Origin of the sequence: Streptomyces sp. NPDC006643, from assembly GCF_042870175.1 — a bacterium.
GTDB lineage: Bacteria > Actinomycetota > Actinomycetes > Streptomycetales > Streptomycetaceae > Streptomyces.
Map to the genome: position 1 here is coordinate 1 of NZ_JBIAHA010000002.1, position 57671 is coordinate 57671.

The 57671-nt window shown below is 70.5% G+C and carries 51 protein-coding genes, 1 tRNA gene, 1 pseudogene and 1 riboswitch (1 of these 54 running past the window's edge); of the genes and pseudogenes, 19 read left to right on the top strand and 34 right to left on the bottom strand.

The features are described 5' to 3' along the window. The 3 genes and pseudogenes from ACFYNU_RS02640 to ACFYNU_RS02650 form a co-directional block, all read right to left on the bottom strand. Nucleotides 1-305 (bottom strand): hypothetical protein (locus ACFYNU_RS02640; protein WP_356589372.1); only part of this gene is annotated, 305 nt, incomplete at its 3' end. Nucleotides 306-534: 229 nt separating this feature from the next. Beyond that, nucleotides 535-673: pseudogene (locus ACFYNU_RS02645) on the bottom strand (IS630 family transposase); the annotation flags it as partial. Nucleotides 674-892: 219 nt separating this feature from the next. Beyond that, nucleotides 893-1504: an Imm21 family immunity protein gene (locus ACFYNU_RS02650; protein WP_356589374.1), complete on the bottom strand. Its 612-nt coding sequence runs from the start codon at nt 1502-1504 to the stop codon at nt 893-895. 223 nt (nt 1505-1727) lie between these two features. Here ACFYNU_RS02650 and ACFYNU_RS02655 point away from each other — a divergent pair, with 223 nt between their 5' ends. Continuing rightward, a complete protein-coding gene (locus tag ACFYNU_RS02655; protein ID WP_356589706.1) occupies nt 1728-2057 on the top strand; it encodes a hypothetical protein in 330 nt (109 codons plus the stop codon). A gap of 1464 nt (nt 2058-3521) precedes the next feature. Beyond that, a complete protein-coding gene (locus tag ACFYNU_RS02660; RefSeq protein WP_356589376.1) occupies nt 3522-4739 on the top strand; it encodes a site-specific integrase in 1218 nt (405 codons plus the stop codon). A 99-nt stretch (nt 4740-4838) separates the two neighbouring features. On the opposite strand, the gene ACFYNU_RS02665 is transcribed toward ACFYNU_RS02660, so the two are convergent. Beyond that, nucleotides 4839-4912: transfer RNA gene (locus ACFYNU_RS02665), tRNA-Pro, on the bottom strand. Between the two features lie 148 nt (nt 4913-5060). Between ACFYNU_RS02665 and ACFYNU_RS02670 the strand changes: the two genes are divergently transcribed. The 4 genes from ACFYNU_RS02670 to ACFYNU_RS02685 all read left to right on the top strand — a co-directional run bounded on the left by ACFYNU_RS02670 (nt 5061) and on the right by ACFYNU_RS02685 (nt 11540). Beyond that, nucleotides 5061-5810, top strand: a complete 750-nt coding sequence (locus tag ACFYNU_RS02670; RefSeq protein WP_388764896.1) for a transketolase — start codon at nt 5061-5063, stop codon at nt 5808-5810. 129 nt (nt 5811-5939) lie between these two features. Then, nucleotides 5940-6845: a transketolase gene (locus ACFYNU_RS02675; protein ID WP_356589378.1), complete on the top strand. Its 906-nt coding sequence runs from the start codon at nt 5940-5942 to the stop codon at nt 6843-6845. A gap of 199 nt (nt 6846-7044) precedes the next feature. Next, nucleotides 7045-10545: a ThuA domain-containing protein gene (locus ACFYNU_RS02680; protein WP_388764899.1), complete on the top strand. Its 3501-nt coding sequence runs from the start codon at nt 7045-7047 to the stop codon at nt 10543-10545. Between the two features lie 113 nt (nt 10546-10658). Further along, nucleotides 10659-11540 carry a sugar phosphate isomerase/epimerase gene (locus ACFYNU_RS02685; RefSeq protein ID WP_356589380.1) on the top strand — a complete coding sequence of 294 codons (882 nt, stop codon included), beginning with the start codon at nt 10659-10661 and terminating at the stop codon, nt 11538-11540. A gap of 108 nt (nt 11541-11648) precedes the next feature. Here ACFYNU_RS02685 and ACFYNU_RS02690 read toward each other — a convergent pair whose 3' ends face one another. The 4 genes from ACFYNU_RS02690 to ACFYNU_RS02705 all read right to left on the bottom strand — a co-directional run bounded on the left by ACFYNU_RS02690 (nt 11649) and on the right by ACFYNU_RS02705 (nt 15277). After that, the gene (locus ACFYNU_RS02690) at nt 11649-12242 is read right to left on the bottom strand and encodes a GNAT family N-acetyltransferase (protein WP_356589382.1); all 594 of its coding nucleotides are present in this window, start codon (nt 12240-12242) and stop codon (nt 11649-11651) included. 252 nt (nt 12243-12494) lie between these two features. Next, the gene (locus ACFYNU_RS02695) at nt 12495-13364 is read right to left on the bottom strand and encodes an ABC transporter ATP-binding protein (RefSeq protein ID WP_356589384.1); all 870 of its coding nucleotides are present in this window, start codon (nt 13362-13364) and stop codon (nt 12495-12497) included. Beyond that, a complete protein-coding gene (locus tag ACFYNU_RS02700) occupies nt 13361-14377 on the bottom strand; it encodes an ABC transporter substrate-binding protein (RefSeq protein WP_356589386.1) in 1017 nt (338 codons plus the stop codon). Before ACFYNU_RS02700 ends, ACFYNU_RS02695 begins: the two co-directional genes overlap by 4 nt. A gap of 51 nt (nt 14378-14428) precedes the next feature. Then, nucleotides 14429-15277 carry an ABC transporter permease gene (locus ACFYNU_RS02705; RefSeq protein WP_356589672.1) on the bottom strand — a complete coding sequence of 283 codons (849 nt, stop codon included), beginning with the start codon at nt 15275-15277 and terminating at the stop codon, nt 14429-14431. Between the two features lie 272 nt (nt 15278-15549). Here ACFYNU_RS02705 and ACFYNU_RS02710 point away from each other — a divergent pair, with 272 nt between their 5' ends. After that, complete coding sequence (locus tag ACFYNU_RS02710; protein ID WP_356589674.1) at nt 15550-16590, top strand: LacI family DNA-binding transcriptional regulator; 1041 nt, start codon at nt 15550-15552, stop codon at nt 16588-16590. Then, on the top strand, nt 16587-17747 hold the full coding sequence (locus tag ACFYNU_RS02715; protein ID WP_356589388.1) for an enolase C-terminal domain-like protein: 1161 nt from the start codon (nt 16587-16589) through the stop codon (nt 17745-17747). The genes ACFYNU_RS02710 and ACFYNU_RS02715 overlap by 4 nt, the downstream gene beginning before the upstream one ends. 20 nt (nt 17748-17767) lie before the next feature. Here ACFYNU_RS02715 and ACFYNU_RS02720 read toward each other — a convergent pair whose 3' ends face one another. The 6 genes from ACFYNU_RS02720 to ACFYNU_RS02745 all read right to left on the bottom strand — a co-directional run bounded on the left by ACFYNU_RS02720 (nt 17768) and on the right by ACFYNU_RS02745 (nt 22929). Then, the gene (locus ACFYNU_RS02720; protein WP_356589390.1) at nt 17768-18295 is read right to left on the bottom strand and encodes a GAF domain-containing protein; all 528 of its coding nucleotides are present in this window, start codon (nt 18293-18295) and stop codon (nt 17768-17770) included. After that, nucleotides 18292-18942 (bottom strand): ATP/GTP-binding protein, encoded by a 651-nt coding sequence (locus ACFYNU_RS02725; protein WP_356589392.1) that lies wholly within the window; start codon nt 18940-18942, stop codon nt 18292-18294. The genes ACFYNU_RS02720 and ACFYNU_RS02725 overlap by 4 nt, the downstream gene beginning before the upstream one ends. Then, on the bottom strand, nt 18920-19291 hold the full coding sequence (locus ACFYNU_RS02730; RefSeq protein ID WP_356589394.1) for a DUF742 domain-containing protein: 372 nt from the start codon (nt 19289-19291) through the stop codon (nt 18920-18922). Before ACFYNU_RS02730 ends, ACFYNU_RS02725 begins: the two co-directional genes overlap by 23 nt. Nucleotides 19292-19293: 2 nt before the next feature. Beyond that, nucleotides 19294-19731 (bottom strand): roadblock/LC7 domain-containing protein, encoded by a 438-nt coding sequence (locus tag ACFYNU_RS02735; protein WP_354603167.1) that lies wholly within the window; start codon nt 19729-19731, stop codon nt 19294-19296. Nucleotides 19732-19743: 12 nt separating this feature from the next. Then, entirely contained in the window at nt 19744-21735 is a 1992-nt protein-coding gene (locus ACFYNU_RS02740; protein WP_356589396.1) for an ATP-binding protein, read from the bottom strand. A 303-nt stretch (nt 21736-22038) separates the two neighbouring features. Continuing rightward, nucleotides 22039-22929, bottom strand: coding sequence for a sugar isomerase (locus ACFYNU_RS02745; protein WP_356589398.1), 891 nt, complete (start codon nt 22927-22929; stop codon nt 22039-22041). A 138-nt stretch (nt 22930-23067) separates the two neighbouring features. On the opposite strand from ACFYNU_RS02745, the gene ACFYNU_RS02750 reads away from it, so the two are divergent. Then, nucleotides 23068-23859, top strand: a complete 792-nt coding sequence (locus ACFYNU_RS02750; RefSeq protein WP_356589400.1) for a DeoR/GlpR family DNA-binding transcription regulator — start codon at nt 23068-23070, stop codon at nt 23857-23859. 110 nt (nt 23860-23969) lie between these two features. On the opposite strand, the gene ACFYNU_RS02755 is transcribed toward ACFYNU_RS02750, so the two are convergent. Beyond that, nucleotides 23970-25247: an MBL fold metallo-hydrolase gene (locus ACFYNU_RS02755; protein WP_388764907.1), complete on the bottom strand. Its 1278-nt coding sequence runs from the start codon at nt 25245-25247 to the stop codon at nt 23970-23972. Between the two features lie 238 nt (nt 25248-25485). On the opposite strand from ACFYNU_RS02755, the gene ACFYNU_RS02760 reads away from it, so the two are divergent. After that, nucleotides 25486-26106, top strand: a complete 621-nt coding sequence (locus tag ACFYNU_RS02760; RefSeq protein ID WP_356589402.1) for a TetR family transcriptional regulator C-terminal domain-containing protein — start codon at nt 25486-25488, stop codon at nt 26104-26106. Between the two features lie 173 nt (nt 26107-26279). Beyond that, nucleotides 26280-27155, top strand: a complete 876-nt coding sequence (locus ACFYNU_RS02765; protein ID WP_356589678.1) for a PfkB family carbohydrate kinase — start codon at nt 26280-26282, stop codon at nt 27153-27155. Between the two features lie 179 nt (nt 27156-27334). On the opposite strand, the gene ACFYNU_RS02770 is transcribed toward ACFYNU_RS02765, so the two are convergent. Continuing rightward, the gene (locus ACFYNU_RS02770) at nt 27335-28381 is read right to left on the bottom strand and encodes a DUF6745 domain-containing protein (protein ID WP_356589404.1); all 1047 of its coding nucleotides are present in this window, start codon (nt 28379-28381) and stop codon (nt 27335-27337) included. 107 nt (nt 28382-28488) lie between these two features. After that, nucleotides 28489-28818 carry a hypothetical protein gene (locus ACFYNU_RS02775; RefSeq protein ID WP_356589406.1) on the bottom strand — a complete coding sequence of 110 codons (330 nt, stop codon included), beginning with the start codon at nt 28816-28818 and terminating at the stop codon, nt 28489-28491. 169 nt (nt 28819-28987) lie between these two features. Between ACFYNU_RS02775 and ACFYNU_RS02780 the strand changes: the two genes are divergently transcribed. The 6 genes from ACFYNU_RS02780 to ACFYNU_RS02805 all read left to right on the top strand — a co-directional run bounded on the left by ACFYNU_RS02780 (nt 28988) and on the right by ACFYNU_RS02805 (nt 35215). Beyond that, nucleotides 28988-29935: an STM4015 family protein gene (locus ACFYNU_RS02780; RefSeq protein WP_356589408.1), complete on the top strand. Its 948-nt coding sequence runs from the start codon at nt 28988-28990 to the stop codon at nt 29933-29935. Continuing rightward, complete coding sequence (locus tag ACFYNU_RS02785) at nt 29932-30906, top strand: STM4015 family protein (RefSeq protein WP_356589410.1); 975 nt, start codon at nt 29932-29934, stop codon at nt 30904-30906. The genes ACFYNU_RS02780 and ACFYNU_RS02785 overlap by 4 nt, the downstream gene beginning before the upstream one ends. Beyond that, entirely contained in the window at nt 30887-32053 is a 1167-nt protein-coding gene (locus ACFYNU_RS02790; protein ID WP_356589412.1) for an STM4014 family protein, read from the top strand. Before ACFYNU_RS02785 ends, ACFYNU_RS02790 begins: the two co-directional genes overlap by 20 nt. Nucleotides 32054-32198: 145 nt before the next feature. After that, the gene (locus ACFYNU_RS02795; RefSeq protein WP_356589680.1) at nt 32199-33011 is read left to right on the top strand and encodes an STM4013/SEN3800 family hydrolase; all 813 of its coding nucleotides are present in this window, start codon (nt 32199-32201) and stop codon (nt 33009-33011) included. Then, on the top strand, nt 33008-34354 hold the full coding sequence (locus ACFYNU_RS02800; protein ID WP_356589414.1) for an STM4012 family radical SAM protein: 1347 nt from the start codon (nt 33008-33010) through the stop codon (nt 34352-34354). The genes ACFYNU_RS02795 and ACFYNU_RS02800 overlap by 4 nt, the downstream gene beginning before the upstream one ends. 6 nt (nt 34355-34360) lie before the next feature. After that, nucleotides 34361-35215, top strand: coding sequence for an STM4011 family radical SAM protein (locus tag ACFYNU_RS02805; RefSeq protein WP_356589416.1), 855 nt, complete (start codon nt 34361-34363; stop codon nt 35213-35215). 7 nt (nt 35216-35222) lie between these two features. Here the strand turns inward: ACFYNU_RS02805 and ACFYNU_RS02810 are convergent, their stop codons facing one another. Together ACFYNU_RS02810 and ACFYNU_RS02815 are read right to left on the bottom strand one after the other, a co-directional pair. Further along, nucleotides 35223-36041, bottom strand: a complete 819-nt coding sequence (locus ACFYNU_RS02810) for an SGNH/GDSL hydrolase family protein (RefSeq protein ID WP_356589418.1) — start codon at nt 36039-36041, stop codon at nt 35223-35225. 162 nt (nt 36042-36203) lie between these two features. After that, nucleotides 36204-37136 (bottom strand): LysM peptidoglycan-binding domain-containing M23 family metallopeptidase, encoded by a 933-nt coding sequence (locus tag ACFYNU_RS02815; protein ID WP_356589419.1) that lies wholly within the window; start codon nt 37134-37136, stop codon nt 36204-36206. A gap of 3 nt (nt 37137-37139) precedes the next feature. Then, nucleotides 37140-37298, bottom strand: a riboswitch (cyclic di-AMP (ydaO/yuaA leader). A gap of 412 nt (nt 37299-37710) precedes the next feature. Between ACFYNU_RS02815 and ACFYNU_RS02820 the strand changes: the two genes are divergently transcribed. Beyond that, nucleotides 37711-38514 (top strand): tyrosine-protein phosphatase, encoded by an 804-nt coding sequence (locus tag ACFYNU_RS02820; protein ID WP_356589682.1) that lies wholly within the window; start codon nt 37711-37713, stop codon nt 38512-38514. A 16-nt stretch (nt 38515-38530) separates the two neighbouring features. On the opposite strand, the gene ACFYNU_RS02825 is transcribed toward ACFYNU_RS02820, so the two are convergent. From ACFYNU_RS02825 to ACFYNU_RS02880, 12 genes are all read right to left on the bottom strand, one after another. After that, the gene (locus ACFYNU_RS02825; protein ID WP_356589420.1) at nt 38531-38752 is read right to left on the bottom strand and encodes a DUF6126 family protein; all 222 of its coding nucleotides are present in this window, start codon (nt 38750-38752) and stop codon (nt 38531-38533) included. Between the two features lie 42 nt (nt 38753-38794). Then, complete coding sequence (locus ACFYNU_RS02830) at nt 38795-39472, bottom strand: XRE family transcriptional regulator (RefSeq protein ID WP_356589421.1); 678 nt, start codon at nt 39470-39472, stop codon at nt 38795-38797. An 85-nt stretch (nt 39473-39557) separates the two neighbouring features. Continuing rightward, nucleotides 39558-40982, bottom strand: a complete 1425-nt coding sequence (locus ACFYNU_RS02835) for an aspartate aminotransferase family protein (RefSeq protein WP_356589422.1) — start codon at nt 40980-40982, stop codon at nt 39558-39560. Beyond that, the gene (gene dxs / locus ACFYNU_RS02840; RefSeq protein ID WP_356589423.1) at nt 40979-42892 is read right to left on the bottom strand and encodes a 1-deoxy-D-xylulose-5-phosphate synthase; all 1914 of its coding nucleotides are present in this window, start codon (nt 42890-42892) and stop codon (nt 40979-40981) included. Before dxs ends, ACFYNU_RS02835 begins: the two co-directional genes overlap by 4 nt. Before the next feature lie 123 nt (nt 42893-43015). Further along, nucleotides 43016-44035, bottom strand: coding sequence for an adenosyl-hopene transferase HpnH (hpnH, locus tag ACFYNU_RS02845; RefSeq protein WP_356589425.1), 1020 nt, complete (start codon nt 44033-44035; stop codon nt 43016-43018). Between the two features lie 5 nt (nt 44036-44040). Beyond that, complete coding sequence (locus ACFYNU_RS02850) at nt 44041-44748, bottom strand: 1-hydroxy-2-methyl-2-butenyl 4-diphosphate reductase (protein WP_356589427.1); 708 nt, start codon at nt 44746-44748, stop codon at nt 44041-44043. Continuing rightward, complete coding sequence (shc, locus tag ACFYNU_RS02855) at nt 44748-46820, bottom strand: squalene--hopene cyclase (RefSeq protein WP_356589429.1); 2073 nt, start codon at nt 46818-46820, stop codon at nt 44748-44750. The genes ACFYNU_RS02850 and shc overlap by 1 nt, the downstream gene beginning before the upstream one ends. Nucleotides 46821-46991: 171 nt before the next feature. Continuing rightward, nucleotides 46992-48050 carry a polyprenyl synthetase family protein gene (locus ACFYNU_RS02860; RefSeq protein ID WP_388765122.1) on the bottom strand — a complete coding sequence of 353 codons (1059 nt, stop codon included), beginning with the start codon at nt 48048-48050 and terminating at the stop codon, nt 46992-46994. A gap of 146 nt (nt 48051-48196) precedes the next feature. Beyond that, nucleotides 48197-49582 carry a hydroxysqualene dehydroxylase HpnE gene (hpnE, locus tag ACFYNU_RS02865; RefSeq protein ID WP_356589433.1) on the bottom strand — a complete coding sequence of 462 codons (1386 nt, stop codon included), beginning with the start codon at nt 49580-49582 and terminating at the stop codon, nt 48197-48199. A 100-nt stretch (nt 49583-49682) separates the two neighbouring features. Next, a complete protein-coding gene (gene hpnD / locus ACFYNU_RS02870) occupies nt 49683-50633 on the bottom strand; it encodes a presqualene diphosphate synthase HpnD (RefSeq protein WP_356589435.1) in 951 nt (316 codons plus the stop codon). Next, nucleotides 50630-51550 (bottom strand): squalene synthase HpnC, encoded by a 921-nt coding sequence (hpnC, locus tag ACFYNU_RS02875; RefSeq protein WP_356589437.1) that lies wholly within the window; start codon nt 51548-51550, stop codon nt 50630-50632. The genes hpnD and hpnC overlap by 4 nt, the downstream gene beginning before the upstream one ends. Nucleotides 51551-51994: 444 nt before the next feature. After that, the gene (locus ACFYNU_RS02880; protein WP_356589439.1) at nt 51995-52669 is read right to left on the bottom strand and encodes a TetR/AcrR family transcriptional regulator; all 675 of its coding nucleotides are present in this window, start codon (nt 52667-52669) and stop codon (nt 51995-51997) included. Nucleotides 52670-52756: 87 nt separating this feature from the next. Between ACFYNU_RS02880 and ACFYNU_RS02885 the strand changes: the two genes are divergently transcribed. Further along, nucleotides 52757-54964, top strand: coding sequence for an MMPL family transporter (locus ACFYNU_RS02885; RefSeq protein ID WP_356589684.1), 2208 nt, complete (start codon nt 52757-52759; stop codon nt 54962-54964). 96 nt (nt 54965-55060) lie between these two features. Here ACFYNU_RS02885 and ACFYNU_RS02890 read toward each other — a convergent pair whose 3' ends face one another. The 3 genes from ACFYNU_RS02890 to ACFYNU_RS02900 all read right to left on the bottom strand — a co-directional run. Beyond that, a complete protein-coding gene (locus tag ACFYNU_RS02890; protein WP_356589441.1) occupies nt 55061-55846 on the bottom strand; it encodes an ABC transporter ATP-binding protein in 786 nt (261 codons plus the stop codon). Then, nucleotides 55839-56777: an ABC transporter permease gene (locus ACFYNU_RS02895; protein WP_356589443.1), complete on the bottom strand. Its 939-nt coding sequence runs from the start codon at nt 56775-56777 to the stop codon at nt 55839-55841. Before ACFYNU_RS02895 ends, ACFYNU_RS02890 begins: the two co-directional genes overlap by 8 nt. Before the next feature lie 99 nt (nt 56778-56876). After that, nucleotides 56877-57671, bottom strand: partial view of a glycosyltransferase gene (locus ACFYNU_RS02900; RefSeq protein ID WP_329074662.1) — the 3' portion only. 78 nt of this gene lie beyond the right edge of the window; the window shows 795 of its 873 coding nt (coding positions 79-873); its start codon lies off the right edge, out of view — the gene reads right to left on this strand; the stop codon is at nt 56877-56879.

Below are 57671 nucleotides of genomic sequence, written 5' to 3' on the forward strand. Positions count from 1 at the left end.
GCGACGATGATGTCCGCGACCCGGTCCAGCGCCCCCGCGATGAGCCGCGCCGCGCCCGCCAGGTCCTTGTTCTTCGCCTGGACCTTCTTCCAGTGCGTGTCCAGCGCCGTCAGCGACTCGCTCTGCCCCGTCGACAGCAACCGCTGGACATGCCCGTGCGCCGTGTGCGCGTCGTCGTCCGCGTCGTCCGCGAACTCCCGCAGCGCGTCCGCCATATCGCGATACGCGTCCTCGTCGACATTCGGCCAGCCCACCCCGACAACGTCCAGCATCGTGTCGACGCCCTCGGGAATCGTGTACCCCACCGGTCAGCCCCCGCACTGCTGTCACTGGCCACCGACCAGGTCTCCGCTGTCATGTTCCGATCCGCTCACCCGCTGAACATCTCGGATCACCTGTGTATCCCGAACTACCTGGCTGAGCCAACCAGTTACAGGCACTTGACGCAAAGTCAACTCTCGGACGTCGTCACCGTAGAGCTCGGCTCGCTCGCCTGACGCTGGTGCTGTGATCGGACAGGTTCGCCGGAGCGGATCAAACCGTGGTCTTGAGAGGGCGTTCACCCCAGCGGATGCCCTTCTCACAGCGGATGCGCGCCTTCCTTACGTTCGCCGGCCAGGACGTCGTGGTGGCGGGCGTTGGCGTTGCTCCAGCGCAGGTAGGCGTGCAGGGCCCAGAGCGCACGCGGTCAGCTCGATCCGGCTGCCGCGCTGGCGTGTCACGCTGCCCATCAGTTCGAATCACGGGGTCGTCCCCCGGTTATCGGCTCCACTCGGCAGCGTGACAACCTCGCCGGACGCGGATACGGATACGGAACTTCGGGTGTTCTGTTGTCCTGCCTTCGTCGACCTGGCCCCTGCCTCTGATGATCTGGTCCGGGTCGCGTGTGGTCTCAAGTGAGTGGCGCGGGATGCCGGCCTTCAGAGCCATCCTCGGCCACAAGCTGCACCACGCCGACCCACGCGAACTCGTTCTTCGTATGGACAGCGCGGACCCTCCACCGGCCTGCCGGAAGCTGCACAGGAGCCTGTTCCGGCTTGCCACCACCGGGATACTCCACTCCGAGATCCACGCCGGCCACGGCCGAGTCCATCAGCACCGCCGGGCCGTCAATGGCCCAAAGACCGCCGTCCTCCCATGGAGTGTCCGGGTCGGCCACGACCACATCCACCCCGGCGAGCAATTCTTCCTCCGAATCCGCAGCCAGCCATCGCACGAAGAGCAACTCCTCTGACAGGAAGCACGTCATTGCAGGCTCATCGGCCAGGACAAGCACAGTGGCAGCCTTCGCACGCCCAGCGATCACGCCAGCCCAGTCGTCGACCTCGCAAGCTCGGTCATAATCATCACGGCCACCGTCCTCGCCCAGGACGGATCCATCCTCCGTGCACCCGCCCCATGCGCCAATGCAGGACTCGGGGACCACGATCAACGGACCGCCCATCGAGCTGACCCAGGCCAGCTCAGCACGGTCGCCGCGATCAGATTCAATGCCATCATTCATGCGCGCAGTCTGCCGCTCGCCACTGACACGGGACAGCGGCTGGGCGGCCCGCAAAAACAGCCAGCCAAACTTCGGTGGTCCACACTCAAGGTTTGACTCACAGAACAACATCGGTCGATTCGAGGCCGGCCTGCTCCCGGCCTGGTGGTGCGGAGTGGGCCCCACGGCCCGCGCCCGGCCGATACCGTGGTGGCACAGGCCCGTTCGCGCCCTGGTAGCCACGATGAGCGACCAGCCCACCGCCGCCCGGCAGCAACTGGAGCCCGCCGCCGACGGGCTGCGCGCGTACGCGGCCCAGACCCGCGAGAGCGCCGACCGACTCGCCGCCGTCTTGGAAGGCATCGCCGCCAACGGCCTACCCTCGGTGGAGGACTGCACACCTGCTCCTCGCGCTCCGGGCGGAGCCGGTTGCCGCCGGATGGCAGAGCTCATCGGGCCCAGGGCTCAGAAACAGCTACTTGAAGCACATACCGTACGCGCGGCCTCGCAGGGTCACCCGGGCCGGGACGAACGCCGCCAGGCGCTGGTGGAGCTAGGTGAAGCCGCTGCCTGACGTCCGGTAGAACGGCCGCTCACTGCTGCCTGCTTCCGCTGATCTCCCAAAGTGCTGTTGGCCGGGCAGAATGCACAGGTGAAATTCCTCCTCACGCGGGTGAGTTCGGTGTGGATGTCGCAATCCACACCGAACCCGGAAGGCTCTCACTCATTCAAGATCACCCGACCGTGATCACCGTCACCAACCTCCATGAACAGAACACCTTGGCCGCTCGCTGTACAGCGCCCGGGGTTTGGAGGACCCTGCCAGCTCTCTGCACCACCGGTCGCCGGGCCACCTTCGATCGTCAGTAGCCCTGATCCCGCAGGGAATCGGCCACGCGCCAGCGACTCGGCATCCACCTTCCAGGATCCAGGCCACACCGCACTGCCCCACCTGAATGAAGCCGAAGAGATATCCATCAGTGGGAGCTCTCTCGGACTTTTCTGAGACTTTCGGCCGCATCAACCAGCACGAACCTGAAACAAGGGAAAGACCGTTCAAGCAGGTCAACGGGCAAAGACGCCTCATCGTGGCAGGTCACCGCGCTGACTGGTCTCTTCCGGGACAACTGACCAGCAGGAACCAGCATCCCCACGCAGAGCGTCGCTCACCCTCGACGCCTTACTAACGTCCCCCCCCTCACAGGACCCGGCCTGCCCGACAGGGCACCTGACACACCATCAGAACGAGCGTCAAATGAGCGCCACGAGCGTCATTCCAGCGTCAAGATATCGCCCGTAACGCCCACACCGCACATAATGCGCATGCATAAACCGCAGGTCAGGATCCCTTCGCGGCCGGTTCGAGGATCGCCACGCACTCCACGTGGTGCGTCATCGGAAAAGCATGAATCGGCACAGCACCTGATACGCCAGCCATGTACGCGATCGGTCACACGTATGACGAATCTCGTCGCAGTGGTGGCCGCCCTCCGGAAACCTCGTCGCAAGCGACGGAAACATAGCCGCACATCGCCGGTTAGCCAAACCGGCGCTTCTGCAGACGATTGTTGTCCACCGTTTGCCCCGAGCACCACGGCGGATCGAACCATCAGCAAGGGCGCACCGACGCTGCGCAGGCAGAATCCCACCGTTCTCCACCTGCGAGCCACGCCGCCTGCCGCCGACGGCTTTCCCCGGTACCCCTTTGGTGCTCCAAACCACCCGGAGACCCACCGCACTTGCCCCCCGAACCAATAGCAGATTCCACAAACCGTCAGCCGCTCACGAAAAATCAGCACACTGCCCATTTCCCCCAAGATGGCACTCGTCCGTCTCTCCTGACCAACGCCTGGTACTCGACGAGTGACCTCGCCGCTTGCCTGCGTGTAAATGCCTCGACTCTGCGCCGCTGGCGCACTGCTCGGCCACCACAGGGCCCGCCGTTCGTCTCCGTTTCGGAACGCGTCATCATGTACAGCGCGCTCGACGTTGAGGAATGGCTGCACAGCCACAGGACCGTCCCGCGCCAAGAAGCCTGATGGCCGAGAAACCCGTTGTGCCGGTCGGCGTCCGACTCTCCACCGACATCGAGTACCGTCCCGATCGCCGCAACCCCTACCGCGCGCGAGTCCGCTGGTTCGACCCGACCACGAAGCGGCGCCTGTCCTTGTCAGAGGGAAAGACGGACGAGGACGAAGCGCAGGAGTGGCTCCAGTCCATCGTTGAAGCCGCTGAGGCAGGGCTGTCCCCGTCGCTCGCCACCATGAAGCTCGCCGAATACGGCAACGCGAACATGGACCTCGCCCTGCGTGGCCTGGAGCTGAAAACACTCGACCCCTACCTGTCAGGCTGGCGGATGCGCGTCGTGCCCGCCCTGGGCCACCTCGCGGTCCGCATGATCACCAACGGCGTCGTCGACCGCACCGTGCAGAACTGGATCGCCGACGAGCACAGCCGCTCCACGGTGAAGAACACCATCGCCGTCCTGGTCCGCGTCATGGAACAGGCAGTCCGTGACGGCATCATCAAGGTCAACCCCGCCCGGGTGACTGGCTGGCAGAAACTGTACAAGCAGGCCGAGGACGAACTCCTCGACCCACGCGCGCTGGCCCTGCCCGACTGGGAGTCCCTCCTCGCACTGGCCGACGCACTCGTGGCCGCCTCCCACGACCACTACCGCGGCTGGGGAGACGTCGTCCTCTTCGCGGCCTGCACCGCTGCCCGGATCGGTGAGGTCTCGGGATGCCGCGTCGGAGACATCGACACCACCCAATGGATCTGGACCGTGCGGCGTCAGACCACACCCGCACCCGGCGGGCTGACTGACAAGGGCACCAAAGGCAAGCGGGCCCGCAAGGTGCCCATCATCGAGGAGATCCGTCCCCTCCTCGCCCAGCGCATCCTGTCCGCCGGCCCCGATCCCAACGCCCGCCTGTTCACCGGCCCGCGCGGCGGACGCATCTCCACCGCCGTCCTGCGCGACGCCACACACTGGGACGACGTGGCCACCAAACTCGGCTACGAGCACCTGCGCCGCCACGACCTCCGACATACCGGACTGACCTGGTTCGCCGACGCCGGAGTCCAAGTGCACGTCCTCCGCAGAATCGCCGGCCACGGATCACTGATGACCACCCAGCGCTACCTGCACCCCGACGTACACAAGATCACGGCAGCTGGCACAGCACTCTCCGCACACCTCAGCGCGCTCCGCGCACCGCGCACCCTGCCGAGCCCGATCGTCATGACCCGCTGACACCGGTTAAGGAGACTGGTCCCCAGCTGGTCCCCAAGAGCGACCAAGGGCCGGTTTCGGATTCCTCCGAAACCGGCCCTGACCTGCGACTGTCTCCAGTCGGGACGACAGGATTTGAACCTGCGACCCCTTGACCCCCAGTCAAGTGCGCTACCAAGCTGCGCCACGTCCCGATGCCCGTCTGACCTGGGGTTTCCCCCGGCTGAACGCGCATGAGAACAATACCGCACTCCGAGCGGTGGTCACGAACCGCTTTTTCCGTTCTGCGCCCTCGGCGGCACGCTTGACCTCAAGTTCGGTTGAGGTAGCACGGTGGTCCGTATGACGACACGGACGCACGCACCGACACAGACACCGACGCGGACATCGGCGACGCCGACGCCGACGACGGCGTCGTACGGCTATCGGGACCTCGACCGACTGCTGTCGCTGATGACCGGCGACGAGAAGCACGGGGCAGCCGCCACCTCCACCCTTGACGCGATCTGGGTGCTCTACGACCGGGTGCTGAACGTCTCCCCCGCGACCGCCGACGACCCGGCGCGCGACCGTTTCCTGCTGTCGAAGGGCCACGGGCCGATGGCTTACTACGCCGTCCTCGCCGCCAAGGGCTTCTTCCCCGAGTCGCTGCTCCCCGGCTTCGGCTCGTACGACTCACCCCTCGGCCACCACCCCGACCGGCTGCTCGTGCCGGGGGCCGAGATCGGCAGCGGGTCGCTCGGGCACGGGCTGCCGCTCGCCGTCGGGAGCGCGCTCGGGCTGCGGGCGCAGGGGCGTACCGGATCCAAGGTCTGGGTGCTCATCGGGGACGGCGAACTGGACGAGGGCAGCAACCACGAGGCCATCGGTTATGCCGGTCCGGCCGGCCTCGAACAGCTGCACACGCTCGTGATCGACAACTCGTCGTCGGCGCACGGCTGGCCGGGCGGGATCGCGTCCCGGTTCACGGCGGCCGGCTGGTCGGCCGTGACCGTCGACGGGCGGGACCACGAGGCGCTGTACGAGGCGTTCACCGCGCCCCATCCCGCTCAGGCGAGGGCGGTCGTCGCCCGTGTCGAATCCCGGTCCTGACCGTTTCGGACCCGGATCTGACCCGGCCCGCCCACGACCGACCCGGACCAACCCCCGGTACACCCGCCCCTGCCCGGACACCCACTCGCACCTTCTCGGACCCACTCGCACCTACTCGGAGGACTTCTGATGGACACCATGCGTGAGCGCTTCGCGTCGACCGCGTCCCGGCTGCTGGACGAGGACCCGCGGCTCGCCGTCGTACTCGCCGTGATCGGCCACGACGGCTTCCAGGAGGCGGAACGCCGTCACCCGCACCGGGTGATCGACGTCGGGATCCGCGAACAGCTGCTCGTCGGGGCGGGCGGCGGGATCGCCCTCACCGGGATGCGGCCCATCGTCCACACCTTCGCGAGCTTCCTCGTGGAGCGCCCCTTCGAGCAGGTGAAGCTCGACTTCGGACACCAGGGCGTGGGCGGCGTGCTGGTGAGCGCCGGAGGCTCTTACGACTGGCCGGCCGGCGGCTTCACCCATATGTCCCCCGGCGATGTGGCGCTCCTCGACACGCTCGACGGCTGGACCGTGCATGTACCGGGGCATCCCGACGAGGCCGAGGCCCTGCTGCGGCACGCCGCGAAGGGCGACGACCGGGTGTACGTACGGCTCTCGACGCAGACCAACGCGCGAGCGCTGCCCGTGACCGGCGCCGGCTTCCTGACCCTGCGCGAGGGGAACCACGGCGCGGTGGTCGCCGTGGGTCCGATGCTGGACAACGTACTCGCGGCGACGGAAGGGCTCGACACGACGGTGCTGTACGCGGCGACGGTCCGGCCCTTCGACGGTGCCGCGCTGCGACGGGCCGTCGGGGAGACGGGCGCCGCCGAGGCGGTGATCGTGGAGCCGTATCTCGCCGGGACGTCGACGGCGGCGGCCGACGAGGCACTGGCCGACGTACCGCACCGGGTGCTCGGACTGGGTGTGGGCCGGCGCGAACTGCGCAAGTACGGGGAGACGGACGAACACCTCGCGGCACACGGCCTGGACGTCCGGTCGCTGCGCGCACGTATCTCCGGCTTCCTGACGGGCGCCTCGTGACAGAAGTCGGCCACACATACAGCCCACCGGCACAGAAAACGACCGACCGGACGGGATAACTCCGGTACCACCAACTCCCTTACCACAGTGGACGCTTCCGACCCATTGACCCTCCGGAAGCAGGGAACCTACGCTGTGCGGCGTACTTCAGAAAGCGCTTTCTTCCCATTCGTAGCCGCCACCTGCACCGGGAGCGCCCGTGAGTAGCCGTCCACCAGACCGATCCCCCCTGCGCACCGGCCGACCGCGAAGGGCGCTGACGCCCTTCACCGTCGTCCTGGCCCTGCTCGCTCTCGTGCTCGGACTCGGGGTCGCCTCACCCCCTCCCGCGGAGGCCGCGCCCTTCCGGGTCCTGGTCTTCTCCAAGGTCACCAACTTCGAGCACGAGTCGATCCCCGCCGGGATCGAGGGAATCAAGAAGCTCGGCGAGGAGAACGGCTTCGAGGTCGAGGCGTCCGACGACGCGAGCGTCTTCAGCGACGCGAACCTCGCGCGCTTCCAGGCGATCGTCTTCAACAACACCAACTCCACCCCGGAGTCGGGCGATCTGCTGGACGCGCCCCAGCGCGCCGCCCTCCAGAAGTTCGTCCGGGCGGGCGGCGGCTGGGTGGGACTGCACGCCGCGTCCGCGAGTGAGCGCGACTGGGACTGGTACGAGGGGCTGACCGGGGCCATCTTCGACCAGCACCCCGCGATCCAGACCGGCCGCGTCAAGGTGCTCGACCAGGCGCACCCCTCCACCAAGGGCCTTCCGGAGCTCTGGGAGCGCTCGGAGGAGTGGTACAACTGGCGCGTCAACCCGACGGGCAAGGTGCACACCCTCGCGCAGATCAAGGTGAACGACGGCATCACCGGGCTCGACGAGGGCGTCGACCACCCGTGGTCGTGGTGCCAGAACTACGACGGCGGCCGTTCCTGGTTCACCGCCGGCGGCCATGACTCGTCCGCCTTCCAGGAGGAGAACTTCCTCAAGCACCTGCTCGGCGGCATCCAGTGGGCGGCCGGCAACAAGCCGGGCGACTGCTCCGCCACCAAGACCGGGTCCTTCAAGCGGACACAGCTGGCGACCGACCTCTCCGACCCGTACGAGCTGGCCGTGACACCTGACGGCCGGGTGGTCTACATCCAGCGCACCGGAAAGCTCCAGGTGCTCGACCAGTCGACCCAGGAGACCACAACCGCGCTGGACTTCGAGTACAGCCTGAAGATGACGGAGCAGTCCGACGGGCTCATCGGGCTGACGCTCGACCCGGACTTCGCGACGAACAACTGGCTCTATCTGCTCCACTCCGACAAGGAGAAGAAGCAGCTGAACCTCTCGCGTTACACGCTGACGGGCGACACCGTCGACCCGGCGTCCGAGAAGCTGCTGCTGGAGATTCCCACCGACCGTGACGAGCAGCGCGCCAACGTGCACATGGCGGGTTCGCTCACCTTCGACAAGAACGGTGACCTGTACGTCGCGACCGGCGACAACACCGACCCGTTCGTCTCGGACAACTTCACGCCGATCGACGAACGTCCGGGCCGGCACGTCTTCGACGCGCAGCGCAGCGCGGGCAACACCAACGACCTGCGCGGCAAGGTCCTGCGGATCACGCCGGAGGACGACGGGACGTACTCGATCCCCGAGGGCAACCTCTTCGCGCCCGGCACGGAGAAGACCCGTCCCGAGGTGTACGCGATGGGGCTGCGCAACGCCTTCCGTATCACCACCGATCCGAAGGACGGGGCGCTGCTGATCGGCGACTACGGACCCGATTCGCGGGCGGCGGACCCCAATCGCGGTCCCGAGGGCACGGTCGAGTTCAACCGGGTCCCGAAGGCGGCGAACCTCGGCTGGCCGTACTGCATCGGCGCCAACACCCCGTTCAACGACTACGACTTCGCGACGAAGGTCTCGGGGGCGAAGTTCGACTGCGCGAAGCCGGTCAACGACTCGCCGAACAACACGGGTCTGCGTGAGCTGCCGCCGGCCAAGGCCGCGACCGTGCCGTACCAGTACTCGGGATCACCGCTGTTCCCCGAGGTCGGCGGTGGCGGTGCGCCGATGAGCGGCCCCGTCTACGACTACGACCCGGACAACCCGTCGCCGACGAAGTTCCCCGAGTACTTCGACTCGAAGTGGTTCAACTACGAGCTGGGCCAGAACTGGTTCAAGACGTTCTCGATCCAGCAGAAGGACCAGTCGTTCAGCGACCCGCGCTTCCCGCCGGCCAAGGCGGGCGACATCCAGTCGATCAACAAGATCTTCACGGACATGAAGTTCAACCAGCTCTTCGAGGCCGATTTCGGTCCGGACGGCTCCCTGTACGTGATCGACTTCGGGATCGGATCGGGTGCGGGACGCACGGGTGTGATCAACCCCGGCACCGCCATCTACCGCATCGACTACGTCGGTGACGGCGAGCTGCCCACCGCCAAGATCACCGCCACCTCCGACACCGGACCGGGGCCGCGCAGCGTGAAGTTCTCCAGCGCCGGTTCCGGCTTGCCGGGGGGCAAGCCGGTCACGTACGCCTGGGACTTCGACGGTGACGGCACCGTCGACTCGACCAAGGCCAACCCGAGCCATATCTACACCGACAAGGGCGTCTTCACCGCGCGGCTGACGGTCACCGGGGCCGACAAGCTCTCGGCGCAGGCCGTACGGGAGATCACCGTCGGCAACACCCGGCCGGTGGTGACCATCCAACGGGCCCCGGACGGCGGCATGTTCAGCCTCGGCGACACCGTTCCCTTCACGGTCAAGGTCACCGACCGCGAGGACGGCAAGGCGACGGAGATCGACTGCGCGCGCGTCACCGTCGAAGGGCGCCTCGGGCACGCGACGACGCTGCACCCGGTGCAGTCCAAGAAGGGCTGCGCGGGTGAGTTCACCGTCCCCGCGACGGACGAGCACGCGAACCAGGATCTCTTCTACCGGGTCACCGCCAGCTACCAGGACGACGGTGGCGACGACGCGAGCGTTCCCGCGCTGACGGGGACCGCCACGTCGAATCTCAAGACCTCCTACCGCGAGGGCGAGTTCTTCAGCGCCACCGGCGGCGAGAACGGCGGCGTCACCGTCGGCGCCCGCCCCGAGGCGTCCGGCGGCAAGCGCGTCATCGAGGTCGAGCACGGCGACTGGGTCGCGTACGACCCGGTGAATCTCACCGGAGTCGACTCGGTCACCGTCGGCGGGTCGTCGGGCGGCACGGGCGGCACCGTCGAGTTCCGCAACGGATCGCCGACCGGCCCGCTGATGGGCTCGGTGACCATTCCGAACACCGGCGCCTGGACGAACTTCGTCTCGCCGACGACGCATCTGCGGCCGGTCGGCGGCACGGTGAAGATGTACGCGGTCTTCCTCAACCCCGACTGGAAGCCGGACGGACAGGACGTGCTCTCGATCGACTGGCTGCACTTCAACGGCCGGGGGGTCGAGAAGAAGCCGGGCACCGGTGTCACCGTGAGCACCTCCAAGGCGGAGGGCGCGGCGCCGCTGGCGGCGGAGCTGACCGGCACGGTGAAGCTCGCCGAGGGCCGGACCGTCGCCTCGTACCGCTGGGACTTCGGCGACAACACGAGGCCCACCGGCGAGCAGGGCGCGAGCGCGACCCACACCTACGCCCGGCCGGGCGCGTACACGGCGCATCTCACGGTCACCGACGACAAGGGCGACACGACGACGGGTGCCGTCGAGATCACCGCGAGCTGAGTCCACAGGCACGGAACTGAACGATGCGCGAGTGATCGAAGCACCACCGATGGACAAGCGACTGATCAACGCGAGCCGCATTCAAGCGAGTTGAGAGACGAGGTCACGTGAGGGTGAACGGCACACGAAGAGCGTTCCTGGGTACGGCGGCGGCGGGTCTGGCCGCGGTCGGACTGGCGTCGACGGCGGTCACCGCCCAGGCGGCGGAGTCCGGCCGGCACCACGACCCGCGCTGCCGGCGGCGGATCCCCCGGGGCGGCATCGGTATGCACCTCTACACGATGCGGTCCGTCCTTGAGACGGACTTCGAGGGGACGCTGGAGCAACTGGCGGACATCGGTTACGCGACCGTCGGCGTCAGCGGGCGGTTCGGCCGCAACGCCACCCAGATCCGCGAGGTGTTGGACAACGTCGGCCTCAAGGCGGTGCTGGAGCACGTCGGTTACGCCACGGTGGCGGGCACCGGCCTCCAGCAGGCCATCGCGGACGTCCACACACTGGGCGGCGAGTGGGTCGTCGTACCCAGTCTGCCGACCCAGATGCACACCCCCGCCGGCTACCGCGAGGCGGCGGCGGCGATGAACCGGGCGGGGCGCGTGGCGCGGGAGTCGGGCCTCGGCCCGGTGCTCTTCCACAACCACGACGCGGACCACAAGGTCGTCGAGGGCGAGGTGCTGTACGACATCCTGCTCAACGAGACCGACCCCGAGTACGTGGGTTTCGAGCTGGACGTCTACTGGGCGGCGAAGGGCGGGGCGGACCCGCGCCGGCTGTTCGTGGACGAGGGCCCGCGTTTCCCGGCGCTGCACGTCAAGGACATGGCGCCGAACGGCGACTTCGCGGACGTCGGCTCGGGTGTCCTGGACTTCGCGGAGATGTTCGAGACGGCGCACCGGGGCGGCGTACGGCAGTGGCTGGTCGAACACGACTCGCCGAAGGACCCGTTCGCCACGGCGCGCAACAGCTACCGCCACCTTTCGAGGCTGCGGTACTGAGCTAGCTCTGCTCGACACCGCACCCTCCGACCGGCCGCACGGCTGGTCGGAGGGTGCGGTGTGTCCGATCGCGGTGCGTCGAAGCATGTGCGAAGGCGTACGGGCCCGTCAGCGGGGCGCCGCGTAACAGTGCACCTGGACCGTCCGGTCCGGCCCCCAGTGCTGCTCGCCCGTCGCCATCAGCGTCCATCCCTGGCGTTCGTACAGCGCCGCCGCCGAGCGGTCGGTGGTGACGACGTCCAGCACCGGATACAGCCCGCGCTCGTGGGCCGCCCGGACCGTCTCGGCCAGCAGCAGCGCACCGATGCCGTGGCCCCGGGCCTTCGGTGAGACGAACAGCCGGCTCACCACGGCCGTCATCGCCGGGCTCATGCCGGTGCGGGCGCTCCAGATGCCGGGCGCGGTGTCGTCGGGGCGGGCAGGGGACAGACAGATATGACCGACGATCTGGCCGTCGAGCAGCGCCACCCACGCGGCGGGCGGCGATACGGGCGGCGGCTCGGTCCCGGACCATGTCGGCGATACAGGCGGCGGCTCGGTCCCCGGCCATGTCGGCGACTCGGCCGCTGCGAGCCAACCCGCCGGGTCCTGGGGCCAGTCGACGGGATACCCGTCGCTGTCGTGGACCTCGGCGAGTACGCGGACGCACGCGTCGAGGTCGGCGGGGTCACGGCGTCTGACGGAGACACGTTCTTCGCTCACCGGCGCAGCCAATCACGGCGTCGGCCCGCGGACACCCGGATATCGGGGCACGGATATCGGAGCACCCGGGCGCGGACAGCGAGCCGCCCTTCCCACCACCGGGGTGGAAAGGGCGGCGAGTGCGCGCCACGCGGTCTCACCAGATGGGCGAGCCCCGGTCGGTACGGGGCACGGGCACCGTGCCACGCGACGTACACAGGAGGTGGCCGCACATCGACAGGTCGTGCGCCACCCCGGAGAGAGGGCCCCCGCTCAGTCCTCCGACGACGCCGCTCCCAGCAGTTCCCTGATGTGCGTCGTCGCCTCGCGGAACTCCGGCCGGGCCAGGGTCTCCACGTAGTCCCGCTCCGGCGGCAGTCCCACGTCGATGATCTCCGTGATCGTGCCGGGCCGCGGGCTCATCACCACGACCCGGTTCGCCAGATAGACCGCCTCCGAGATGGAGTGCGTGACCAGGAGCACGGTCGTGCCGGTCTCCCGCCAGATGCGGTTCAGCTCCATGTTCATCTGCTCGCGCGTCAGGGCGTCCAGCGCGCCGAACGGCTCGTCCATCAGCAGCACCGGCGGCTGGTGCAGCAGCGCCCGGCACAGGGCCACCCGCTGCTGCATCCCGCCCGACAGCTCGTGCGGATAGGCGTCCTCGAAACCGCCGAGGCCGGTCATCCTGATGAGTTCGTCGGCGCGTGCGCGCGCCTCGGCGTTCGGCATCCGGCGCATCTCCGCCTGGAGGAGGATGTTGCGCCGGGCGCTGCGCCACTCCAGCAGGGCGGCGCGCTGGAAGACGTAACCGATGTCGGGCCGTGGCCCGTCGACCCGCTCACCGTGCAGCCGTACATCGCCGGCGGATGCCTTCAGCAGTCCGGCGACCAGCTTGAGCAGGGTCGACTTGCCGCACCCCGAGGGGCCGACGATCGCCACGAACTCGCCCATCGGGACGTCGAGCGACACCTCGCGCAGGGCGGTGACGTCGCGGTCCTTCGTACGGAACCGGACGGCGACGTCGTCCAGGGACACGGCCGCCGCGCCGCCGTTCGCCGCGTCGTCCTTGTGCAGACTGGTCTTGCTCGCACCGCTCTTGCTCACGCCACGCTCCCGGAGAGTCGCTTCCCTGGGCATCGTCATCCCTTCAGTGCCGAGCTGTCCCAGTAATCGGCCGGCGCCTTCGGGTTCTTCACCAGACCGGCCTCCGCGAAGACGTCGATGGTCTCCTGCCAGTCGGCCTCGGTGTTGAGCCCGGGAGCCTTGCCCTGGGTCGCTTCGGTGTGCAGCAGCGTCATCGTCGTCGCGAACTGCTCGGTCAGTACGGCCTTCGGCGGCAGCTGCTCGGACGCGCCCTCCATCGCGGCGACCGCCGGCTCAGGCGCCTTCTCGGCGGCGGCCCACGCCTCGCTGACCGCCGTGGCCATGCGCTTGGTGAGGTCGGCGTCCGAGGCGAGGATCTTCTGGCCGGCGATCAGACCGTTGGAGTAGAAGTTGAGTCCGTGCTCCGAGAAGCGCAGATACTCGACGTCCTTCTTCGCCTTGTCCGCCATGGTCGGGCCCTGGTCGCTGGCGTAGCCGAGCAGGGCGTCCGTCTTTCCGGAGATCACCGCGGCGATCTTGCCCGCCGGGTCGGTGTTCTGGATCTTGACGTCCGACAGTTTGAGGTTGTTCTTCTCCAGGAAGATCGGGAACGTCTTGGTGAGCGCGTCACCGGCCGTGCCCGCGACCGTCTTGCCCTTGATGTCGGCGGGCGTCTTGATGTTCTGGTCGGCGAAGAACTGCACGGACGACGGCGTCGTCTGGAGCATCACTCCGAGGCTCTTGACGTTGACGCCCTGGTCGACACCGCTGATCACGGCCGGGGTGTCCGCCCAGCCGAAGTCGGTCTGCCCGGCGGCCGTGGCCTGGACGGTCTTCTGCGAGCCCTGGCCGGCCCGGATCTCCAGGTCGATGCCGTGCTTCTCGAAGATCTTCTCCTTGACGCCGTAGTAGAAGGGCGCGTGTTCGCCGTACGGGTACCAGTTGAGCGTCAGCGTCACCTTGTCGAGCTTCTTGCCGGAGTCGCTGGTGGTGGTGGAGTCGCCGTCCTCGCCGCAGGCGGTGGCGACCAGGAGAAGCGGCACGAGGCCGATCAGGAGTCTGCGGGAGTGCATGGCTGGCCCTTCTCGGAGGAACGGAGTACAGGTCTCATCGGGACTCGAAACTCAGAACGAGGTCGTGACGTTGCTGTCCCGGCGGCTGGCGTGCCAGGGCAGCAGAAGCTTCTCGGCGATCTCGACCAGGACGAACAGGACGACGCCGATGAAGGACATGACGAGCAGGCCCGCGAAGAGCATCGGGGTGTCGAGATTGCCGTTGGCCTGGAGGATCACATAGCCCAGGCCCTCGTTGGCGCCGACGAACTCGCCCACGACCGCGCCGGTGACCGCGAGTGTCACAGCGACCTTGAGGCCCGAGAACAGATGCGGCAGCGAGGCGGGGAAGCGGATCTTGGCGAAGGTCTGCCAGGGCTTCGCGCCCATCGTCGCGGAGAGCTGGAGCATCTCGGGGTCGACCGCCTTGAGGCCGGTGACCATGGAGATCACGACCGGGAAGAAGGCGATGAGCACCGCGATGAGCACCTTCGGCGTGATGCCGAAGCCGAGCCAGACGACGAACAGGGGCGCGATGGCGATCTTCGGTACGACCTGGGCGAAGAGCAGGATCGGGTAGAGGGTCTTCTCGACGGTCGACGAGTAGACCATCACGACCGCCGCGAGTACGCCGACGACGACCGCGATGACAAAGCCGAGCAGGGTCTCGTAGGTGGTCACCCACGTGTGTTCCCAGAGATAACTGGTCTTGCCCGTCAGTACCTCCAGGGTCGCCCCGGGCGAGGGGACGAGATACGGCTCGACCAACTCTGCGGCGGCGATGGCCCACCACGCGACGAAGCACGCGAGCAGCAGCGCGACGGGCCGCCAGCTGGTCTCGACGGCTTTGCCCAACCGCTCCCCCGTTCCTGGCCTGTTGCGTGTGGCGACTCCCGCGATCTCTTTGGTCGGTCCCGGCATGACGCTCTGGCTCACAGTGAACTCCTCGGGAATCAGGAGCGGTTACTAGTCGCTGTCCGATCCTCAGCTGTACCGGTTGCCGTTCTGCCGTACCGGAAGAAGCGCTTTCAGAAAGCGCTTTCTGGTAAGGTGATCGACACGCTAATGACTGCTTGTCCGAACGGTCAATAGGTCGTCCGGAAGTTTCCGGGTCCCACGAGGGGCCTCGCCAGGAGCCTTGCCGCCGCGGCGACTTGGGGGCCGAGTTGAGTGAACGGGAAGCACGGACCCATGTGACGCTCGACGTCGTGGCACGTCACGCGGGTGTCTCCCTGGCGACCGCGTCGAGAGCGCTGAACGGCACGACACGCGTCCGGGACGAGCTGCGCGAACGGGTGCGCGCGGCGGCGGATCTGCTCGGTTACATCCCCAACGCGCACGCCCAGGCGCTCGCCAGTTCGTCCAGCAACACGGTCGGGCTGATCTGCCACGACGTGGGCGATCCGTACTTCGCCGCGATCGCCGACGGTGTGATGCGGGCAGCGGCCGAGCAGGACGTCCTGGTGATGCTCGCGAGTACGTTCCGGGAGCCGGCGCGGGAGATCGAGTACGTGTCCATCCTCCGCGCCCAGCGGGCCCGCGCCATCCTGCTGATCGGCTCGGGCTTCCAGGACCGCACCTGGGAGCGGGCGTTGAGCGCCGAGTTGGAGCCGTACATCCGCGCGGGCGGTCGCGTCGCCGTCGTCAGCAGGCACCGCAGCGTGCGCGCGGACGCCGTCCTGCCCGAGAACCGCGCGGGCGCAGCCGCGCTCGCCCGCGCCCTGCTGGCGCTCGGCCACCGGCGGTTCGCCGTCCTGAGCGGCCCGCCCGAACTGACCACCGTCGCCGACCGGTTGGCCGGATTCCGGGAAGCGCTCGCCGAGGCGGGGATCGCTCTCGACCCCGGCTGTGTGATCGAGGGCGCGTTCACCCGGGACGGCGGCTACGCGGCGGCCCGCGAACTCCTCACCCGGCCAACCCGCCCCACCTGTGTCTTCGGTGTGACGGACGTGATGGCGGTGGGCGCGCTCGCCGCGTTCCGGGAGGCGGGCGTCGACGTACCCGCCGACATCTCCCTCGCGGGCTTCGACGACATCCCGTTCGTCAGGGAGCTGACTCCCCCGCTCACCACCGTCGCCCTGCCGCTGACCGAGATGGGACAGCACGCCATCTCACTGGCGCTGCGCGAGCCGCACGGACAGCGGTCACGGGTGCTCCGGGTGGGCGGCGAGGTGGTCGTACGGGCCAGCACGGGGCCACCGCCGGCGCGGAGCACGGCGGAGGAGGCGAGGTGAGCGTGGAGCTGACCGGCTTGACGATCGACCGCGTCGAGACGTTCGCCGTCGAGCTGCCCACCCACCGCTCCTTCGGCGTCGCGGGCGGCTCGGTGGCCGTCGCCGGGACCCCGTCCGTCCGGATCCTGGTCCGGGTCGGCGCCGACGGGTTGTACGGGTGGGGCGAGGCGACGCCCATCCCCGCGTGGACGTACGAGACCGCCGAATCGATCGTGACCACGATCGACCGCTATCTCGCGCCCGCGGTCATCGGCACGCCCTGCTGGAATCTGGACGCCGTCGACACCGCCTTCGACCGGGCGGTCAACCGGGGCTTCACCATCGGCGCGCCTCTGGCCAAGAGCGCCGTGGACGTGGCGCTGCACGATCTGCTCGGCCGGGCGGCGGGCGTGCCGCTCGGTGTGCTGTGGGGTCAACGGCGCTCCACCAGCGTCGAGTTGGGCTGGATCGTCTCGGGTCAGTCGCCCGCCGAGGTGGCAGACAGCGTCGCGGAGGGCCGGGACGAGGGGTATCGCGCCTTCAAGGTCAAGGTCGGGCTGCACGACGAGGAGACCGACGCGGCCGTGGTCGCCGCCGTACGCGAACACGCACCGGACGCGCCGCTGTGGGTCGACGCCAACCAGGCGTACACGGTGCCCGTCGCCCTGCGGATGGCCCGCCGGCTCGACACCCTCGGGGTCACCGCGTTCGAACAACCGCTGCCCGCCAACGACATCGCCGGGCTGCGGCGGCTGCGGGACCTGTCGGCCGTACCGGTGGCGCTGGACGAGAGCCTGCGGCATCCGAGCGATCTGGCGACGTTCGTACGGCTCGGGGCGGTCGATGTCGCGATCGCCAAGGTGCAGCGCAGCGGCGGGCTCACGCTCTCGCGGCGGCTGTGCTCGCTCGCCGAGGACTGCGGGGTCGAACTGATGGGATCGGGGCTCACGGAGTCGGATCTGGGGCTGGCCGCGTCGCTGCACCTGTTCGCGGCGTACGGCGTCACGACACCGGTCGATCTCAACGGGCGCCAGTTCATCGGCTCGCCGTACGCGGGCGAGACGGTACGGGTCACGAACGGCACCGCGTGGGTGCCCCAAGGGCCGGGCCTGGGGGTGGAGGTGGACGAGTCGGTGGTACGCGAACTGGCCGTCGACGTACTGGAACACCGGTCCTGACGACGAGAATTGACGTACCGTCAGATACCGCCGTCCTCTCTCCGGTGTATCTGCTCGGACAGCTCAGCGGCCAGTGACTTGACGGTCTCCAGTCCGGCTCTCCCCCACTGCCGGGGCTGGATGTCGACGACGCACACGGTGCCGAGCGCGATGCCCGTCCGGTCGATGAGCGGCGCGCCCAGATACGAACGCAGACCGGTCTCGTCCACCACGGCGTTGCCGGCGAAGCGCGGGAAGTCACGTACGTCCTCCAGGACGAGCGCCTTGCGCCGTACCACCACATGGGGGCAGTAGCCGTGGTCCCGGTCCCGGAAGCGGCCCGTCTCGGGGACCGGGGTGTGCAGCCCGGCGTAGAACTGCCGTTCCTCGTCAACGAAGTTGACCATCGCGTACGGCGCGCCCGCGAGTTGGGCGAGATGCAGCGCGAAGGCGTCGAAGGCCGGCTCGGGCCGCTCGCCGATCCCGAGCCGGCGCAGCCGTCTTACCCGGTCGGGCGCGTCCCGGTCGACGGGCGTGAGCAGCAGCCGCCCCATGGGGTCGTACCTCACAGGGACACTCCTCCGTCCAGCGGCAGCCCGTCGTCCAGTGGCAGCCCGTCGTCCTGGCCGGCGCCGCCCGGCACGGCGGTGAGCAGATGCTGGACGAGGGTGACCAGGGTCTGGATCCCGGAGCTGGCGATGCGCGCGTCGCATATCACGACGGGCACGTCCGGGCGGAGATCGATCGCCGCCCGGACCTCCTCCGGGTCGTAACGGAAGCTGCCGTCGAACTCGTTGACCGCGACGACGAATCCGATGCCGCGCTGCTCGAAGAAGTCCACGGCGGAGAAGGAGTTCTCCAGCCGCCGGGTGTCGGCGAGGACGATCGCGCCGAGGGCGCCCCGGCACAGCTCGTCCCACATGAACCAGAAGCGCTCCTGACCGGGGGTGCCGAAGAGATAGAGCACATGCCGCTCGTCGAGAGTTATCCGGCCGAAGTCCATGGCGACGGTGGTGGAGGTCTTCAGCTCGACGCCCGTCAGGTCGTCCGTCTCCGCCCCGACCTGGGTCAGCAGTTCCTCGGTGCTCAGCGGTGCGATCTCGCTGACCGATCCCACGAATGTCGTCTTGCCCACCCCGAAGCCACCGGCCACCAGGACCTTGAGCGCGGTGGGAAAGGGGGTGGGGGCGGCGTCAGAGCTGTCGTCGTAGGCCATCGAGTACTGCCTCCAGAAGGGAACAGTCGCTGGGATTGTCGAAGTTGTGCGGTGGCCGGACGGTGACCGCGCCGCTGTCCATCAGGTCCGAGAGCAGGATCTTCGTGACGACGGCGGGCAGCCGCAGATGCCCGGCGATCTCCGCCACGGACGTCGGCCCCTGGCAGAGGGCGAGGGCCTCGCTGTGCTCGGGGCCGAAGTACATCTGGCTCGCGGCGCCCGTGGCCATCACCAGTGACATCAGATCCAGCTCCGCCGTCGGGCGGGTCCGGCCGCCGCTGACCGTGTAGGGGCGGATGAGCCGGCCCGCGGCCTCGTCCAGCCACGGCCCGTCCGCGGGGAGCGTCACGCTCACTGCCCCGTGACGCTCGATGTGGTGCCGGCCGCCTGCCTGACCGGCGTCGCCAGATAGGGCCGGACACTCTTGACCAGCATCGCCATCTCGTACCCGAGGACGGCGGCGTCCGCCTCGCGGCCCGCCAGCACGGCCAGGCAGGTGCCGGAGCCCGCCGTCGAGACGAAGAGCAGGGTGGAGTCCAGCTCCACCACCACCTGGCGCACCTCGCTGGTGTCGCCGAAGCGCGCGCCGGCGCTGCGGCCGAGCGAGTAGAGGCCGGACGCGAGAGCGGCCATGTGGTCGGCGCTGTCGGGGTCGAGGCCGTGGACGGACCTGACGAGTCCGTCGGAGGAGAGGAGTACCGCGCTGCGGGTGTACGGCACCCGTTGGACCAGGCCGCTGAGCAGCCAGTCGAGGTCGGAGACATGGCCTGTCGGCGCATCGCTCGCCATGAAAATCTACTCCTAGTGGGGGTTGTCCCGGTCGTGGCGTCGCGGATCCGGCAGGTCCGTCACGGGCTCGGGAGCCGGGGTTGGTACGGGGGCCGGGGCCGGCGGTCGGACGTCGGCGGCCGGGCTGGGACCGGGCGCCGCGAAGTCCGTGGCGGGCTGGGCGGCCTCCGCGAGACCGATGCCACGCTGGAAGGCGGCCATCAGACCGGGGTCGTGGAGAATCGGTTCGTCGTTGTCGCCGGGCGGGGCGGGCGCGTCCCTGAGCTGGGGGACGAGGTGTTCCTGGCTGCGCCGCTTGGGCAGTTGGGGCCGGTCCATGGTGCCGCGCACGACGCCGGGTACGGCGTGGTCGTCCGACACCGGCCGGAACTCCGGCTGGTACTGGGGCTGGTACTGCGGCGGGGGCTGCGAGTCCGGCGGGGGCGACGGCTCGGGCGGCCTGGGCCGTGAGATCGAGCTGGAACGCGTGGGGCGCTCGCCGCGTACGGGCAGCGGCCGGCGTCCCGAGGTCCGCCGGTGCGAGCGCCCCCCGCGGGGCTGTTGCGGGTACGGCGGAGGGGTCTCCGCGACGGGGGCGGGATCCGGTACGGGGGCGGGCTCGGGTACGGGTGCGGGCTCCGCCTCGTACGGCTGCACGGGGAGAGGTTCAGGTACGGGCAGCGGCACGGCTTCCGGCACGGGCAGCGGCGCGGTCGGCGCGGTCGTCGCGGCTCCGGGCAGCTGATCGGACTCGCCGGTGCCGTCCCCGTCGGCGCCCAACAGGGCCCGCGGCAGCACCAGGACGGCCTGGATTCCGCCGTAGATGTTGGCGTGCAGCCTGACGGCGATGCCGTGGCGGCGGGCGAGGGCCGACACCACGAAGAGGCCGATCCGCCCGTCCTGGAGGAGATGGGCGACATTGACCTGGTCGGGGTCGGCGAGCAGGGCGTTCATCCGCTTTCGCTCGTCGGCGGGCATGCCGAGTCCGCGGTCCTCGACCTCGATGGCCAGTCCGGAGGTCACCTGCTGGGCCCGGAGCAGGACTTGGGTGTGCGGGGCGGAGAACAGCGTGGCGTTCTCCACCAGTTCGGCCAGGAGATGGACGACGTCGGCGACGGCGTGGCCGCGCAGGGTCCCGATGATGGGCGGGACGAGTTTGACGCGCGGGTACTGCTCCACCTCGGCGATGGCCGAGCGCAGTACCTCCGTCAGCGTGACCGGCCGGCTCCACTGGCGGCGCGAGATGGCTCCGCCGAGAACGGCGAGATTCTCGGCGTGCCTGCGGATGCGGGTGGCGAGATGGTCGACATGGAAGAGACCTTTCAGCAGGTCCGGGTCCTCGACCTGGTTCTCCAGCTCGTCCAGGAGCTGGATCTCCCGGTGGACGAGCGACTGGAGCCGGCGGGCGAGGTTGACGAAGACCTCGACCTTCTGTTCGTTGCCGACGCTGCTCGACAGCCGGGACGCCTGGACGACGGCGGCGACCGCCGCTTCCTGGGAGCGGGCCAGTTCGAGGCCGAGCAGGTCGAGTTCGTCGCCGACGGGTGCCTTCACCGTGGGCGTACGGCGCGGTGGCGGGCCCTCGCCCCGGCGGAGCTGCTCCACGACACCGCGCAGATCGGCCTGGGCGCGGGCGCTCGACCGGCGCAGCGCGTTGCTGCGGTCGATGACGGACTTCGCGGCGCGGTCGGCGCCGACGACGGCGGCCGTGGCCGCGACGACACCGACGAGCACCGTGCCGGCGACGGCGGCCCAGATCTCGGGGGTGGGCCGGACCCCGCCCGAGCGGATGGTGACGAGCAGGGCGAGCAGCCCGCCGAGCGTGGTGATGACGGTCGGCAGCACGGCGGCGCGCAGGAGTTGGGGGCGTATACGTGCTTCGGGCGGCGCCGGTCCGTCGGGCCCGGGGGTGGCCGGTCCCTTGGCCGGCGTCGCCTTGGCCGAGGGCGCGCGGCTGCCCGGCCTGCCGTGCCGGCCGCCTTCTCGGCGATCGGGTCGCGCGGTGGGTGCGCGAAGTTGAGACATCAGCGTCCTTGGTACGTGGGGCCCCAGGCATTCGGTGTTCTGCGGCGTTGTCGTCGGTGTGTGGCGGCAGGCGGACATGCGGAAGAAGCCCAGCGTTGATCACCGAGCACTCACCGTAGTTGGCGAATAGTCAGTTGTGGCGGGCAGTTGACGAACTTGCCCACAGAGCATCCCGCTCTGGTATGAGCCGTCGCACAACAGTCCGAAACAGTGCAATCGCCTTGAGGGCCGGAGCTGTTGCCCACGTCTCCGGCCCTCGTCCGCACCCGCGCCCCCGACCGCGCCGCTCGCGGGGGCGCCCCGCTACTCGCCGGCGAGGATCACCGAGCGGGTGAGATGGCGCGGCCGGTCCGGGTCGAGACCCCGCGCGTCGGCGAGCGCGAGTGCGAGGCGCTGGATCCGTACCAGCTCCGCCAGCGGGTCGAGTTCACCGGCCACCCACAGCCCGCCGGTCGCGCCGACCTGGTCGGCGAGCCCGTCGGGCGCGGGACCGAGCAGCCAGGTGGCCGTGCCCTCGGTGGTGATGCTGATGGGGCCGTGCCGGTACTCCATCGCGGGGTACGACTCCGTCCAGGCGAGCGCCGCCTCCCGCATCTTCAGCGCGCCCTCGTTGGCCAGTCCGACGGTCCAGCCCTGGCCAAGGAAGGTGAACTGCGAGCAGTCGGTGATCCCTTGGGGCAGCGGCTCCGCGACGGCCCGCTCGCCGTCGGCCACCACCGACGCGGTGTGCAGACCGAGGTGGGCGCGGAGCAGGGTGAGGGCCGTGGTGGCAAACCGGGTCTGGACGACGGACTGTTCGTCGGCGAAGTCGAGGACGACCAGGTCGTCGGCGGCGGAGCGGATCGGTGTCTCGGGGTCCGCGGTGATCGCGGTCGTCCGGGCGCTGCCCCGGACGGCGGCCAGCAGATCAAGGACCTCGGTGGTGGTGCCCGACCGGGTCAGTGCCACGACGCGGTCGTAGCGGCGGCCCGCCGGGAACTCGGAGGCGGCGAAGGCATCGGTCTCGCCCTGCCCGGCACCTTCCCGGAGCGCCGCGTACGCCTGGGCCATGTAGTACGAGGTGCCACAGCCGACGACGGCCGTGCGCTCACCGGCCTCGGGCAGCCGGCCCGAGTCGCGCAGGCCGTCGGCCAGCTCCGCCGCCCGGCTCCAGCTCGCGGGCTGACTGGCCAGTTCCGTCTGGACAAACGTCACGTCGGCTCTCCACTCTCGTATCCACCACGTCAGTTATGCGTGTTTCTGCATGCTAGAGCAGAGTTTCAAGCACCTTCAAGCAAACTCTTCCAGTCGTGGAGGTGCTTGAATGATCCGGGGCGTGACGAAGGAGATGCGGTGGACCGGTACGAACGGCACAACACCCTGCTCGAACTGCTCGCCGAGCGGGGCCGGCTGGACGTCGACGACGTCGCCGCCGAGCTGTCGGTGTCGGCGGCGACCGTACGCAGGGACCTCGACCATCTCGCCGAGCAGCAACTGCTCACCCGGACCCGGGGCGGGGCGGCGGCGCACTCCGTCTCGTACGGGCTGCCGCCGCGCTACAAGTCGGTGGGGCGGTCGGCGGAGAAGCAGCGCATCGGCCGGGCCGCCGCCGCGCTGGTGCACCGGGGCATGGTGATCGGGCTCAACGGCGGTACGACGACGGCCGAGGTCGCGCGGGCCGTCGCCACGCGCGCCGATCTGGCGGGGGCGCCGAACCGGGGCGGCGAACCGGCCGTCACCCTGGTGACGAACGCGCTGAACATCGCCCATGAGCTGGCCGTGCGCCCGCACATCAAGATCGTGACCACCGGCGGGGTGGCCATGCCGCAGTCGTACGAGCTGGTGGGGCCGCTGGCCCGGCACATCCTGGGCGAGGTCAGCCTGGACATCGCCTTCATCGGCGCCGACGCCGTGGACGCGGAGGCGGGCGCGAGCGCGCACAGCGAGCACGAGGCGAGCATCAACGCGCTCCTCGCGGCGCGGGCGCGCAGGCTCGTGGTCGTGGCGGACAGCTCGAAGCTGGGCACACCCGCCTTCGCCCGGATCTGCCCGACGGACGCCATCGACACACTGATCACGGACACCGGCGCCCCCGACCGGGCGGCCCCGTTCGAGGAGCGCGGCGTGAACGTGGTCCAGGTCTGACCGCCCCGGCGCAGGCCGGGGCGGGGCATGGGCGTGCGGGCCGGGGCGTGAGAGATCCGGCGTTACGGCGTCGGGACGTTGCGGCGTCGGGACGTTACGGCTTCAGGGCGCTACGGCGTGCCCTGCGCGGACGGTGCCGCCTCCGGCGAGTCCGGAGCGGCGCCCGTCGCCTTGTCCGCCGTACCGGACTCGCCGGAGGCCTGGGCCGTCGCCGATACCGATGCCTTGTCCCCGGCGGGCACCGCCTCCGGCCAGCCGCCGGCCGGCGGGACCGCGACGGAGCGCCACCACGGGGTGGCGGGGATGCTGTCGGTCAGGGTCGGCTCGTACGTCTCGCCCGGACGCGGCAGCGCGAGTCGTACGCCCGACTCCGCCGCCGCCGTGACCGTGCCCTCGCCGGGCTCGGCCCACGGGTGCGGGGCCAGGTTGAACGTGCCCCAGTGGATCGGCAGCATGACGCCGGACGGGCTTCCCTGCTGGAGGTCGAGGTGTGCCCGCAGGCCCTCGGCCGGGGTCATGTGGATGTCCGGCCAGTATTCGCTGTAGGCGCCGATCTGGATCATGGTCGCGTCGAACGGGCCGTGTGCGGCGCCGATGTCGCGGAAGCCGGAGAAGTAGCCGGTGTCGCCGCTGTGGTAGATCCGGTGCTCGGGTCCCGCGACGGCCCAGGACGCCCAGAGGGTGTGCTGCTGGTTGCGCAGGCCACGGCCGCAGAAGTGCCGGGCGGGCGTCGCGGTGAACGAGATGCCCGCGACCTCCGCCGTCTCGTTCCAGTCCAGCTCGCGCAGCCGGGCGGCGGGCACTCCCCAGCGCTCCAGATGGGCACCGACGCCGAGCGGGACGGCGAAGATGGTGTTCGTGGACGCGAGGCCCTTGATCGTCGGCAGATCGAGATGGTCGTAGTGGTCGTGCGAGATGACGACGACATCGACCGGCCCGAGCGCGGCGAGCGAGACGGGCACGGGGTGCAGCCGCTTCGGTCCGGCGAAGGAGAACGGGGAGCAGCGCTCGCCCCAGACCGGGTCGAAGAGCACCCGCCGGCCGTCGATCTCGGCGAGGACGCTGGAGTGCCCCATCCAGGTCAGCCGCAGCCCGGAAACGGGCGGTACGGCGAGGTCCGCGAGGGTGTCCTGGTGGACGGGGATGGCGCTCGCGGGCGCGCGCCGGGCGCGTGCGTCCTTGCTGAGGTAGACCTTGGACAGCTCCAGCTTGGAACCGGACGGTGTGATTCTCGCGGTGCCCTCGGGGTTCTGGAACACGCCGTCGACGAAGTTCGGAGAGCGGTGGATGCGCTCCAGGCGTTCGCCGGCCGAGTCGGCCCCGAAGGCCTCGGACCGCATCGCGCGCAGCCGGGAGCGGAGTGAGGGTGGGGAGCCGGCGCCGTTCACTGCATCTCCTGAAGGTTCGGGTTCATCACATTATGAGCTGTTTCCATGACCGGGGTGCCACGCCGGTGCGCCGTCCGTGGCACCTCAAGGCAACGTGCGGACGATCTCGCGGATTCCCGTACGGCCACAGACAGGCGAGATCCGGCCATGTGGCCACACGGCGCTCCCGCACCTCCGCCGACGGGGTGGTTTACGCCCGCTCGATTTATGTCAACCGGCGCGAGTTAGGGTTCGGAGTGTGGCGAGAGTACGGCTGAGTGTGGAGGAGCGGCGCGAGGACCTGCTGCGCGCCGCCGTCGATCAGATCCAGACGCGGGGGGTGGCGGCCGTGCGTATCGCCGATGTCGCCACCGCCCTCGGGGTGAGCAACGCCCTGGTGCTGTATCACTTCTCCACGAAGGAGAAGCTGCTCGCCGCCGCCTTCCGGCACTCCGCCGGTGAAGACCTGGCGCAATTGCGGGAGTTGCTCGGCCGCCGGGACAGCGCCCTGCGCCGGCTGCATGCCGCGATCCGCTGGTACGCGCCGACCGGCGAGGCCAAGGGCTGGCGGCTGTGGATAGAGGGATGGGCGGCGGCGCCGCGCGAACCGTCGCTCCACGAGGTGGCCAGCGAACTCGACCAGCAGTGGAAGTCCGCGCTGGCGGCCGTCATCACCGAGGGCGTCGAGGCCGGTGAGTTCCGCTGCGCCGACCCGGTCGCGACGGCCTGGCGGCTGACCGCGCTGCTCGACGGGCTCGCCGTGCAGATGACGTCGTACGCGGGGTCGCTCACCCGCGCCACCCTGCTGGACTGGTCGGACGAGGCGCTGGCGCGTGAGCTGGGCGTGGACAGAGCGGCACTCGTCGCCGCCGACGGCTGACCGGCGGCATCGCCGGGTGTCCGGCACCCGCCCCGCGGCCGGTGCCGCCACGGCCATACTGTGGCGGACATCCGGAATCCGGAACGAAGGTGGGAACTGTGGCGCAGCAGCAGACCGAACATCCGGACGTCGAGCGGGCGGCCGGGCCGGGGGCCGAGCCGAGCCATGACGTACTGGTCGTCGGGGGCAGCGGCGTGGACACCGTCGTCCGTGTCGACTCGCTCCCCGTCCCGCTCGCCGACTCGGTCGGCGTGGGGCCGATCCGCGAATGGCCGGGACAGACCGGCGGAAACGTCGCCCTGGGCTGTCACGCTCTCGGACTGAACGTCAAATTCCTCGACTTCATCGGTGACGACTGGACGGGAAGTCAGGTCCGTGAGCATCTCGCCAAGGGCGGCGTGGACTTCGAGGGGATGAACTCGCCCGCCGGTACCCGGCGCGCGGTCAATCTGGTCGACAGGACCGGGCGCAGGATGTCCTTCCACGACGCGCGCGATCCGGAGGATCTGCGGATGCCGCGCGCGTTCTACCTGCCGCATCTGGAGCGGGCCCGCCATGTCCATCTGTCGATCACGAACTTCACCCGGTTCCTCTTCGACGACATCATCGAGCAAGGTGTTCCGGTCTCGACCGATCTGCACGACTGGGACGGGATGGACGCCTACCACCGGGAGTTCGCCTACCGCGCCGATCTGGTTTTCCTCAGCGCAGCCGGGGCGCGCGAGCGCATAGGGCCGGTGATGCGGGAGATCCTGCGGGAGGGCAGGGCACAGGCGGTGGTGGCCACGGCGGGCGCCGGAGGGTCGTATCTGCTGACCCGCGAGGGCAGTCGTACGCCCCGGCCGATCCCGGCGACCGTCCCGCCCGCACCGGTGGTGGACTCCAACGGCGCGGGCGACGCGTATGTCGCCGGTTTTCTCTACGGGCGCCTCGCCGGGCGGGATCTGGACGACTGCGCGCGCCTCGGCGCGATCGCGGGCGCCTACGCCTGCACGGTGGAGGGCAGTTCCTCGCTGATCAGCGGCGAGGCGCTCCGGTCCGCCGCGTAGCGGCCGACGGCACGTCGTGGCGTGCGAGCGCCGGGCGGAGGAGGGAGGCGCGGCGGGAGCCGTGCCTCCCTCCTTCCTCGTCGCCACCGCCGACGCGGCGTGTGTGCGTGGGTGCCAGGGCACATGGGCCCGGCACGCTCGGCAGGACGGCCCTGTCGCGGACCCGGATCGCGCGCCGGTCAGGTCTGCCTCATCGGCTCGTACTGCTCGGCGTCCAGGCCGAACGTCCAGGCCACTCCCTCCTTGGCGGTACGGGTCCCCGGCGGCACGCGCAGCCAGTAGGTGCGGCTCGTGCCGTCGGGCTCGGGGGTGGAGTTGACGACCTCGACCATCACCACGTCCTCGTCGCCTTCGAGCGCTATCCGCCAGAGGATGCCGGTCTCGTCCTTGCCGATCGGCTCGGCGCCGGACTCGGTGAGATAGCGGTCGTAGCCGTAGTGCTCCAGCATCACGCGGCGCAGTTCCGCGTTCTCCTCGGCGCGGATGCGTGCCGGGTCGAGCGAGGTCAGTTCGCCCAGGAAGTCGGCCGGGACGGGCATCCCGCGCCACGCGTACAGGGCGAAGCCGTCCGGGTAGGCGAGAGCGGGGCCGTCGCCGCGGTCCAGGCGTCCGGCCTCGTCGCGGTGCAGCTCGACGGGGCGTTCGCAGACCACTGTCACGTTCTCGTACGGCCACCACCAGCCGGCGTGCGCCGCCACCTCGGCGAGTCCCGCGAGCCGGTCGCCGCGGCCGTCGAAGGCCGCGAGCCAGGCGGCGTCGTGCTGGCCGAGGACCGCGTCGAGCAGCAGCTGACGTGTCCGCGCGAGGTCGGCCGCATCCGGACCCGACGCTTCCGGACCTGACGCCTCCGGGCCTGACGCTTCCTCGCCGGCCGCGTCGGTGATGCCCGAGCGGATCCGCTCGGCGAGCGCGCGGGTGGTGTCCCACAGCCGGGCGCCGGTGACGCTCCACCACTCGGCCCAGCCCGCCGGGCCCAACTCGTCGTGGATACGCCGCCGTTCCTCGGCCCACGGCTTGGTGCGGACCTCCTCACGGACCGATCCGCCCTGATCCGTGAGGGACCGGACGGCGGCGAGTCCGGCGAGCGGGGAGTCCGCCCAGATGATCCGCTGCGGCTCGGCCAGTCCGGCCGTCCGGTAGGCGAGCCGTATCCCCGCCTCGGCCGCCGGGCGGTCGGCCGCCCCCGTCGCCGCCGCGATGCCCCGCCACTTGTCCACATGCTGCATGTCTGAAGTCCCGTCCCCTGTCGTCACTGTCCCGATGTACCGCACACCGCTCACCACTCACCGCCCTGCTCGACCCCGAACCGGCGGTCGTCGCCGCTCAGTCGCGCTCAGTCGGCGACGACGCGCACCGCGCCCGGCAGATACTCACGCTGGCGCACCACGCGGAACCACCCCTTGGGCAGCGGGATCGCCGCGTGCTCCTCGTGCACCACCCGGCCGCCCTCCGGCAGATGGAGCAGCATCGGCCCGAACTCGCCGCCCGTCTCCCGGACGAGCACTCCCGGACCTGTCACCGCGTGGGCGTGGCCCGTGACCTCGCCGAGCGCGAGAACGAGGCGGCCCCGCGCGTCCCTCGGCTCGCTCCGCGCCTCGCTGATCCCGGACGGCACGCTGTCGTCCGCGACGGGCACGATGAGCACGTCTCCCTGCCGGTACATGGCTCTCCCCTCGACCGGCGGCGCCGAGTGCGCCGACCTGTGAACGACGCTAGACGGTGGGTCTGACAACGGGCTCGGCCCCCGAACCGGGCTTGTCAGTGGGGCCTGTTACAACTTCTCTCAGCATCAAGCCGATCAACGCCGACGCCCGGTGTCTGGAGCACTCGCCATGACCGTTTCGAACAACATGCAGGAGTTGGACGGCCTGCCCGCGTTCGACTTCCCCGACGCCGAAGCCGAACCGAAGGCGACGCTCCCCGCCGCGGGTTCGGTGGCCTGGCGCGTCGCCGTCGACGCGTACGACAGCGAGGAGGAGTGGGAGTCGGCGTTCGCCCGCTTCCTGAAGGCGGTCGACACCACCGAGGTCCGCGCGCTGATAGTCGGCGCGTGGAGCGAGGCGTACGAGACCGCTCCCGACGCGGTGATAGCGGCGATCGTCGCGGCGAGCGGTCAACTCCCCTCCCTCCGGGCGTTGTTCGTCGGCGACATCACCTACGAGGAGTGCGAGATCTCCTGGATCAACCAGACGGCGATGGCACCGCTGATCAACGCTCTCCCGCAGCTGCGCTCGTTCGGGGTGCGCGGCGGCCAGGATCTGAACATGACCGGTGTCAAGCACGAGGAGCTCCGCTCGCTGACCGTCGAGACCGGCGGTCTGGACGCCGACGTCGTGCGGAACATCGGCGCGGCCGACCTGCCGGCGCTCGAACATCTCGACATCTGGCTGGGCACGTCCTGGTACGGGGCGAACACGATCGTGGCGGACCTGGATCCGTTCCTCACCGGCGCGCGTCTGCCCGCGCTGAAGTCGCTGGCGCTGCGCAACAGCGAGATCCAGGACGACATCGCGGCGGCGCTGGCGGGAGCGCCGGTCGTGGCGCGGCTGGAGACGCTGGACCTGTCGATGGGCACCCTCGGGGACGAGGGCGCGGAGGCACTGCTCGGCGGCCAGCCGCTCACGCATCTCAAGAAGCTCGATCTGCACCACCACTATCTGAGCGAGCCGATGCGGGAGCGGATCCGCGCGACGCTGGAGCCCGCGGGTGTGGTCGTGGACCTGTCCGAGTGCGAGTCCGTGCGGGACGACGGGTCGCGTTACACGGCGGTGGCGGAATGAGCGGCGCCGAGGAGATCAACCCCTACGAGCAGCTCTGCGGACTGCCGTTCTTCACCCTGCCCCTCGACGAGGCCCCGGCAGCGGAGGCGCTGCCCGAGCCCGACGCCGTCGCCTGGCGGCTCGACTGCGGGTATGACGAGCGGTGGACTTTCGACCAGGTGTGGCAGCGCTTCACCCAGGTCGTGGACGCCGGGCGCGTGCGCGCGCTGGTCATCGGCCCGTGGTGGACCGGTGACTACACGGGGCTGGGCCCCGCCATGGAGCTGATCATCGCCGACGCGGCGCGGTTCCCCGCCCTGCGCGGGCTGTTCCTGGCGGACGTGGACAGCGAGCGGTGCGAGATCTCCTGGCTGAAGATGACCGACGTCACCCCGGCGATCGAGGCGTTCCCGCTGCTTGAGGAGTTCCGCGTGCAGGGCTGCGGCAACACGTACGAGAACGGTCATCTGCGGCTGCGGCCGGTGAAGCACGAGCATCTGCGTGCGCTGACTCTCGAATCGGGCGGGCTGCCGGGCTCCGTCGTGCGCGCCGTCGGCGCGAGCGAGCTGCCCGCTCTGGAGCGTCTGGAGATGTGGCTGGGTGTCGAGGAGTACGGCGGCAGCGCCACCGTCGCCGATCTGGCACCCTTCCTCGACGGCGGCCGATTCCCGCGGCTGCGCCATCGGGGGCTCCAGAACAGCGAGATCCAGGACGAGATCGTCGGCGCCGTGGCCTCCGCGCCGGTCGTGGCCGGGCTCGAGACACTGGCGCTGTCCATGGGCACGCTCGGCGACGAGGGCGCCGAGGCACTCCTCACCGGGCAGCCGCTCACCCATCTCCAAGAGCTGGACCTGGACCACCACTTCATGTCACCGGCCTGGACCGCGCGGATCCGGGAGGCGCTGGAGCCGCACGGTGTGCGGGTGAAGGTGGAGCCGGCCGACGACATCGACGAAGACGACGAGTGGCGTTATGTCGCCGTCTCCGAGTAGCGGCGAGCCGCGCCTCGCGGTCGTCGGCAATCCCGCCAACCGCCGGGTCCGGCTGTTCCAGGACGCGGTCGCGGCGGCGGGACTGCCGGCGGCCCGTGAGATCGCCTGGCTCGATGTGCTGGGCGGGCGCGCCGGGTTCCGGCCCGGTGAGGTCGTCCGGGTCGAGTCGCCGGGCGAGGACACAGCGGTGGAGCGGCTGCTGCGCGGAGGGGACGACCCGACCCGGGTCGAGGGCACGGCCCTCTGGTACGAGCGGTTCACCGCCGCCGTAAGGGAGTTGGGCCGGGCCGTACGGGACGCGGGGGCGCGACTCCTGGACGATCCGGACGAGTTGGCGGTGCTGTTCGACAAACGGCTCTGCCACGAGGTGCTGGACCTGGCCTCCGTACCCGTACCGCCGTCGCCGACCTCGGGGCGCGGCGCCCCGCCCGTGCGCGGGTGGGAGGACGTACGCGCGCTGATGGGCGGCCCCGGGATGCGCCGGGCGTTCGTCAAGATCGCCCATGGTTCGTCGGCCTCCGGGGTGCTGGCCGTCGAGACCGGGGGGCCCGGCCGGGTGCGGGCGACGACCTCGGTCGAACGCGACGCGGCGGGGCGGCTGTTCAACTCGCTGCGGGTCCGGCGGCTGACCACCGAGCGGGAGGTGGCGGAGATCGTCGACGCGCTGGCCCCGGACGGGCTGCATGTCGAGCGGTGGCTGCCGAAGGCCACGCAGAACGGCAGAGCGGCCGATCTGCGGGTGGTGGTCGTGGCGGGCCGGGCGACGCACGCCGTCGTACGGACCAGCTCGTCACCCATGACCAATCTGCATCTCGGCGGGGCGCGCGGCGACCTGAACGCGGTGCGGGCGGCGACCGAGGCGGCGAGCGGCGGGGCGAGTTGGGCCGCCGCCCTGGAGATCTGCGAGCGGGCCGCGGCCTGCTTCCCCGGCACGCACTGCGTGGGGGTGGACCTGCTGCCGGCGACCGGCTGGCGGCGCTTCGCGGTCGGCGAGGTCAACGCCTTCGGCGATCTGCTGCCGGGTCTCACGGGACTGCCGGGCAGCGGCGCGGAGGGCCTGGACACCTACGGTGCGCAGATCGCGGCGGTACGGGCCGGTGGGCCACCGAGGACCAGGGCGGAACGGGAGCACCATGCGGGGCGCTGAGACGAGGGGCCCGGAGACCGCCGGTACGTCCCGCGCGGGCACCGGGGACGACCGCACCGGGGGTGCGCACAAGCAGGTCGCGGACCCCGCCGGCACGGACGCGGCGCCCACCCGCCCGGCGGACGGCGGCATGCCGATGCCCGACATGAGCCGTGTCGTCGGGCGCGACGATCTGCTGCTGGTCACCCTCGACACGCTGCGTTTCGACGTCGCCGCCGAGCTGGCCGAGGCGGGCCGGCTGCCGAATCTCGCCCGCCATCTCCCGGGCGGGCGCTGGGAGGAGCGGCACGCCCCCGGCAGCTTCACCTACGCCTCGCACCAGGCGATGTTCGCCGGATTCCTGCCGACACCCGCCGCCCCGGGTCCGCATCCGCGGCTGTTCGCGGCGCGGTTCGAGGGGAGCGAGTCCACGGCGGACAGGACGTTCGTCTTCGACGCGCCCGACCTCGTGTCGGGCCTCGCGGACGCCGGGTACCGCACGGTGTGCGTCGGCGGCGTCGGCTTCTTCAACAAGCGGGGCGCGCTCGGCTCCGTACTGCCGGGGATGTTCCAGGAGAGCCACTGGGAGCCGGAGTTCGGCGTCGCGTCGCCGACGTCGTTCGAGGCGCAGGTGGCCCGCGCGGAGCACGTGGTGGCCGGGCTGCCCGCCGAGCGGCGGCTGTTCCTGTTCGTCAATGTGCCGTCGCTGCACCAGCCGAACTGGTTCCATCTGCCCGGCGCCACCCGGGAGGCGGGTGACTCGCGCGCGACGCACGCCGCCGCGCTCGAATATGTCGACCGGCACATCGGCCGGCTGTTCGCCGCCGCGAGCAGCCGGCGCCGCTGCTTCACGATCGTCTGTTCCGACCACGGCACGGCCTACGGGGACGACGGCTGGACGGGCCACCGTCTCGGCCACGAGTCCGTCTGGACGGTGCCGTACGCGCACTTCTTCCTGGAGCCAGGGGCACATCGATGACCAACGCACCACGCCCGTACGAGAGTTACGTCTACGCCTACCCGCACAAGACCGCGTACCGCCCGCTGGCGGAGCGTCCGGCCCTGCGCGATTTGTGGGCCGGTGAACGCAAGGACGCGCTCTCCCTCTATCTGCACATACCGTTCTGCGAGGTCCGCTGCGGCTTCTGCAACCTGTTCACGCGGATCGGCGCGCCCGACGAGCTGACCACGCGCTATCTCGACGCGCTGGACCGGCAGGCGACCGCCGTGGCCGACGCGCTCCACGCGGACGGCGCCGGGGGTCCGTCCGACGGGGTGCGGTTCGCGGCGGCGGCCTTCGGCGGCGGCACACCCACCTTCCTGGAGGCCGGTGAGCTGGAGCGGCTGTGCGACATCGCCGAGAAGCGGATGGGCGCCGACCTGCGGGCCGTCCCCCTCTCCGTGGAGACGTCGCCGTCGACCGCGACGGCCGACCGGCTGTCGGTGCTGGCCGAGCGGGGGGCCACCCGGCTGAGCATCGGCGTACAGAGCTTCGTCGAGGAAGAGGCGAAGGCGGCGGTGCGCCCGCAGCGCCGCTCCGACGTGGAGGCCGCCCTCGGCCGGATCCGGGACGCGCGGATCCCGGTCCTCAACATCGACCTCATCTACGGCATCGACGGCCAGACCCCGGAGTCCTGGCGGTTCTCGCTGGACGCGGCGCTCGCCTGGCGTCCCGAGGAGCTGTATCTCTACCCGCTGTACGCCCGGCCGCTGACCCCGCTCGGGCGGCGCGCGCATCCCAGTGAGGCCGACTGGGACGCGCAGCGGCTCGATCTGTACCGGCGGGGCCGGGACCATCTCCTCGCGCAGGGGTACGAGCAGGTGTCGATGCGGATGTTCCGTCTGCCCGGCGCGCCCCGCGAAGGGGCGAACGACTACGCCTGCCAGACCGACGGCATGATCGGCCTGGGCTGCGGGGCGCGTTCGTACACCTCGGATCTGCACTACTCCTTCGACTACGCGGTCGGGACGCGTGAGATCCGGACGATCATCGACGGGTACACGACCACGGAGGACTTCTCCCGCGCCGAGGTGGGCCGGGCGGTCGACGGTGACGAGGCGCGCCGCCGCCATCTCCTTCAGTCGCTGCTCCAGGCCGAGGGCATGGCGGTGGACTCCTACCGGGAGCGGTTCGGCAGCCGTCCCGCCGACGACTTCCCCGCCGAGCTGGACCGCTTCGCCGGCCTCGGCTGGCTCGACACGGACGCCGGGCCCGGCCTGCTGCGGCTCTCACCCGAGGGTCTGGCGTACTCCGACGCGCTGGGCCCGGCGCTGTTCTCCCCCGCCGTCCGGGCCGCGATGGCCTCCTACGAACTGAAGTGAGCAGCCGTGGACCTGACGATCCTCTACCGGGGCCCGCTCGCCTCCTGCGACTACGACTGTCCCTACTGCCCGTTCGCCAAGCGCCGCGACAGCACGGACCAGTTGCGCGCGGACCGGGCGGCACTGACCCGCTTCACGGCGTGGGCCGCCGAGCGGACGGACGACCGGCTGTCGGTCCTCTTCACTCCGTGGGGCGAGGGTCTGACCCGGTCCTGGTACCGGCGGGCGCTCACCGAGCTCTCCCACCTGCCCCACATCGCGCGGGTCGCCATCCAGACGAATCTCAGCTGCCGTACGGACTGGCTGGCCTCGGCCGACCCGGCGAAGCTGGCCCTGTGGTGCACGTACCACCCGGGCCAGACGCCGTACGACCGTTTCCTCACCAAGTGCCGTGAGCTGAGCGGTGCGGGCATCCGGTTCAGCGTCGGCATCGTCGGCTTCCCCGAGCATCTCGCCGACGCCCGCCGTCTGCGGGCCGACCTGCCCGAGCATGTGTATCTGTGGGTCAACGCGGCGGAGGGGCGCACCTATTCGGACCCGGAGGCCGCCGACTGGACGTCGGTCGACCCGCTGTTCCCGTACAGCCGCCACCCCCACCGTTCGGCGGGTCTGCCGTGCCGCACGGGCGAGTCGGTGATCTCGGTGGACGGCGAAGGCACGGTCCGCCGCTGCCACTTCGTCCCCGCGCCCCTGGGCAATCTGTACGACGGCTCCTACCGCGCGGCCCTGAAGCCCCGTTCGTGCCCGCTGGCGGCCTGCGACTGCCACATCGGCTATGTCCATCTGGAGACGCTGCCGCTGTACGACGTCTTCGCGGGCGGCGTCCTGGAACGGATACCGGCGACGGTCCCGGCCGGCTGACGCGCCGTCAGCGACGCACCAGCGGGAGCAGATCGGGGCGTTTGGCGACGGTGTGGTCGCCCGAGGATTCGCCGCGCAGTCGGCGGCCTATCCAGGGGACCAGGTATTCGCGCGCCCACTGCATGTCGTCACGGCGCAGGTCCATGGGGCGGCGCGGCGGCAGCGGCGGCCACGGCTGGTCGGGGTCGGCGGGGACGGTCAGACCGAGGACCTGGGCGGCGCGCAGGGCCACGCGGGTGTGGCCCTCCGGCGACAGATGCAGTCGGTCGTGGTCCCAGGCGCGCCTGTCCTGCACCGACTTGAGCGACCAGAGGTCCAGGACCGGGCAGTCGTAGCGGTCGGCGATGGAGCGGACGTGCGCGGTGAACGTGGCGATCTTGCCGCGCAGATGGCGCAGCACCGGCACGCCCCGGGTGTCGAATCCGGTGGGGACCATGACGGTGCCGACCGCGCCCGTCAGGTCGGCCAGGGCGCGTTCGAAGCGTTCGGCGACGTCGTCGGGGTCGCTGCCGGGGCGGATGATGTCGTTGCCGCCGGCGCAGAACGTCACCAGATCCGGGGCGAGTTCCTTGGCGCGCGGGATCTGCTCGGCCACGATCTGGTCGAGCAGCCGTCCTCGTACGGCGAGATTGGCGTACCGGAACGAGCCGTGGCCGTGGTCGGTCCTGGCGTTGGTGTCGGCGAGCAGTACGGCGAGCCGGTCGGCCCAGCCGACGTAGATTCCGTCCGGTCCCAGCAGGTCGCCGACGCCCTCGGTGAAGCTGTCACCGATGGCGGCGTACGACCCGAAGGTACTTCTGTTTGTTGGTCTCGAATCGTCAGCCACAGCTGAACATCATTCACCCGCGTATGTGACCTACGCGACCGTAAGGAGGTGTTGACGCCGGTGAGAAAGACCACCGGTCAAAATTCGTTCAAGCCGGAATAAGGCAATGGCCGTTGGCGGGCACCCATGGCGCCGGCCAACGGCCATTCATTCCTGCTGGGTTCAGAGAGAAACGCCGTGCTCGCGCAGGTACGCCAGCGGGTCGACGTCGGAGCCGTAGCTCGGACCGGTGCGGATCTCGAAGTGCAGATGCGGTCCGGTGGAATTGCCGGTCGAGCCGGAGAGGCCTATCCGGTCGCCGCCGCCGACGCTCTGGCCCGCCGAGACCGAGAGCGAGGAGAGGTGGGCGTACTGCGAGTACTGACCGTCGTCGTGCTTGATGACGACCTCGTTGCCGTACGACCCGGCCCAGCCGGCCGACACGACGGTGCCGGGGCCGACCGCCTTGACGGTGGTGCCCGACGAGGCCGCGAAGTCCACGCCGGTGTGGTAGCCGCTGGCCCAGCTGCCGCCGGCCGCGCGGTAGGCGGTGGTGGTGGCCGCGCCGTCGACGGGGGCGGTGTAGCCGGAGGCGTTGCTCTGCGCGGCGGGCTGGTTGGCCGTGGTGGCGGCCTTCGGGGCGGGCTCGGCGGGCGCGGCCTTCCGCGGCTCCGCCTTCTTCGGGGTGGCCTCGGCCTTGCCCTCGGAGGACGCGGTGGTCTTGGCCTTCGCGCCGATGGTGAGCTTGAGGCCCGGGTGGATCAGCGACGGGTCGTCACCGACGGCCTCGCGGTTGTCCGCGTAGAGCTTCTGCCAGCCGCCGCTGACCTTCTGCGTCTCGGCGATCTTGGCGAGGTAGTCGCCCGCGGTGACCGAGTACGTCGTCGCGGTCTTGGCGGTCGCGGCCTGCTGGGCCGTCTGCGGCGCGGCGGAGGGCACGGCGTTCGCGGTCCGCGCGTGCGCCACCGACGGGGCGGCGGCGGTCTGCTCGGCGGCGTGGGCGCCCGTGGCACCGATGAGCGGAATGGCGAGTGCGGCGCCGCCCGTTCCCGCGGCGACCACTCCGCGCGTGATCGGGTTGGTCCTCTGACGGCGGTGCTTACCCTTTGCGGGCATGGCGAATTCCTTCTCCGGCGCCTACGAGGTGAGCTGTCGGGTTCGGGCTGGAGATGCCCGGCCGCGCCGTGACGCGACTTCACCCCAAGCCGTCCGGAAGTCCGGGCCGGCGTCTACCTGGGTCCCCCGCTCCTGCCACACATGGATGAGTGCTGGGTGGATGCGGATTCCGAACGGCGGCAGGATTCGGCGATCCGCTCGGATTGCGGTGACCGTAAGCCGGGTGGGCCGACCCGTACAAGCTGTCGTATTCCCTCGGCAATCCGCCGCCGAATATCGGCCGCCGTAAGCGGTCACCCTGCGTGGATTACGGATCTTCGAATTCCGTGCGACGTCCCAATTCCCTTCCTCGGCGCGGCCACACACCGTCACGGATATGATCTGGCTCACCAGCCGGGGACCATCTGCACCCATCTCGCCCGTGACCAGGGCACGTTAGGCCCAATCACCCAATACGGACAGAAGCCCTTTCGTGCACTGATTTCAGGGGGAACCCATGTCGTAAAGTCGGAGCGCGACAGCGTCGGCGACGAGCGCCGACCGCAGACGCGGAGGAGCTCACGTGACGCACGAGGTGCCGCAGCAGGTCCCGCCGGCCGAGCCCGAACTGGCAGGTGTCCGCAACTTCCGCGACGTGGGCGGTCTGCCGACCGTCGACGGGCGGCGCGTACGGTACGGACGGCTCTACCGCAGCGGTCACCTCGCGCACGCCACCGCCGAGGACGCGGCGTTCCTGACGTCGCTGGGGCTGCACACGGTCTTCGACTTCCGTAACGCGGCCGACCAGAAGCTCGACGGCCTGGACGTCGAGCTGCCCGGCGTACGGAACGTGAACATTCCGCTCACCGATCCGGCCGACGGGACCGAGTTCTGGAAGATGGTCCGCGACGGCGACCTCGACCAGCTGCGGTCGATCCTCGGCGACGGCAAGGGCGTGGCCCGGATGTCCGCCTCGTACCGTTCGATCATCCTGGACCGCACCGCCGAGCACCGTCAGGTGCTGCACGCCCTGGCCGAGGAGAGCCTGCCCGCCCTGATGCACTGCGCGGCGGGCAAGGACCGGGCCGGTCTCTCCATCGCCGTGTCGCTGCTCGCCGTGGGCGTGGAGAAGGAGGCGATCGAGGCCGACTATCTGAAGTCGAACGATCCGCACCGCCGGTATCTGGTACGCCGCAGCGACCCGTCGCCCGGCGGGACTTCACCGGAGGTGATGGAGCTGCTGGCCCCGCTCTTCGACGCGCGCGCCGTGTATCTGGAGACGGCGTTCACGACGATGGAGGAGACGTGGGGCAGCGTCGACCGCTATCTCGTGGACGGCCTGGGGCTGACGGACGAGACGCGCGAACGGCTGCGGACGCGTCTCGTCGACGAAGGCTGAGACTGAGCGCCGGGGGCTACTTGGCGCCCGCCTCGAAGAGCAGCCAGAGGAAACCGGCGACGGCGTGGCCGGCCACGAGGTAGATGAAGAGCCGGATGGCGAGACCGCGCGGGAAGTTGCTCTCCTCGTCCATGACGGACGACGTAGCGGGCGCCGCCTCGGGCACGACCGGCGGCGCCGCCCCGGGGGCAACCGCGGGCGACGGGTCCTGGACCTGCTCCGGTGAGTTCTCGGGCACGGCGATGACTCCTCTGGTCGGCTGGGCGAAGGTGATGACGGGTCAGCGGCGGTGGGCCCCGCCCGGCAGACACAGCTCCGCGATCGGGCTGGTCAGCAGGGTGTGTACGAACAGCAGCTCGGCGCCGCCGGGTCCGGCCGCCGCGAGGCGGTGCGGTGTCATGGAGTCGAAGTGGGCGCTGTCCCCCGGATCGAGCACATGGACGGCGTCCCCGAGGCCCAGCCGCAGCCGCCCCTCAAGGACATGGATCCACTCCTCGCCCGGGTGTACGCGTACGAGGTCGCCCTGCGCCCCGTAGGGCACCGTGACCCGCAGCGGCTGCATCGCCCGGCCGGACGAGCTGCCGGCCTGGCGGTAGATCCAGCCGTCGGCCTCGACGGGTTCCGCCCGTGCCGCGCGGATGACGGGATCGCGCTCGGGCGGCTCCTCGCCGAGCAGCTCGGAGACCGTCGTACCGTAGACGCGGGCCAGACCGAGCAGCATCGGCAGCGACGGCTGGCGCCGGCCGGTCTCCAGCCGGGAGAGATGGGCCGGGGAGAGCCCGGCCCGCGCGGCGGCGGCCTCCAGGGTGAGGGCCCGGCCGCGTCGCAGCTCACGCAGCCGGGGCGCGACGTCCGGCAGCTCCTCCGCCGTGGAGCCGACGGAGCCTGTGGCATCCGTGGGATCCTTGGCGTCGGCCTCGGTGGTGGGGTGCTCGGGCGCGGTCGCGGGGTGGTTCATGCCTCCATTGCGCCAGGATTTTTCCTCTGAGGCAAGTTTCTTGCCTCAGAGGTAAAACGACCTTCCCGTCCCGACGCCCCGGCGCTCACCGGTTGGCGATGGCCTGCTTCATCAGCGTCCTGCCGAAGTCCCACATCAGCCCGCCGCCACCGTGCGCGTCGTCCATCACGGCCGTGAACGCCGTCACGAAGCGGTCGACCTCCGGCTCCCCGATGGTCAGCGGCGGGATCAGTTTGATCACTTCCAGATGATCCCCGGAGACCTGGGTGAGGATGCGGTGCTTCCGCAGCAGCGGCACCACGACCATCTGCGCGAAGAGCCCCTTCCTGGCCTTCTGGAGCATCGCCCACCGGCCGCGCAGCCCGATCGACGTCGGCCGCCCGAACTCGATGCCGATCATCAGCCCCCGGCCGCGCACCTCGCTCAGCAGCTCGTACCGGTCGACCAGCGCGGCGAGCCGCGACCGCAGCAGATCACCGGTCACGCGGGCGTTGGCGACGATCTGCTCGTCCTCGATCACCGACAGGACGGCGAGTCCCGCCGCCATCGCCTGGGCGTTGGAGCCGAAGCTGGCCGAGTGGACCAGCACCCGGTCCATCGAGGAGTAGACCTTCTTGAAGATCCAGTCCTTGCCGAGGGTCGCGCCGACCGGCACATACCCACCGGAGAGCGCCTTCGCCACACACACCAGGTCCGGCTCGACGCCTTCCTCGTGCTGGTACGCGTAGAAGTCGCCGGTCCTGCCGAGCCCGGTCTGCACCTCGTCGGCGATGAGCAACGCCTTGTGCCTGCGCAGCAGTTCCTGCGCGGCCCGCAGGAAGCCTGGCGGTGTCGCGTTGACGCCCTTGCCCTGGATCGGTTCGACGACGAACCCGGCGACGTCGCCGCGTCTCAACTCCCGCTCCAGCGCGTCGAGATCACCGATCTCGATCGCCGTGTCGGGGAGCAGCGGCGCGAACCCGTCGCGGAAGCCGTCCTCACCGTTGACCGAGAGCGAGCCGGTGGTCAGGCCGTGGAAGGCGTGCGAGCAGTAGAGGATCCTGGGCCGGCCGGTGGCGTACCGGGCGAACTTCAGCGCGGTCTCGACCGCCTCCGTACCGCTGTTGCCGAAGAAGACCCGGTCCAGATGGGGGCTGTGCGTGAGCAGCTTCTCGGCGAGCAGGCCGGGCAGCGGCTGGCAGTCGAAGCGGGTGAGGTCGGCGAGCGAGGCGTCGAGTACGTCGTGGAGTGCCTTGCGTACGACGGGGTGGTGCCGGCCGAGGCCCATGACGCCGAAGCCGGCGAGCATGTCGAGGTAGTCGTTGCCCTCGGCGTCCCAGAAGTAGGCGCCCTCGGCGCGCTCGTAGACCTTGTCGAAGCCGATGGTCCGCAGCATGCGCGGGAGTTGGTGGTTCAGGTGCGCGGTGTGCAACTCGTAGCGCTCACCGCCCCGTTCGGCCAGCAGTTTCGCGAGGTCGAAGCCTTTGTCCCGGGCCGGGGGCGTCGCCGGGGGCGTCGTCCGCTCCGTCATGGCGTGTTCTCCTCGTGCTTCTCCTCGTACTTCTCCACGCGCGCCGCCAGAGCCGCGCTGATCCGTCCCGCGATCTCCACCGGTGTGAGCCCGATGTCGGCGAGCACCTCGCCGCGCTTGGCGTGGGCGAGGAACTGTTCGGGGATGCCGAAGGTACGCAGCGGTACGTCCACCTCGGCGTCGCGCAGCGCCTGCCCCACGGCCCAGCCGACGCCGCCGCTGCGGCTGTTGTCCTCCACGACGGCCACGATCCGGTGCCGCTCGGCCAGCGGCGCCAGCGCCTCGTCGACGGGCTTGACCCACCGGGGGTCGACCACGGTGCAGCCGATGCCGCGGGCGGCCAGCAGCTCCGCCGTACCGAGACAGACCCCGGCGAGCGCGCCGACGGAGACGAGCAGGACGTCCGGCGCCCCGTCCGCGGGCCGGTGCAGGATGTCGAGGCCGCCCGTACGTCCCACGGCGGGAATCGTCTCGCCCACCGACTCCTTGGGGAAGCGCACCACGGTGGGGGCGTCGGTCACGTCCACGGCCTCCCGCAGCAGCGCCCGGAGTTGGGGCGCGTCGCGGGGCGCGGCGATGCGCAGGCCGGGGACGCACTGGAGCATCGACATGTCCCACATGCCGTTGTGGGAGGGCCCGTCGACGCCGGTGACACCGGCCCGGTCGAGTACGAAGGTGACGCCGCACCCGTGCAGCGCGACGTCCATGAGCAGTTGGTCGAAGGCGCGGTTGAGGAAGGTGGCGTAGACGGCGACGACGGGGTGCAGTCCCCCGGTGGCGAGCCCGGCGGCGGAGACCGTGGCGTGCTGTTCGGCGATGCCGACGTCCCAGACGCGGTCGGGGAAGCGGGCGGCGAAGCCGGTCAGCCCCACGGGGTGCAGCATGGCCGCGGTGACGGCGACGACATCGGGCCGCTCCTCGCCGATGGCGACGATCTCGTCACCGAAGACCGACGTCCAGGAGGGCTTGGCGGACGGCGCCAGCGGCTCGCAGGTCAGTGGGTCCATCACGCCGACGGTGTGGAAGTGGTCGGCCTCGTCGTCGAGCGCGGGCTGGTAGCCACGGCCCTTCTCGGTGATGCAGTGCACCAGGACAGGGCCGGTGAAGCGGCTCGCGCGGCGCAGCGCCGCCTCGACGGCCGCGATGTCGTGGCCGTCGACGGGGCCGACGTACTTGAGCCCCAGGTCCTCGAACATGCCCTGCGGCGCGACGAAGTCCTTGAAGCCCTTCTTGGCGCCGTGCAGCGACCCGTAGAGCGGCCGGCCGACCACGGGCGTCTGCTGGAGGACTTCCTTGCCCCAGGCCAGGACCTGCTCGTAGCCGTCGGAGGTGCGCAGGGTGGCGAGGTGTCCGGCGAGGCCGCCGATGGTGGGGGCGTACGAACGCTCGTTGTCGTTCACGACGATGATCAGCGGGCGGTCCTTGGCCGCCGCGATGTTGTTCAGCGCCTCCCACGCCATCCCGCCGGTGAGCGCCCCGTCGCCGACGACCGCGACGACATGGTCCTCACCGCCGAGCACCTGGCGGGCCTTGGCGAGTCCGTCGGCCCAGCCGAGCACGGTGGAGGCGTGGGAGTTCTCGATGACGTCGTGGTCGGACTCCTCGCGCGAGGGGTAGCCGGAGAGGCCGCCCTTGATCCGCAGCTTGGAGAAGTCCTGCCGGCCGGTGAGCAGTTTGTGTACGTAACTCTGGTGTCCGGTGTCCCACAGGATGCGGTCGGCCGGTGAGTCGAAGACCCGGTGCAGGGCGATGGTCAGTTCCACCACCCCGAGGTTGGGTCCCAGGTGCCCGCCGGTTCTGGCCACCGCGGGGATCAGGAACTCCCTGATGTCCGCGGCCAGTTCGTCGAGGTCGGCGCCGGCCAGCGCTTTGAGGTCGCGCGGCCCCCGGATGTTCTCCAGTATCGACATGCTCGGCCCCCTCTGGATCCTCGGCGGATCCGTCAGTTCTCGATGACTGCCGGTCGGGCCACCGGGGGACGGCGGCGGGCGCCGCCGTCCCCCGGTGGCCGTGACGTCACGGGCCGCCGGGGGTCACTTGCTCCCGGCGACCGTCTCCCGCACCGCTCGCAGCGACTCCTTGAGAGAGCCCATGGTGGCGAGCACGGCCGTCGGCTCGTAGCCGCAGTGCGCCATGCAGTTGGCACAGCGCGGGTCCTTGCCCCGGCCGTACTTGTCCCAGTCGGTCTCCTCGATCAATTCCCTGTACGTCGGAACGTACCCGTCGCTCATCAGATAGCAAGGACGCTGCCAGCCGAAGAGCGAGTAGTTGGGAATCGCCCAGGCCGTGCACGGGAAGTCGGCCTTGCCCTCCAGGAAGTCCAGGAAGAGCGGGGAGTGGTTGAGCCTCCAGCGCCCCCTGTTGCCGCCGGAGAAGGCCTTCTTGAACAGCTCCCGGGTCTGCTCGACGCCCAGGAAGTGCTCCTGGTCGGGTGCCTTCTCGTAGGCGTAGGCGGGCGAGATCATCATCTCGTCGACCTTGAGGTCGTCGTTGAGGTAGTTGAGGACCTCGATGATGGTCTGCGGGGTGTCGGTGTTGAAGAAGGTGGAGTTGGTGGTGACCCGGAAGCCGCGCTTCTTGGCCTCCTTCATCGCCTCCACGGCCTCGTCGAAGACCCCTTCCTTGGCGACGGACTCGTCGTGCCGCTCACGCAGTCCGTCGATGTGGACGGCGAACGCGAAATACGGCGACGGCGTGAACTTGTCCATCTTCTTGCGCATCAGCATCGCGTTGGTGCAGAGGAAGACGTACTTCTTCTTCGCGACGAGCTGCCGGACGATCTCATCGATCTGGGGGTGCATCAGCGGCTCGCCGCCGGCGATGGAGACCATCGGCGCCCCGGATTCGAGCACCGCCCCCACCGCTTGCGCCACGGGCATACGCTGCTTCAGGACCCCGGCCGGGTGCTGGATCTTGCCGCAGCCCTCACAGGCCAGATTGCAGGCGAAGAGAGGTTCCAGCTCAACGATGAGTGGGAATTTCTCGCGCTTGCGGAGCTTCTGTTCAACGAGGTACGTCCCGACCCTGATGGTCTGACGGAGCGGCATGGCCATCTAGCTCACCTCCTGGGGAGCAGCAAAGAACGGTGCCATTCAAGAAAAGCCGGAATGACGGCACGAAGGACACGGAAAGCTGATATTCCACCCCGTACCGTGCCAATTCGGACTAGCTCGTGCTCTGGAGCGTCCACGACCACCCGTACGGCCGCAACCGGGCGGGGCCCGGCGCTCAGAGCACTGAGGAGCGTGGCCGCGGACTCCATGTCCACGGCGACGGCTCCGGTGGCGCGCAGTCCGTCCCTCTCCGGGCCGCGCACCACATGGTCGGATCCGGTCAGCGGGCCGGTGTGGACCGTGCGTCCGGGCAGTGCCCGGGACAGCGCCTCCACGAGCAGCCCCGTTCCCGTGCAGGGCGTCGAGCCGTGGAGGCCCCGGGTCTCGTCGGCGACGATCAGGTCCCCCGGCTCCATGCCGGGGACCAGGCCGGCACAGAATCCGGACGCGATGACGACCGCGCCCCTGTTCCGGTCGGTTCCGAGCGCGCGCGCCGTCGCGCGCTCGGCGTTCTTGGGGCCCATGCCCGTACGTAGCACGGTGACCGGACCCGCGTCACCCGACCCGCCGCCCCGGCCCGTCAGGCCGCTCTGGAGGCCGCTGCGCAGGGCCACCTGCTCGATGCCCAGGGCGCAGGCGATCAGCAGGGGTGTGGCGGACGGGGCGCCGGACAGGTCGGGGGGACCGACTCTGTCAGGGGGAGGAGAGTCCATCAGGCCCCCTTGCGGCTGTCCGCCCGGCTGTCCGGTCGTGGTCCGTCGAGGCTCCTCGCGCGGCCGTCCCCCAGCCGCTCGGCGCGGGCGGAGGCGCGGCCCTGAAGGGGTTCCCCGTTGACGTACCTGCCGAGGGCCGTGAGCGGGAACACCTGCCGGTAGAGGTGGTAGTTGATGGAGAAGTCCCACGGGAACCCGGTACCGGTGAAGTACGGCTCGTCCCAGGAGCCGTCCTCCCGCTGGGCCGCCGCGAGCCAGGCGACGCCCCGCTCGACGGCCGGCGTCTCGCGCCGTCCGGCGGCGAGGAGCGCGAGCAGCGCCCACGCGGTCTGCGAGGCGGTCGAGGCGCCGTGCCCGATCCACTTCTCCTCGCGGTACGAGCGCAGGTCCTCGCCCCAGCCTCCGTCGTCGTTCTGTACCGACTCGACCCAGCCGACCGCGCGGCGGATCGCGGGGTGGGTGACGGGCATCCCGGCGGCGACCAGCGCCGGGACGACCGACCCCGTCCCGTAGATGTAGTTGACACCCCAGCGGCCGAACCAGGCGCCGTCCGCCTCCTGTTCGGCGAGCAGCCACTCGATGCCGCGCCGGGTGTCGGGGTGCCCGCCCAGGCCCTCGTACGCCAGCATCTCCACGACGTGCGCGGTGACGTCGGCCGACGGCGGGTCGATGACCTCGCCGAAGTCGCAGAACGGCAGCCGGTTGGGGAACGGGCTGACGTTGTCCGCGTCGAACGCGCCCCAGGCGCCGTTCTTCGACTGCATGCCGAGCGTCCAGCGCGCGCCGCGCCGTACGGCCGTGTCCATCCGCCCGGTGTCCGGGTGGGCGACCCGGCGCAGGGCGAGGATGACCTCGGCGGTGTCGTCGATGTCCGGGTAGTTGTCGTTGTGGAACTCGAACGCCCAGCCGCCGGGGGCGAGTCCGGGCCGGCGGACGGCCCAGTCGCCGGAGCGCACGATCTGCTCGTCCAGCATCCACTCGGCCGCCTTGACGAGCGCCGGGTGGTCCGGGCTCACGCCGGCGTCGGCCAGTGCGATCGTGGCGAGGCACGTGTCCCACACCGGGGACTGACAGGCCTCGATCATGCGCGAGCCGTCCTCGCGCCAGACGGCGAAGCGGTCGAGCGATTCGAGTCCGGCGCGCATCACCGGGTGCCGCAGGTCGTAGCCGAGCAGATGCAGGGCGATGACCGAGTAGACGGCCGGCGGCTGGATGCCGCCCCAACAGCCGTCGTTCTCCTGTCGTTCGACGATCCAGCGGGCTGCCGCGTTCATCGCCGTGCGGCGCACGGCGCGCGGTGCGACCTTGTGGTACAGGTGCAGGGCCTTGTCGATGCGCTGGAAGATCCCGTCCCAACTCGCCGCCGCCGCGAGGGGCTTGGTAGGGTTCGGGCGGGTGACGTCCGTGTGCAGCTCGTCGAGCGCGAAAGGCGCGGGACGGACCGGGCGCAGGGCCGAGACGATCGTGAGAGGCACGATGGTCTGCCGCGCCCAGCAGCCGAACGAATAGATGTTCAGCGGGAACCACTTGGGCAGGAAGATCAGCTCGGGCGGTACCTCGGGCAGGTCGTCCCACTTCCACCAGCCGAAGAGCGCGAGCCAGATCCGGGTGAACACCCGGCTCTCGGCGATGCCGCCCTGCTCCCTGATCCAGGCGGCGGCGCGCGCCATGTGCGGGTCGTCGGGTCTGTCCCCGGCGAGGCGCAGCGCGACGTATCCCTCGACTGTGGTGGAGAGTTCACCGGGACCGCCGTAGAAGGTGGCCCAGGTCCCGTCGGCGCGTTGCTCGCCCCGGATGAAGCGGCCGGCCGCCTCGGTGGTCCCCGCGTCCTGCACACCGAGGAACTGACGCAGAAGCAGATCCTCCGCGTCCATGGTCACATTGGTCTCGAGATCGCCCTTCCACCAGCCCTGGGCGTCCTGTTGGCCGAGCAGATGCTCGACGGATCGTGCGGTGGCACGCCGTGCGGCCTCTCCGATGTCGCTCGCGACAGGAGTGGTGTCGGACGGTTCGCTCGCCGCGGCAGCACGGGGTCCCACGGCCCCGGTGCTCCCGTCGGTCGTCGCTGTCATGGCTTCCCCTTACGTGCAGTTGGTCCTCTGCTGTGCTGGGGTCTCCGTCGTCCGCCGGGTCATGAACGCCCGGACGAACGGCGACTACGGAGGCTGACGGTGCGTCAGCCTCCGGTGAGCGTGGATATGCGAATGGCGATGGTGATCATCTCTTTCGAATGGCGGTGCTGATCATCTCTTTCGTACGACGACGAAGTCCGCGAGCGCGGTGAGCTGCGCACGGACCCGTTCGGGCATGTCCACGCCGTTCAGGGCCTTGATGGCGATGGCGTGCTGCCTGCGGGCCTCCTCGGAGGTCCACTCCCGGCCGCCCGCCTCCTCGATGAGCGCGGCCCTGGTCGCGAACTCCTCCTCCGAGAAGCTGGCGAAGTCATGGCTCTTGGCGTCGGCGGCCAGCAGTTCGGCGAGCTGCTCGGACGCGGGACCTCCGGCGGCGAGCGCCGCGACGACCGGCAGGGACTTCTTGCGCTGACGCAGATCGCTCCACGTCTGCTTGCCGGTGGTCTCCGGGTCGCCCCAGATGCCCAGCAGGTCGTCGACGGCCTGGAAGGCGAGGCCGAGGTGGTGGCCGAACGTCTCCAGGATGTCGGCCGTCCGGTCGTCGGCCCCGCCGAGTACGGCGCCGATGGAGACGGCGCAGGCGAGCAGCGCGCCCGTCTTGTTGCCCTCCATCTCCAGGCACTCCTCGACGGTGACCCGTTCGCGGTGCTCGAAGGAGATGTCCTGCGCCTGACCGTCGATCAGTTTGCGGGTGGCGACGGTGAGCCGGCGGGTGGCCCGGCCGGCCTCGACGGTGCCGATCTCCAGCAGTATCTCGTTGGCCAGCGCGAAGAGCGCGTCGCCGACGAGGATCGCCTGGGCGGGGCCGTGCAGCTTCCAGACGGTGTCGCGGTGCCGGCGCTGCTCGTCGCCGTCCATCAGGTCGTCGTGCACCAGCGAGAAGTTGTGCACCAGTTCCACTGCGACCGCGCCGGGGACCCCGGTCTCGGCCGCCGATCCGGCCGCCTCCGCCGACAGCAGGGCGAGCGCGGGGCGCAGGGCCTTGCCGCCGTCACCGTCGGCGGGCCGGCCCTCGGCGTCGATCCAGCCGAAGTGGTAGGCGGCGACGGTGTCCATCGACGGGGCGAGCCGGCCGACGGCGGCCCGCAGCACGGGGGTGGACAGGGCACGGCCGCGCTCCAGCAGCGCGTAGACGTCCGCGGTGTCGACAGCCGGATTCGCCGGGGGCACAGTCGGCACGGTCTCTCCTCTTGTTGTAGTACTCATGGGTCCCGTACGCGTCATCGCCGTACTCATCGTTGCCGCGCTCGTCCTTGCTGTCCCGCCGGTCCCCGCCGTGCTCCTCCCCGCCGTGCCCGTCACGGTCGCATCGGGCCTCATGCGGCCTCCCGCAGCGGGTGCCGATGGACCCGGCCGAGTTCGGACAGGGCCGCGCCCGCCGCGGTGAAACCGCTGCGGACCGCGCCTTCCATAGTCGCGGGCCAGCCGGTCGCGGTCCACGCCCCCGCGAGAAAGAGCCCAGGCGTGCGGGTGTGCGCCCCGGGGCGCAGCCGGCCCACACCGGGCGTGGGGGCGAAGGTCGCGGTGCGCTCCCGCGTCACGAAGAAGTCCCGCACCTCGGCGCTCCTGGCGGCCGGGAGGAGACGTTTCAGCTCGGGAAGATAGCGGGCGCGCAGATCGGCGACGGGCAGGTCGATCTCGTCCGCGACGGCCGACTGCGACAGCGCCACGTACTGACCCTCCTTCAGACCCGAGGCGTCCGTGCGGTCGAAGACCCACTGGACGGGGGTGCCGAGCGCGGCGAAGAAGGGGCGGCGCAGCACCTTGCGGTCGTAGACGACATGCACGTTGAGGATCGGCGACGTGCCGATGTCGAGCAGCCGGCCCGGATGGTCGAGCGCGCCGTCGGGCAGCAGCGCGTGCGTCTCGCGCTGCGGTACGGCGAGGACCACCGCGTCCGCGTCGATCCGCTCCCCCGGTACGTCGACGCTCCAGCGCCCGTCGTCGGTACGGGCCACGGCCGTGACGCGGGTGCGCAGTTCGGTCCGTACACCCGCCGCATCCAGCGCCTTGCGGGCGAGCGTGTCGTGCAGTTCGCCGAGCGGTACGCGGGCCCAGCCGATGTCGGCGGCGCCGCGCTCGGAGAGGAGCCCGGTCTTGAAGACCATCGCGGCCAGGCCCATGGAGGCCTGCGCGGCGCGGACGTTGAGCGTGGCGACGCAGACGAGGTCCCACAGGGCCTCGACGGTGCGCGGCGACTGGCCGTGCCGACCGAGCCAGGTCGCGAAGTCGATCCCGTCGAGCGCGGGGTCGGCCGGGTCGAGCGCCTTGAGGGCGAGCGCCGCGCGGCCCACGGAGACCTTCTCGGCGAGCGAGAGATGCGGGTAGGTGGCGAGCCCGCCGGCCAGGTGCAGCGGCACGGGCAGGGCGCTCCGGCTGAGCCGGCCGACCCGGGGCCGGTCGCGGCCGACGTCCAGCACGGGGACGTCGAGCCGGTCCTGTACGGGGGCGAGTGCGGCGCCGTCGACACGGTCGAGGAACCAGCGGTAGGCCGTGCAGCAGCGCAGATACACATGCTGGCCGTTGTCGACGGTCAACTCGTCGCGGGTGAAGGAGAAGGCGAGACCGCCGAGGCGCGGGCGGCCCTCGACGAGCGTCACGCGCACTCCGGCGTCGGCGAGCTGGAGCGCCGCGGTGACACCGGCGATGCCGCCGCCCACGACGACCGCGTGGCGCGCCGTCGTACTGCCGGATGTCGTCATGCGCCCTCCCCCGCACCTGTCGGAGTCAGGGACGCGAGGGGTCCCCGGGAGGTTGATCGCGGGACGCCGGACGTACGGCCGGCGCCGCCGGACAGCGGCGTCACGGGCGCCTCCTGACGCTCTGGCGGGAGATGTTCCTGGCGTCGAGGCCGGAGAGGCCGCGCACGGCGACGTACGCCTTCTCTCGGCCGGGCAGCGAGACCCGGCCGCGCAGGACGGCTTCGGGGTCGCGTTCGATGCGGTCGAGGAGCCGGCGGTAGATGCCGGCCATGGCGGCGACGCAGGCGCCGCTGCGCCGGTCGAGCATGGGTAGCAGCCGGTAGCCCTCGGCGAAGAGCGCGCGGGCGCGTCTGACCTCGAAGTGGACGAGCCCGGCGAAGTCGGAGCCGGCGGGCGGGGTGGCGCTGTCGAATCCGGCGGAGCAACCGAACTTGGCGAGGTCGTCGGCGGGCAGATAGGTACGCGCGTTGCCCGCGTCCTCGCGTACGTCCCGCAGGATGTTGGTCAGTTGGAGCGCGAGGCCGAGGGTGTCGGCGTACTCGGACGCGCGCTCCGCGCCGGGCGCGGCGGGGTCGGTGCCGAACACCCCGAGGGAGAGTCTGCCGATGGCTCCGGCGACGCACCGGCAGTAGATCTTGAGGTCGTCCCAGGTCTCGTACGTCTCGCCCTTGACGTCCATCAGGACGCCGTCGATGAGTTCGTCGAGGCCGCCGAGCGGGAGCGCGAAACGACCGGCGGCGTCGGTGAGCGCGACGGCGACGGGGTCGGTGTCGTCCTCCTCGACACGGCCGTTCCTGATCCGTCCGAGGAGGGCGCGGGTGTCTTCGAGCCGCGACTGCTTCGCCCCGGGCTCCAGCGTGCCGTCGCCGATGTCGTCCACGCGCCGCGAGAACGCGTACAGCGCCGACATGGCCTGCCGCTTCTCGACGGGCAGCAGCCGGATGCCGTAGGCGAAATTACGGGCCTGCTGCCCGGTGACGGCCTCGCAGTAGCTGTACGCGGCCTGTACCGGCGCCGACACGGGGGTCTGTCCCTCCACGATCCGGCTCACCCCTTTCTGTGCGTTTTCCGCAGGACTGCTCCCACTTCACGCAGCAGACGTGGTGTGGTGGCTTTGGGCGGTCCGGGCAGTACATCGTGTCCCACGGCGGCGACCGAGGAGAGGGCGGCGCGCCCCCCGCCGACGAATCCGGCGAGAAGAAGTCGGAGCCGGCCGCCCACGCTGTGCACCAACGGCCCTCCCTCGTCGAGGAGTTGGCCGGCCCGGTCGGCCTCGAAGGCGATCAGGCTCCGGACCGACGCGTTCGCGGTGGGCGCGGCGAGGTCGGCCTCGGTGACATGGAACCGCTTCATGTCGTCGGCGGGCAGATAGATCCGGTCGCTCGCGAGGTCCTCGGCGACGTCCTGGAGGTGCTCGACGATCTGGAGCCCGGTGCAGACGGCGTCGGAGCGGCGGACGCGTTCGGGGGTCGTGGTGCCGGTGATCGCGAGGACGAGGCGGCCGACGGGGTTGGCGGAGAGTTCGCAGTAGGCGAGCAGGTCGTCGTAGGTGCCGTAGCGCCGGACGGACTGGTCCTGGCGGTTGGCCTCGATCAGACCGAGGAACGGCTCGGGGGTGAGCGCGTGGCGCCGTACGGTCGGGACGATGCCGCGCAGCAGCGGGTGGCCGGGGGCGGGGCCCGCCGGGTCGAACACCCGGCGCAGGTCGGCCTCGAAGGCGTCCAGCATGGCGAGTCTGTCGTCGGTCCGCGCGGGGTCGAGGCCGAGGTGGCGGGCGTCGGCGCCGCCGGGTGCGAGGTCACCGTCGCCGATGTCGTCGACGAGGCGGGCGTAGCCGTAGACGGCCATCAGATCGTCGCGCCAGGCGCGGGGCAGGAAGAAGGGGGCGACGGGAAAGTTCTCACCCGACGCCTTGTCGAGGGTGGCACGCGAGGAGTTCCCGGCCTGCCGCTGGGGGGCGCCCGTCACCTCGGACCGCCTGCTGCGGGGACGGCGCGACCCTCGCGGAGCTGGAGATCAACCGTCATTGCCGTCACGTCTCCCGTTCTACACTGCCGACCCAAACATCCCATTTCGGACACGCCGCGCGGCTTGGCGACTGGGATACGGCCGACATGGGCGGATCCGCGGACGGTCAGCCGGGTCTTACGGACGTATCGCCGCTCTTGCCACGAATCAGCACCGGTACAGCTTACGTTGTACAACGCCCACGGCCGCGCCGGGGCACCTCGCGCACAACGACAACATCACGGGTCGCTCCAACCTTCCTCGGCGGCACGGGACTTGACGGAAGTTTGACGATTCGCAGGCGGCGGGCGGGCGCCGCGCGGGGGTCGGCCGACGCCGCGCGGACCGCCGCGTACGGTCTCGGCGCACGCTTCGCCGGGACGTCATCGGGGCGCCGTCAAGACGTCATCGGGGCGCCAGGAGGCCGGCGACGATGGTGTCGATCGTGCGTTCGATCACGGCGTCCCGGTCCGCGTCGGGCAGCCGGCCCATCGGACCGTCGAGGAGGAGCATCGCGAGGCCGTGCGCCGTCGACCAGGCGGCGGCCTCGGCGCCGGGACGGTTGGCGGCGGGCATGCGGCCGGTGGCGACCAGTTCGTCCAGCACCTCGGTGAGCAGGTTGTACGAGCGGTACTGGGGGTGGTCGGCGGGCGGCGTCACACCGCCCCACCCGGTGCGCTCCCCTTCGGCGTCCGCCCGGGAATGGCCGAAAGCCGTCTGGAAGAGGCCGGGCTGCTCCAGGGCGAAGCCGACATAGCCCCGGCCGATCGCCGCCAGCCGCCGCTCGGCCGCCGCGCCGGGGCCGGCCGCGCCGGGCGCCGCCGCCGCGACCCGCTCCATCGCGTCCGCGAGCATCTGCTGGGCCTCGATCTTGACCGCGAGGAGCAGATCGCCCTGACCGTCGAAGTGGCGGTAGGCCGCGGTGGCCGAGACACCCGCGCGGCGGGCCACCTCACGCAGGACGACCTTGGCCGGTCCCCCGTCGGTCGCCAGCTCCACCCCGGCGGCGATCAGCGCGTTGCGCAGGTCGCCGTGGTGATAGCCGGTCTTGGCCCCCTGGTTCGCCCGGTTGTTCTCCATGACTTCATCCTGCCCGATGTTGACAGCATTAACATGTCCTGTCAGGGTCAGTGTTGACGCCGTTAACATTCGAAGGTGGGGGATCCCGTGCTGTCCAAGATCGCCGAGCTGGCCCTGAAGAGGTCGCGGCTCCTACTCGTACTGGCCACCGTCGCCGTGGTCGCCATGGGCGCGCTCGGCGTCGGGGCCTTCGGCAAGCTGCTCGGCGGCGGCTTCGACGACCCCGGCGCGCAGTCGTCACAGGCCGCCGTCCGGATCGACGAGAAGTTCGGGGGCGAGACCAATCTGCTGTTCCTGGTCGGCCGGGAGGGCACGGGCCACCAGGGGCCGGACTCCCCCGCCGTCGACGCACGGGGCCGCGCGCTGACCGAGGGCCTCAAGGCCGACGGCACCGTGAGCAACGTCGTCTCGTACTGGGACACCCGCAGCCCGCGACTCGTCTCGGAGAGCGGGAGCGAGGCACTGATCGCCCTCCATGTGAAGGGCGACGAGACCGAGCGCACCGAACGCGCCGAGGAGTTGATCGACCGGTACACGGGCGACCGCGACGGTGTCGAGGTCCGCGCCGGGGGCGCGACCGCGATCGGTATCGACATCAGCGCCCAGGTCTCCGGCGACCTCGCCGTCGCCGAGGCCATCGCCGTCCCCGTCACGCTCCTGCTGCTGGTGCTCGCCTTCGGCAGTCTGGTGGCCGCGATGCTGCCCCTGGTCATCGGACTGATCGCGATCGTCGGCACGTTCGCGCTGCTCTTCGTCCTCGGCAGCGTGACCGAGGTGTCGGTCTTCGCGATCAACCTCACGACCGCCCTGGGCCTTGGTCTGGGCATCGACTACGCGCTTCTGCTGGTGAGCCGCTTCCGTGAACAGCTCGCCGCCGGGGACGAGATACCCCGGGCGCTGCGCACCACCGTCACGACGGCGGGGCGCACCATCCTGTTCTCGGCCGCCACCGTCGCCGCCGCGCTCGCCGCGCTGCTCGTCTTCCCGCCGTTCTTCCTGCGCTCCTTCGCGTACGCGGGGATCGGGGTGGTCGTGATCGCGGTCGTCGCCGCCCTGTTCGTCGTGCCGCCGCTGCTCGCCGTGCTCGGCCACCGCGTCAACAAGGGCCGGGTCCCGTGGGCGAGGACCGTACGGCGCTCGGACGCGCCGTTCTGGGGACGGCTCGCCGCGCTCGTCATGCGCCGCCCCGCCCTCACCGCGCTGCCGGTGCTCGCCGTGCTGCTGCTCGTCGCCAGCCCGCTGCTCGGTGTCACCTTCGGTACGCCCGACGAGCGGGTGCTGCCCGAGGACGCGGCGGGCCGCCAGGTGGCGACCGCCGTCCAGCAGGACTTCCCGACCGACGAGGCGGGGGCCGTCCAGATCGTCAGCGCCTCGGCCGTCGGCGCGGGGCCGCTGGCGGCGTACGCGGACGAGCTGTCCCGGCTGGACGGTGTCGTACGCGTCGACGCCTCGTCGGGTACGTACACCGAAGGCCGGAGCCAGGAGCCGGGCCCGGCGAACGCGGGCCTCGCCCGGCCGGACGCGCAGCGCCTGGTGGTCGTCACCGACACGGCGCCCAAGTCGGACGCCGCCCAGGACCTGGTGGCGGACATCCGGGCGCTGGAGCGGCCCGCGGGCACCGAGATGCTGGTCGGCGGCGCGGACGCGGTCCTGGTCGACTCCCGGCAGTCCATCGGTGACCGGCTGCCGCTGGCGATCGGGCTGGTCGTCGTGACGACCTTCGCGCTGCTGTTCCTGTTCACCGGCAGCGTCGTCCAGCCGCTGCGCGCGCTGCTGCTCAACGCGATCAGCCTGTCGGCCGCCATCGGCGCGATGGTGTGGATCTTCCAGGACGGTCATCTGTCGTCACTGCTGGGCTTCACCCCGCAGCCGATGGACACCTCCATGACCGTGCTGCTGTTCTGCGTGGCCTTCGGACTGTCCATGGACTACGAGGTGTTCGTGACCAGCCGGATGAAGGAGCTGCACGACGCGGGCGCGGACCGGACGACAACCGTCACCCAGGGGCTGGCACGCACCGGGCGGATCGTCAGCATGGCGGCCGGGCTGCTGGCCGTGAGCTTCTTCGCCTTCGGTACGAGCCAGATCAGCTTCCTCCAGATGTTCGGCATCGGCAGCGGTCTGGCGATCGTCATCGACGCGGTGGCGGTGCGCGGGGTGCTCGTACCGGCCACGATGCGGCTGCTGGGGCGCGGCGCCTGGTACGCGCCGGCCGCGCTGCGCAGGCTGCACGGCAGGGTGGGCCTCGCCGAGGAGCCCGCCGCCGAGCCGGACCGCACCCCCGCCGGCGTCTGACCCGCGCGCGTCACACACGAGGCGGCCCCCGCCGGACCAGGTCCGGCGGGGGCCGCCTCGATGGCTGCGGGGGTGTGAACTCCCCCGGAAACACGGCTACTTGCCGGTCTCCTTCTCGTACGCCTTCAGCACCTCGTCCGTCGGGCCGTCCATCAGCAGCTCGCCCTTCTCCAGCCACAGCACCCGGTCACAGGTGTCCCTGATCGACTTGTTGCTGTGGCTGACCAGGAACACCGTGCCGGCCTCCTTGCGCAGCTCGCGGATCCGCGCCTCGGAGCGGATCTGGAACTTGCGGTCACCGGTGGCCAGCGCCTCGTCGATCATGAGGACGTCGTGGTCCTTGGCCGCCGCGATGGCGAAGCGCAGCCGGGCCGCCATGCCGGAGGAGTAGGTCCGCATCGGCAGGGTGATGAAGTCGCCCTTCTCGTTGATGCCGGAGAAGTCGACGATGGACTGGTAGCGCTCCCGCACCTGCTCGCGTGTCATCCCCATGGCCAGACCGCCGAGGATGACATTGCGCTCGCCGGTGAGGTCGTTCATCAGCGCGGCGTTGACACCCAGCAGTGAGGGCTGGCCGTCGGTGTACACCTTGCCGTGCTCGGTGGGCAGCAGCCCCGCGATGGCGCGCAGCAGGGTCGACTTGCCGGAGCCGTTGGTGCCGATCAGGCCGATCGCCTCGCCCCGGTAGGAGGTGAAGCTGACCCCCCGGACGGCGTGCACCTTACGGACTCCGCGCGACTCGCCCTTGTCGCGCCTGAGTATGCGGCTCAGTGCCGCAGTGGCGTTGCCCTTGCCACCGCCGCCGCCGTTGACGCGGTACACGATGTGCACGTCGTCGGCGATGACGGTGGGGACGCGTCCCTGCTCGTTGAGGTCAGCCACGGCCGTATCGTTCCTCAGCCTTCCAGAAGTACACAAAGCCCGCGATGCCGACGAGGAGCGACCAGGCGAGACCCGACGCCCACACGTGCTGGGGCAGGTTCTCGGGGCCGTAACCGTCGATCAGCGCGAAGCGGATGAGGTCCATGTAGATGGCGGCGGGGTTGTACTGGAGGACGTCGACGATCCAGCTCGGCCAGTCCGGCTTGTTGGCGAGCATCAGCGGGATGGAGAACATCACGCCGGACGCGTACATCCAGGTGCGCATGATGAACGGCATCAGCTGGGCGAGGTCGGGCGTCTTGCTCCCCAGCCGCGCCATGATCAGCGCCAGCCCGGTGTTGAAGAAGAACTGGAGCACCAGGACCGGCAGCACCAGCAGCCAGGACAGGCCCGGCAGGCTGCCGAACGCGACCACCACGACCAGCAGCACGATCATCGAGAACAGCAGCTGCTGGAGCTGCTGGAGCGCGAAGGAGATGGGCAGCGAGGCGCGGGGGAAGTGCAGCGCGCGGACCAGCCCGAGGTTGCCCGAGATCGACTTCACGCCCGCCATCACGGACGTCTGTGTGAAGGCGAACACGAACACGCCCGTCACCAGGAACGGGATGTAGACCTTGATCTCCATGCCGCGTCCCGCGTTCAGGATCAGGCCGAAGATCAGGAAGTAGACGAAGGCATTGAGCAGCGGGGTCGCCACCTGCCAGAGCTGGCCGAGCTTCGCCTGGCTGTACTGGGCCGTCAGCTTCGCCTGGGAGAAGGCGAAGATGAAATGGCGCCGGCCCCACAGCTTGCGGATGTACTCGGCCAGTCCCGGACGGGCACCGCTCACCGACAGGCCGTACTTGGCGGCCAGTTCGGTCGAGGACAGACCGTCGTCGGGAGACGGCGGGGCGCTCATCGCGATCGCGCCGTCATGGGTTGTCTCACTCACAAGTTGAAACTTTCGTGTTCAAGATGCGCAGCCGGTCGGGCCCAGGCATGGACGGCCGTGACCCGGAAGTTATCCCCGATGCTCTCAGAACCGAGCCTGTCAGATGACAGGCGGTCGGCCCAGTCGGGTCAGCCGCCACACCGTACGCCACTTCATGGGCCTGCGGGGACCGCACGGAGTCGACCAACCTTCCCGGAATCCGCCGAACCATGCCTTCAGCGCGGGGACGGTGGGGCGGCGGGCCAGGGTGAGCAGGATCCAGACGCCCAGATAGACGGGGACCACGGGCGCGGGCAGATTGCGGCGGGCGAGCCAGACCCGGTTGCGGGCCACCATGCGGTGGTAGACCGCGTGCCGTGACGGGGGCATCGTGGGGTGGAAGAGGACCATGTCCGCGCGGTAGTCGATCATCCAGCCGGCGTCCAGCGCCCGCCAGGCGAGGTCGGTCTCCTCGTGGGCGTAGAAGAAGTCGCCGGGCAGGGCGCCGACCTCCGCCAGGACCTTCGTACGGACGGCGTTGGCGCCTCCCAGGAAGGTCGTCACGCGGGAGGAGCGCAACGGGTCGGAGGCGCGCAGCCGGGGGACGTGGCGGCGCTGGGTGAGACCGGTGTCGGGGTCGGCGATCCGGAAGCTGACGATGCCGAGGACCGGGTCGGCGGCGAACGCCTCGCGGACCAGCTCGGCGGTGTCGGTACCGGGCAGCAGCCCGTCGTCGTCCAGGAAGAGCAGGACGTCCACGTCGCCGCCGGAGGGGCCGAAGGCCTCGATGCCGACGTTACGGCCGCCGGGGATGCCGAGGTTCTCGGGCAGCTCGATGGTCCGTACGCCGTCGGGCACGTCGCCGACCGGGGCGCCGTTGCCGACCACCACGACGTCGATCGGGTCGCCGTCCTG

Excerpts from the sequence above, each read along its gene's own strand:
- ACFYNU_RS02675 (WP_356589378.1), top strand. The coding sequence starts at position 5,940 with ATGGACACCATGCGTGAGCGCTTCGCGTCGACCGCGTCCCGGCTGCTG.
- ACFYNU_RS02850 (WP_356589427.1), bottom strand. The coding sequence starts at position 44,748 with ATGGACTCTCCTCCCCCTGACAGAGTCGGTCCCCCCGACCTGTCCGGC.
- ACFYNU_RS02650 (WP_356589374.1), bottom strand. The coding sequence starts at position 1,504 with ATGAATGATGGCATTGAATCTGATCGCGGCGACCGTGCTGAGCTGGCC.
- ACFYNU_RS02660 (WP_356589376.1), top strand. The coding sequence starts at position 3,522 with ATGGCCGAGAAACCCGTTGTGCCGGTCGGCGTCCGACTCTCCACCGAC.
- shc (WP_356589429.1), bottom strand. The coding sequence starts at position 46,820 with ATGACAGCGACGACCGACGGGAGCACCGGGGCCGTGGGACCCCGTGCT.
- ACFYNU_RS02695 (WP_356589384.1), bottom strand. The coding sequence starts at position 13,364 with ATGACGATGCCCAGGGAAGCGACTCTCCGGGAGCGTGGCGTGAGCAAG.
- ACFYNU_RS02705 (WP_356589672.1), bottom strand. The coding sequence starts at position 15,277 with ATGCCGGGACCGACCAAAGAGATCGCGGGAGTCGCCACACGCAACAGG.
- dxs (WP_356589423.1), bottom strand. The coding sequence starts at position 42,892 with ATGTCGATACTGGAGAACATCCGGGGGCCGCGCGACCTCAAAGCGCTG.
- ACFYNU_RS02740 (WP_356589396.1), bottom strand. The coding sequence starts at position 21,735 with ATGTCTCAACTTCGCGCACCCACCGCGCGACCCGATCGCCGAGAAGGC.
- ACFYNU_RS02775 (WP_356589406.1), bottom strand. The coding sequence starts at position 28,818 with ATGTACCGGCAGGGAGACGTGCTCATCGTGCCCGTCGCGGACGACAGC.
- ACFYNU_RS02830 (WP_356589421.1), bottom strand. The coding sequence starts at position 39,472 with ATGAACCACCCCGCGACCGCGCCCGAGCACCCCACCACCGAGGCCGAC.
- ACFYNU_RS02700 (WP_356589386.1), bottom strand. The coding sequence starts at position 14,377 with ATGCACTCCCGCAGACTCCTGATCGGCCTCGTGCCGCTTCTCCTGGTC.
- hpnE (WP_356589433.1), bottom strand. The coding sequence starts at position 49,582 with ATGACGACATCCGGCAGTACGACGGCGCGCCACGCGGTCGTCGTGGGC.
- ACFYNU_RS02800 (WP_356589414.1), top strand. The coding sequence starts at position 33,008 with ATGACCAACGCACCACGCCCGTACGAGAGTTACGTCTACGCCTACCCG.
- ACFYNU_RS02670 (WP_388764896.1), top strand. The coding sequence starts at position 5,061 with ATGACGACACGGACGCACGCACCGACACAGACACCGACGCGGACATCG.
- ACFYNU_RS02770 (WP_356589404.1), bottom strand. The coding sequence starts at position 28,381 with ATGCAGCATGTGGACAAGTGGCGGGGCATCGCGGCGGCGACGGGGGCG.
- ACFYNU_RS02725 (WP_356589392.1), bottom strand. The coding sequence starts at position 18,942 with ATGGCCTACGACGACAGCTCTGACGCCGCCCCCACCCCCTTTCCCACC.
- ACFYNU_RS02815 (WP_356589419.1), bottom strand. The coding sequence starts at position 37,136 with ATGCCCGCAAAGGGTAAGCACCGCCGTCAGAGGACCAACCCGATCACG.
- ACFYNU_RS02835 (WP_356589422.1), bottom strand. The coding sequence starts at position 40,982 with ATGACGGAGCGGACGACGCCCCCGGCGACGCCCCCGGCCCGGGACAAA.
- ACFYNU_RS02780 (WP_356589408.1), top strand. The coding sequence starts at position 28,988 with ATGACCGTTTCGAACAACATGCAGGAGTTGGACGGCCTGCCCGCGTTC.
- ACFYNU_RS02785 (WP_356589410.1), top strand. The coding sequence starts at position 29,932 with ATGAGCGGCGCCGAGGAGATCAACCCCTACGAGCAGCTCTGCGGACTG.
- ACFYNU_RS02880 (WP_356589439.1), bottom strand. The coding sequence starts at position 52,669 with ATGGAGAACAACCGGGCGAACCAGGGGGCCAAGACCGGCTATCACCAC.
- ACFYNU_RS02655 (WP_356589706.1), top strand. The coding sequence starts at position 1,728 with ATGAGCGACCAGCCCACCGCCGCCCGGCAGCAACTGGAGCCCGCCGCC.
- hpnH (WP_356589425.1), bottom strand. The coding sequence starts at position 44,035 with ATGGCCATGCCGCTCCGTCAGACCATCAGGGTCGGGACGTACCTCGTT.
- ACFYNU_RS02795 (WP_356589680.1), top strand. The coding sequence starts at position 32,199 with ATGAGCCGTGTCGTCGGGCGCGACGATCTGCTGCTGGTCACCCTCGAC.
- ACFYNU_RS02735 (WP_354603167.1), bottom strand. The coding sequence starts at position 19,731 with ATGGCGAGCGATGCGCCGACAGGCCATGTCTCCGACCTCGACTGGCTG.
- ACFYNU_RS02790 (WP_356589412.1), top strand. The coding sequence starts at position 30,887 with ATGTCGCCGTCTCCGAGTAGCGGCGAGCCGCGCCTCGCGGTCGTCGGC.